The sequence below is a fragment of the Rubrobacter sp. M3-4 genome (assembly GCF_059772285.1).
In genome coordinates, this window is sequence record NZ_JCBAJP010000007.1 from 54,049 (window position 1) to 107,929 (window position 53,881).

The 53,881-nt window shown below is 67.1% G+C and carries 64 protein-coding genes and 1 riboswitch (2 of these 65 running past the window's edge); of the genes, 11 read left to right on the forward strand and 53 right to left on the reverse strand.

All coding sequences use genetic code 11. The features are described from left to right. The 12 genes from AC6EKW_RS09485 to AC6EKW_RS09540 form a co-directional block, all read right to left on the reverse strand. Positions 1–643: the start of a sn-glycerol-1-phosphate dehydrogenase gene (locus tag AC6EKW_RS09485; protein ID WP_273887664.1), read on the reverse strand. It extends 716 nt beyond the left edge of the window; the window shows 643 of its 1,359 coding nt (coding positions 1–643); its start codon is at positions 641–643; its stop codon lies off the left edge, out of view. 25 nt (positions 644–668) lie between these two features. Further along, positions 669–1,232 (reverse strand): thymidine kinase, encoded by a 564-nt coding sequence (locus tag AC6EKW_RS09490; RefSeq protein ID WP_420542042.1) that lies wholly within the window; start codon positions 1,230–1,232, stop codon positions 669–671. Between the two features lie 77 nt (positions 1,233–1,309). Next, positions 1,310–2,209, reverse strand: a complete 900-nt coding sequence (locus AC6EKW_RS09495; protein ID WP_273887666.1) for an HpcH/HpaI aldolase/citrate lyase family protein — start codon at positions 2,207–2,209, stop codon at positions 1,310–1,312. A 1-nt stretch (position 2,210) separates the two neighbouring features. After that, a complete protein-coding gene (gene glcF / locus AC6EKW_RS09500) occupies positions 2,211–3,512 on the reverse strand; it encodes a glycolate oxidase subunit GlcF (RefSeq protein WP_420542043.1) in 1,302 nt (433 codons plus the stop codon). A 160-nt stretch (positions 3,513–3,672) separates the two neighbouring features. Then, on the reverse strand, positions 3,673–4,920 hold the full coding sequence (locus tag AC6EKW_RS09505) for an FAD-binding oxidoreductase (RefSeq protein WP_273887669.1): 1,248 nt from the start codon (positions 4,918–4,920) through the stop codon (positions 3,673–3,675). After that, the gene (locus AC6EKW_RS09510) at positions 4,920–6,368 is read right to left on the reverse strand and encodes an FAD-linked oxidase C-terminal domain-containing protein (RefSeq protein WP_273887670.1); all 1,449 of its coding nucleotides are present in this window, start codon (positions 6,366–6,368) and stop codon (positions 4,920–4,922) included. The genes AC6EKW_RS09505 and AC6EKW_RS09510 overlap by 1 nt, the downstream gene beginning before the upstream one ends. Before the next feature lie 221 nt (positions 6,369–6,589). After that, entirely contained in the window at positions 6,590–8,140 is a 1,551-nt protein-coding gene (locus tag AC6EKW_RS09515; protein WP_498514265.1) for a long-chain-fatty-acid--CoA ligase, read from the reverse strand. Between the two features lie 12 nt (positions 8,141–8,152). Then, complete coding sequence (locus AC6EKW_RS09520) at positions 8,153–9,049, reverse strand: 3-hydroxyacyl-CoA dehydrogenase family protein (RefSeq protein WP_273887672.1); 897 nt, start codon at positions 9,047–9,049, stop codon at positions 8,153–8,155. A gap of 2 nt (positions 9,050–9,051) precedes the next feature. Next, a complete protein-coding gene (locus AC6EKW_RS09525) occupies positions 9,052–9,828 on the reverse strand; it encodes an enoyl-CoA hydratase/isomerase family protein (protein ID WP_273887673.1) in 777 nt (258 codons plus the stop codon). 10 nt (positions 9,829–9,838) lie between these two features. Continuing rightward, a complete protein-coding gene (locus AC6EKW_RS09530; RefSeq protein WP_273887675.1) occupies positions 9,839–11,026 on the reverse strand; it encodes an acyl-CoA dehydrogenase family protein in 1,188 nt (395 codons plus the stop codon). A gap of 75 nt (positions 11,027–11,101) precedes the next feature. Beyond that, complete coding sequence (locus AC6EKW_RS09535) at positions 11,102–11,983, reverse strand: DMT family transporter (RefSeq protein WP_273887676.1); 882 nt, start codon at positions 11,981–11,983, stop codon at positions 11,102–11,104. Between the two features lie 113 nt (positions 11,984–12,096). After that, positions 12,097–12,300: a cold-shock protein gene (locus tag AC6EKW_RS09540; protein ID WP_273842462.1), complete on the reverse strand. Its 204-nt coding sequence runs from the start codon at positions 12,298–12,300 to the stop codon at positions 12,097–12,099. Between the two features lie 372 nt (positions 12,301–12,672). Between AC6EKW_RS09540 and AC6EKW_RS09545 the strand changes: the two genes are divergently transcribed. Together AC6EKW_RS09545 and AC6EKW_RS09550 are read left to right on the forward strand one after the other, a co-directional pair. Further along, on the forward strand, positions 12,673–13,218 hold the full coding sequence (locus tag AC6EKW_RS09545) for a COG4315 family predicted lipoprotein (RefSeq protein ID WP_498514266.1): 546 nt from the start codon (positions 12,673–12,675) through the stop codon (positions 13,216–13,218). 47 nt (positions 13,219–13,265) lie between these two features. Then, complete coding sequence (locus AC6EKW_RS09550) at positions 13,266–13,868, forward strand: cyclin-dependent kinase inhibitor 3 family protein (RefSeq protein ID WP_498514267.1); 603 nt, start codon at positions 13,266–13,268, stop codon at positions 13,866–13,868. Between the two features lie 56 nt (positions 13,869–13,924). On the opposite strand, the gene AC6EKW_RS09555 is transcribed toward AC6EKW_RS09550, so the two are convergent. The 8 genes from AC6EKW_RS09555 to AC6EKW_RS09590 form a co-directional block, all read right to left on the reverse strand. Next, positions 13,925–14,434 (reverse strand): ferritin-like domain-containing protein, encoded by a 510-nt coding sequence (locus AC6EKW_RS09555; RefSeq protein WP_498514268.1) that lies wholly within the window; start codon positions 14,432–14,434, stop codon positions 13,925–13,927. Between the two features lie 96 nt (positions 14,435–14,530). Next, positions 14,531–16,195 (reverse strand): glycerol-3-phosphate dehydrogenase, encoded by a 1,665-nt coding sequence (gene glpD / locus AC6EKW_RS09560; RefSeq protein WP_498514269.1) that lies wholly within the window; start codon positions 16,193–16,195, stop codon positions 14,531–14,533. Between the two features lie 78 nt (positions 16,196–16,273). After that, entirely contained in the window at positions 16,274–16,663 is a 390-nt protein-coding gene (gene dhaM / locus AC6EKW_RS09565; RefSeq protein ID WP_273887681.1) for a dihydroxyacetone kinase phosphoryl donor subunit DhaM, read from the reverse strand. 2 nt (positions 16,664–16,665) lie between these two features. Next, positions 16,666–17,295, reverse strand: coding sequence for a dihydroxyacetone kinase subunit DhaL (dhaL, locus tag AC6EKW_RS09570; protein WP_273887682.1), 630 nt, complete (start codon positions 17,293–17,295; stop codon positions 16,666–16,668). A 101-nt stretch (positions 17,296–17,396) separates the two neighbouring features. Next, positions 17,397–18,377, reverse strand: coding sequence for an MIP/aquaporin family protein (locus AC6EKW_RS09575; protein ID WP_273887683.1), 981 nt, complete (start codon positions 18,375–18,377; stop codon positions 17,397–17,399). A gap of 15 nt (positions 18,378–18,392) precedes the next feature. Next, the gene (dhaK, locus tag AC6EKW_RS09580; protein ID WP_273887684.1) at positions 18,393–19,394 is read right to left on the reverse strand and encodes a dihydroxyacetone kinase subunit DhaK; all 1,002 of its coding nucleotides are present in this window, start codon (positions 19,392–19,394) and stop codon (positions 18,393–18,395) included. Positions 19,395–19,405: 11 nt separating this feature from the next. Continuing rightward, positions 19,406–20,929 carry a glycerol kinase GlpK gene (gene glpK, locus AC6EKW_RS09585; protein WP_498514270.1) on the reverse strand — a complete coding sequence of 508 codons (1,524 nt, stop codon included), beginning with the start codon at positions 20,927–20,929 and terminating at the stop codon, positions 19,406–19,408. Positions 20,930–21,208: 279 nt separating this feature from the next. Then, entirely contained in the window at positions 21,209–21,829 is a 621-nt protein-coding gene (locus AC6EKW_RS09590) for a glycerol-3-phosphate responsive antiterminator (protein WP_498514271.1), read from the reverse strand. Positions 21,830–21,990: 161 nt separating this feature from the next. Here AC6EKW_RS09590 and selD point away from each other — a divergent pair, with 161 nt between their 5' ends. After that, on the forward strand, positions 21,991–23,025 hold the full coding sequence (gene selD, locus AC6EKW_RS09595; protein WP_273887688.1) for a selenide, water dikinase SelD: 1,035 nt from the start codon (positions 21,991–21,993) through the stop codon (positions 23,023–23,025). Here the strand turns inward: selD and AC6EKW_RS09600 are convergent. Then, positions 23,022–24,119 carry a MarR family winged helix-turn-helix transcriptional regulator gene (locus AC6EKW_RS09600; RefSeq protein WP_498514272.1) on the reverse strand — a complete coding sequence of 366 codons (1,098 nt, stop codon included), beginning with the start codon at positions 24,117–24,119 and terminating at the stop codon, positions 23,022–23,024. The two genes, selD and AC6EKW_RS09600, sit on opposite strands and share 4 nt — an antisense overlap. A 235-nt stretch (positions 24,120–24,354) precedes the next feature. Between AC6EKW_RS09600 and AC6EKW_RS09605 the strand changes: the two genes are divergently transcribed. From AC6EKW_RS09605 to AC6EKW_RS09635, 7 genes are all read left to right on the forward strand, one after another. Continuing rightward, positions 24,355–24,828 carry an SgcJ/EcaC family oxidoreductase gene (locus tag AC6EKW_RS09605; RefSeq protein ID WP_498514273.1) on the forward strand — a complete coding sequence of 158 codons (474 nt, stop codon included), beginning with the start codon at positions 24,355–24,357 and terminating at the stop codon, positions 24,826–24,828. Positions 24,829–24,926: 98 nt separating this feature from the next. Then, on the forward strand, positions 24,927–25,385 hold the full coding sequence (locus AC6EKW_RS09610) for a MarR family winged helix-turn-helix transcriptional regulator (RefSeq protein ID WP_273887691.1): 459 nt from the start codon (positions 24,927–24,929) through the stop codon (positions 25,383–25,385). 53 nt (positions 25,386–25,438) lie between these two features. Then, a complete protein-coding gene (locus tag AC6EKW_RS09615) occupies positions 25,439–25,942 on the forward strand; it encodes a DoxX family protein (protein WP_498514274.1) in 504 nt (167 codons plus the stop codon). Beyond that, positions 25,943–26,353, forward strand: coding sequence for a PPOX class F420-dependent oxidoreductase (locus AC6EKW_RS09620; RefSeq protein WP_498514275.1), 411 nt, complete (start codon positions 25,943–25,945; stop codon positions 26,351–26,353). It abuts the gene before it with no gap. 10 nt (positions 26,354–26,363) lie between these two features. Further along, positions 26,364–27,311 carry a ring-cleaving dioxygenase gene (locus tag AC6EKW_RS09625; RefSeq protein WP_498514276.1) on the forward strand — a complete coding sequence of 316 codons (948 nt, stop codon included), beginning with the start codon at positions 26,364–26,366 and terminating at the stop codon, positions 27,309–27,311. A 168-nt stretch (positions 27,312–27,479) separates the two neighbouring features. After that, entirely contained in the window at positions 27,480–28,076 is a 597-nt protein-coding gene (locus tag AC6EKW_RS09630; protein WP_498514277.1) for a DNA integrity scanning protein DisA nucleotide-binding domain protein, read from the forward strand. Positions 28,077–28,078: 2 nt separating this feature from the next. After that, positions 28,079–29,005 carry an NADP-dependent oxidoreductase gene (locus AC6EKW_RS09635; RefSeq protein ID WP_498514278.1) on the forward strand — a complete coding sequence of 309 codons (927 nt, stop codon included), beginning with the start codon at positions 28,079–28,081 and terminating at the stop codon, positions 29,003–29,005. On the opposite strand, the gene AC6EKW_RS09640 is transcribed toward AC6EKW_RS09635, so the two are convergent. After that, a complete protein-coding gene (locus AC6EKW_RS09640) occupies positions 28,999–30,021 on the reverse strand; it encodes an iron-containing alcohol dehydrogenase (RefSeq protein ID WP_498514279.1) in 1,023 nt (340 codons plus the stop codon). The two genes, AC6EKW_RS09635 and AC6EKW_RS09640, sit on opposite strands and share 7 nt — an antisense overlap. An 11-nt stretch (positions 30,022–30,032) precedes the next feature. Further along, positions 30,033–30,638, reverse strand: coding sequence for an NAD(P)H:quinone oxidoreductase (gene wrbA, locus AC6EKW_RS09645; protein WP_498514280.1), 606 nt, complete (start codon positions 30,636–30,638; stop codon positions 30,033–30,035). Between the two features lie 130 nt (positions 30,639–30,768). Here wrbA and AC6EKW_RS09650 point away from each other — a divergent pair, with 130 nt between their 5' ends. Further along, positions 30,769–31,347 (forward strand): TetR/AcrR family transcriptional regulator, encoded by a 579-nt coding sequence (locus tag AC6EKW_RS09650; protein WP_498514281.1) that lies wholly within the window; start codon positions 30,769–30,771, stop codon positions 31,345–31,347. On the opposite strand, the gene trpE is transcribed toward AC6EKW_RS09650, so the two are convergent. From trpE to rpsH, 30 genes are all read right to left on the reverse strand, one after another. Beyond that, the gene (trpE, locus tag AC6EKW_RS09655; protein ID WP_498514282.1) at positions 31,344–32,855 is read right to left on the reverse strand and encodes an anthranilate synthase component I; all 1,512 of its coding nucleotides are present in this window, start codon (positions 32,853–32,855) and stop codon (positions 31,344–31,346) included. The two genes, AC6EKW_RS09650 and trpE, sit on opposite strands and share 4 nt — an antisense overlap. Beyond that, on the reverse strand, positions 32,848–33,489 hold the full coding sequence (gene hisIE / locus AC6EKW_RS09660) for a bifunctional phosphoribosyl-AMP cyclohydrolase/phosphoribosyl-ATP diphosphatase HisIE (protein WP_498514283.1): 642 nt from the start codon (positions 33,487–33,489) through the stop codon (positions 32,848–32,850). The genes trpE and hisIE overlap by 8 nt, the downstream gene beginning before the upstream one ends. Further along, positions 33,458–34,246, reverse strand: coding sequence for an imidazole glycerol phosphate synthase subunit HisF (hisF, locus tag AC6EKW_RS09665; RefSeq protein WP_498514308.1), 789 nt, complete (start codon positions 34,244–34,246; stop codon positions 33,458–33,460). The genes hisIE and hisF overlap by 32 nt, the downstream gene beginning before the upstream one ends. Before the next feature lie 5 nt (positions 34,247–34,251). Further along, a complete protein-coding gene (locus AC6EKW_RS09670; RefSeq protein WP_420542038.1) occupies positions 34,252–35,109 on the reverse strand; it encodes a hypothetical protein in 858 nt (285 codons plus the stop codon). Beyond that, on the reverse strand, positions 35,106–36,425 hold the full coding sequence (gene glmM, locus AC6EKW_RS09675) for a phosphoglucosamine mutase (protein WP_498514284.1): 1,320 nt from the start codon (positions 36,423–36,425) through the stop codon (positions 35,106–35,108). Before glmM ends, AC6EKW_RS09670 begins: the two co-directional genes overlap by 4 nt. A gap of 67 nt (positions 36,426–36,492) precedes the next feature. Then, positions 36,493–36,885 carry a 30S ribosomal protein S9 gene (rpsI, locus tag AC6EKW_RS09680; protein ID WP_273887791.1) on the reverse strand — a complete coding sequence of 131 codons (393 nt, stop codon included), beginning with the start codon at positions 36,883–36,885 and terminating at the stop codon, positions 36,493–36,495. 5 nt (positions 36,886–36,890) lie between these two features. Beyond that, positions 36,891–37,322 carry a 50S ribosomal protein L13 gene (rplM, locus tag AC6EKW_RS09685; protein ID WP_273842403.1) on the reverse strand — a complete coding sequence of 144 codons (432 nt, stop codon included), beginning with the start codon at positions 37,320–37,322 and terminating at the stop codon, positions 36,891–36,893. A gap of 135 nt (positions 37,323–37,457) precedes the next feature. Next, positions 37,458–38,522, reverse strand: a complete 1,065-nt coding sequence (locus tag AC6EKW_RS09690; protein ID WP_498514285.1) for a ribonucleotide-diphosphate reductase subunit beta — start codon at positions 38,520–38,522, stop codon at positions 37,458–37,460. A 22-nt stretch (positions 38,523–38,544) separates the two neighbouring features. Further along, positions 38,545–41,340 carry a ribonucleoside-diphosphate reductase subunit alpha gene (locus AC6EKW_RS09695; RefSeq protein WP_273887708.1) on the reverse strand — a complete coding sequence of 932 codons (2,796 nt, stop codon included), beginning with the start codon at positions 41,338–41,340 and terminating at the stop codon, positions 38,545–38,547. Between the two features lie 160 nt (positions 41,341–41,500). After that, a riboswitch (cobalamin riboswitch) is annotated at positions 41,501–41,702 on the reverse strand. Positions 41,703–41,775: 73 nt separating this feature from the next. Further along, the gene (locus tag AC6EKW_RS09700; protein ID WP_498514286.1) at positions 41,776–42,441 is read right to left on the reverse strand and encodes an O-methyltransferase; all 666 of its coding nucleotides are present in this window, start codon (positions 42,439–42,441) and stop codon (positions 41,776–41,778) included. Continuing rightward, positions 42,431–43,195 (reverse strand): tRNA pseudouridine(38-40) synthase TruA, encoded by a 765-nt coding sequence (gene truA, locus AC6EKW_RS09705; protein WP_273887710.1) that lies wholly within the window; start codon positions 43,193–43,195, stop codon positions 42,431–42,433. Before truA ends, AC6EKW_RS09700 begins: the two co-directional genes overlap by 11 nt. Beyond that, positions 43,192–43,980 (reverse strand): energy-coupling factor transporter transmembrane component T family protein, encoded by a 789-nt coding sequence (locus AC6EKW_RS09710; RefSeq protein WP_273887711.1) that lies wholly within the window; start codon positions 43,978–43,980, stop codon positions 43,192–43,194. Before AC6EKW_RS09710 ends, truA begins: the two co-directional genes overlap by 4 nt. Before the next feature lies 1 nt (position 43,981). Further along, complete coding sequence (locus AC6EKW_RS09715; RefSeq protein ID WP_498514287.1) at positions 43,982–44,785, reverse strand: energy-coupling factor ABC transporter ATP-binding protein; 804 nt, start codon at positions 44,783–44,785, stop codon at positions 43,982–43,984. Then, the gene (locus AC6EKW_RS09720) at positions 44,782–45,570 is read right to left on the reverse strand and encodes an ATP-binding cassette domain-containing protein (RefSeq protein WP_498514288.1); all 789 of its coding nucleotides are present in this window, start codon (positions 45,568–45,570) and stop codon (positions 44,782–44,784) included. The genes AC6EKW_RS09715 and AC6EKW_RS09720 overlap by 4 nt, the downstream gene beginning before the upstream one ends. A gap of 78 nt (positions 45,571–45,648) precedes the next feature. Next, positions 45,649–46,020 carry a 50S ribosomal protein L17 gene (rplQ, locus tag AC6EKW_RS09725; RefSeq protein ID WP_273842382.1) on the reverse strand — a complete coding sequence of 124 codons (372 nt, stop codon included), beginning with the start codon at positions 46,018–46,020 and terminating at the stop codon, positions 45,649–45,651. Next, entirely contained in the window at positions 46,007–46,951 is a 945-nt protein-coding gene (locus AC6EKW_RS09730) for a DNA-directed RNA polymerase subunit alpha (RefSeq protein ID WP_273887714.1), read from the reverse strand. Before AC6EKW_RS09730 ends, rplQ begins: the two co-directional genes overlap by 14 nt. 45 nt (positions 46,952–46,996) lie before the next feature. Then, positions 46,997–47,599: a 30S ribosomal protein S4 gene (gene rpsD / locus AC6EKW_RS09735; protein ID WP_273887715.1), complete on the reverse strand. Its 603-nt coding sequence runs from the start codon at positions 47,597–47,599 to the stop codon at positions 46,997–46,999. 26 nt (positions 47,600–47,625) lie between these two features. After that, on the reverse strand, positions 47,626–48,030 hold the full coding sequence (gene rpsK, locus AC6EKW_RS09740) for a 30S ribosomal protein S11 (RefSeq protein WP_273887716.1): 405 nt from the start codon (positions 48,028–48,030) through the stop codon (positions 47,626–47,628). Further along, positions 48,031–48,399: a 30S ribosomal protein S13 gene (gene rpsM, locus AC6EKW_RS09745; protein ID WP_273842371.1), complete on the reverse strand. Its 369-nt coding sequence runs from the start codon at positions 48,397–48,399 to the stop codon at positions 48,031–48,033. A 1-nt stretch (position 48,400) separates the two neighbouring features. Next, positions 48,401–48,514: a 50S ribosomal protein L36 gene (gene rpmJ / locus AC6EKW_RS09750; protein ID WP_273842368.1), complete on the reverse strand. Its 114-nt coding sequence runs from the start codon at positions 48,512–48,514 to the stop codon at positions 48,401–48,403. 21 nt (positions 48,515–48,535) lie between these two features. After that, positions 48,536–48,757: a translation initiation factor IF-1 gene (gene infA / locus AC6EKW_RS09755; RefSeq protein WP_273842365.1), complete on the reverse strand. Its 222-nt coding sequence runs from the start codon at positions 48,755–48,757 to the stop codon at positions 48,536–48,538. Positions 48,758–48,856: 99 nt separating this feature from the next. Continuing rightward, positions 48,857–49,636, reverse strand: coding sequence for a type I methionyl aminopeptidase (map, locus tag AC6EKW_RS09760; RefSeq protein WP_498514289.1), 780 nt, complete (start codon positions 49,634–49,636; stop codon positions 48,857–48,859). After that, positions 49,633–50,268, reverse strand: coding sequence for an adenylate kinase (locus AC6EKW_RS09765; RefSeq protein WP_273887718.1), 636 nt, complete (start codon positions 50,266–50,268; stop codon positions 49,633–49,635). The genes map and AC6EKW_RS09765 overlap by 4 nt, the downstream gene beginning before the upstream one ends. Continuing rightward, the gene (secY, locus tag AC6EKW_RS09770) at positions 50,265–51,545 is read right to left on the reverse strand and encodes a preprotein translocase subunit SecY (RefSeq protein WP_273887719.1); all 1,281 of its coding nucleotides are present in this window, start codon (positions 51,543–51,545) and stop codon (positions 50,265–50,267) included. The genes AC6EKW_RS09765 and secY overlap by 4 nt, the downstream gene beginning before the upstream one ends. A gap of 3 nt (positions 51,546–51,548) precedes the next feature. Next, entirely contained in the window at positions 51,549–52,010 is a 462-nt protein-coding gene (rplO, locus tag AC6EKW_RS09775) for a 50S ribosomal protein L15 (protein ID WP_273887720.1), read from the reverse strand. After that, the gene (rpmD, locus tag AC6EKW_RS09780; protein ID WP_498514290.1) at positions 52,011–52,196 is read right to left on the reverse strand and encodes a 50S ribosomal protein L30; all 186 of its coding nucleotides are present in this window, start codon (positions 52,194–52,196) and stop codon (positions 52,011–52,013) included. After that, positions 52,193–52,756, reverse strand: coding sequence for a 30S ribosomal protein S5 (rpsE, locus tag AC6EKW_RS09785; protein WP_498514309.1), 564 nt, complete (start codon positions 52,754–52,756; stop codon positions 52,193–52,195). The genes rpmD and rpsE overlap by 4 nt, the downstream gene beginning before the upstream one ends. Positions 52,757–52,841: 85 nt before the next feature. After that, entirely contained in the window at positions 52,842–53,195 is a 354-nt protein-coding gene (rplR, locus tag AC6EKW_RS09790; protein WP_498514291.1) for a 50S ribosomal protein L18, read from the reverse strand. 19 nt (positions 53,196–53,214) lie between these two features. Then, positions 53,215–53,748 carry a 50S ribosomal protein L6 gene (gene rplF / locus AC6EKW_RS09795; protein WP_498514292.1) on the reverse strand — a complete coding sequence of 178 codons (534 nt, stop codon included), beginning with the start codon at positions 53,746–53,748 and terminating at the stop codon, positions 53,215–53,217. Between the two features lie 13 nt (positions 53,749–53,761). After that, positions 53,762–53,881 carry the final stretch of a 30S ribosomal protein S8 gene (gene rpsH / locus AC6EKW_RS09800; protein ID WP_273887792.1) on the reverse strand. It continues 279 nt past the right edge of the window, so the window shows 120 of its 399 coding nt (coding positions 280–399); the start codon falls outside the window, past its right edge — the gene reads right to left on this strand; the stop codon is at positions 53,762–53,764.

Consider the following 53,881-nt stretch of genomic DNA (forward strand, 5'->3'; position numbering starts at 1 on the left):
GCGGGCCCTGCACCATCTCGAAGCTCGTCCGATCGATCGCCTCCACCCCGAGGGCGTCGGCGACGATCCAGTCGGCTCCCGAGGTGATCTTGCCCAGGAGATCGGCGTAGCCGGAGGCGGTCATCCGCTCCGGAGCCCCGGCGAGCACATCAACATCCGCGACCACGGCCCGGGGCGCGGGGCAGGGCAGGGTATGCTTGTACCCATCCTCGGTTATCGTGGCGCCGAAGGAGGTGTACCCGTCGACCGAGGCCGCGGTCGCCACCGCCATGTACGGCCGGCCACACTCGTGGGAGGCGCGCTTGGTGATGTCGTTTATGGTCCCGGCCCCGACCGCGACCGGCACCGCCTCCCTGCCCCGGAGCCACTCTCTGAGATCTCCGACGCCCTCGGAGTCGGGGAAGAGAGGAGGATGCACCGGGAAGACGAAGCGTCCTGCGAGCGTGCACCCGGCGGCCTTCAGGCTCCTCTCGACCTCTTCCCCGGCGACCTCGAAGGTCCTCTCGTCCGCGACGATCACGGCCGGCACGGCCCCGAAGCACCCCTCGAAGACCTCCCCGACCTGTCCCAGGGCTCCTTTTTCTATGACGACGCGATCGGTCTCGGAAGCCTCCCCGAGCGCGGCATCCAGTCTCTCCTCCAAACGGAACTCCTCCCCTCGAAATTTTCTACGGCGCTTGCGGCTCGCCGGGGACCTCGTGACAGTGCCGGCAGCGGGCTTCGTAGCTCTCCTGCGCCCCGACGAGGATGGTCGGGGCGGTGGCGGGCGCGGGACGGCCGTCTATGAGGCGCTGGGAGCGGGAGGCCTCCCGGCCGCAGCGGGCGCAGATCGCACGCAGCTTGACCACCTCGTCCGCTTCGGCGAGCAGGGCCGGGACCGGACCGAAGGGCCGGCCGCGGAAGTCCATGTCCAGCCCCGCGGCGATCACGTCGTAGCTGCCGTCGGCGAGGTTCCGGCAGACCTCCACGATCCGCCCGTCGAAGAACTGCACCTCCTCGATCGCCACCAGGTCGGTCTGCGGCTCGACGGCCGAGAGCAGCTCGTCGCTGGAGGCGACGGCGCGGGCCTCGTGCAGCACGCCGTTGTGGGAACGGATGGCCGCTCTCTCCGAGCGAGTGTCGAGGGCGTGCTTGAAGACCTGCACCCGGCGTCGGGCGTACAGGGCGCGCCTGACCCGCCGGATCAGCTCCTCCGTCTTGCCAGAGAACATCGAGCCGGTTATGACCGTCAGAGAACCCGGACGCGGACCGTAAACTTCGAAGAGCCTCTCCGGGGCCCTCCTGACGCGCTCCTCCCGCACCAGGCAGGCTACTCTCCGGCCCTCTCGAGCGTGCGACGGGCCATCTTCACGCTGGCCTCGTCGACCATCTGCCCGTCGACGGCTATCGCCCCGACCCCCGACCGGCCGGCTTCCTCGTAGGCGGCGACGATGCGGCGGGCACGCTCGAGCTCCTCCTCCGAGGGCGAGAACTCGCGGTTGACGGTCGCTATCTGCGCGGGATGGATGCACCACTTGCCGTCGTAACCCAAAGACCGGGCGACGCGGCAGCTCCTGCGCAGCGCCTCCTCGTCGCGGAAGTCGGCGACGGGGCCGTCGAGGACGCGGAGCCCTCCAGCCCTCGCCGCGGTCGCGATGCGCGCCATCGCGTGGTGGAAGCGGTGTCCCGGGTAGAGCTCGTCCCACGCGTCCTCGATCCCGATGTTCCCCCCCGGCATCCCGACGCTCGCCGCGAAGTCCCCGGGCCCGAAGTGCAGCGCCTCAAGCCGCCCGCCCCAGAAAGCTATCTCCTCCACCCGGGCGAGCCCCGAGGCGCTCTCTATCTGGGCCTCGAGAGAGACCAAGCCCGGCTCGAGACCCGCTCCCGCCTCCACCCCCCGGAGCAGAACGTCGAGTGCGTAGAGATCCTCCGCCCTTCCCACCTTCGGGACGATGATCGAGCAGGGAACCCTCGCCCCCTCGACGACCTCGATCACGTCCCCGTAGAACCACCGGGTGTCGAGCGCGTTCACGCGGAAGGTGGGGGTCCTTCCCCGCCAGTCCATCCCGGTGAAGGCCCGCACGACGTTCCCGCGCGCCGCCTCCTTCTCCCCCGGCGCGACGGCGTCCTCCAGGTCGAGGAAGACGGCATCCGCCTCCGAGGCGAGCGCCTTCTCGATCATCCTCGGGTTCGAGGCGGGAACCGCGAGCAGCGAACGGACGAACCCCATCTCACCCCAGCAGCGTCTCGACCGGTTCGCCCCGGAGGGAGGCGTCCAGGACCTCGGTCGGGTGGGCGACCGGAATGTCACGGCCCATCCGGCGCAGGGATGCCCGGATCTGCAGCGTGCAGCCCGGGTTGGACGTGACCAGAAGCTGCGCCCCGGTCTGCAGCACGTTCTTCGCCTTGCGCTCGCCGAGCTCGGCGGCGGGCCCGGGCTCGACCATGTTGTAGATCCCGGCCGAGCCGCAGCAGATCTCCGCCTCCTTTATCTCCCGCACCTCGAGACCCGGTATCCTCCCGAGCGCCCGGCGGGGCTGGCTGCGGATGCCCTGCGCGTGGGCGAGGTGGCAGGCGTCGTGGTAGGCGACCGTGACCGGCAGCGGGTGGCGCTCGGCGACGGGCCCGATCTCCTCGAGGAACTCCGAGACGTCCCTCACCTTCGCGCTGAAAGCCTCGGCCCTGGCGGCGTACTCCGGGTCGTCGCGCAGCAGGTAGCCGTACTCCTTCATCGTCGAGCCGCACCCGGCGGCGTTGACGATCACCTCGTCGAGGTCGTAGCGCTCGAAGACGTCTATCGTGCGGCGGGCGAACTCGAGCGACTCCTCCTCACGCCCGGCGTGAGTCGAGAGCGCGCCGCAGCAGCCCTGATCGGGCGGGGCGACGACCTCGCAGCCCTCGGCGGCGAGCACCCGCACCGTGGCCGCGTTCACCTTCGAGAAGAAGACCCGCTGCACGCACCCGGTGAGGAGCCCGACCCGACGCCTCTTCTCGCCGAGGGGCGGGGTCACCTCCGGGATCCTCTCCTGCTCAGGGACCTCGGGCAAAAGCTCCTCCATCGTCCGCAGCCGATCGGGCATGAGCTTCAGCAGGCCGCTCCTGCGCACCAGGTTCCTGATACCGGCCCTCTGGTAGAGCCGGAGCGGGGCCGCGACCAGCCGCAGCCGCTCCGGGTAGGGGAAGAGGTTGAAGATCATCTCCCGGAACGCCCGATCCTCCGGCGCGCGCTGGTAGCGGCGCTCGACCTGGCCGCGGGTGGCCTCGATGAGCTTGTCGTACTGCACCCCGGAGGGGCAGGCGGTTACGCACGCCATGCACCCCAGGCACAGGTCGAAGTGCCGAACCATCTCGTCGTTCATCGGCTCGCCCTCGAGCCCCTTGTTCATCAGGTATATCCTGCCGCGCGGCGAGTCCATCTCCTCGCCGAAGAGCACGTACGTCGGACAGGTCGGCAGGCAGAAGCCGCAGTGGACGCAGTCGTCTATGAGGGCCTGATCCGGCGGGTGGTGCTCGTCGAAGGCCGGGAAGACCACCCGGCCGCTCTCTCCGCGTCCCGTTCCGACGGTCGCCTCCGCCGAGAGGCTCCCGGCTCCGCCGACGTCCTGCCCCAGATCTTCCGGGCTTGCTGCCCCGACGGCGCCGGCCGTGGCCTTCTCGGACGGCGTGCCGCCTCCGTTGTGCCGCTCGGTCACGCTAGATACCTCCCACGAAACGTCCCGGGCTCATCGTGCCCGGAGGATCGAACTTCTCCTTGACGCGGCGCATCAGCTCGAAGGCATCACCCGCGTACCCCCACACCTCGGTCCTGCGCTTGAGCCCGACCGGGGCGCGGGCGAGCACGACGCTCCCGCCCCGCCGCGAGCGGATCTCGCGCAGCTCGGCGATGAGGTCCGAGATGTCCTCCTCTCCCCCGCCGGAGACGGCGGCGAAGGTAACCCCGCTCGCCGCATGCCCCCGCAGGCTCACCTCGAGACCGCGCCTCTCCGCAGCCCCGGTGACCGATTCGATCACCCCGGAGAGCTCCGCCGGCGGGGCGTTCACCTTGAGCTCGACCTCCGCGGGCTCCATCTCGGGCAGCACGCGCCCTTCCTCCTCGCGCACCTCACCGAAGGGCCTGAGCAGGAACCTCGCCGTCTCCACCTTCGCGCCGATGCCGCCGGGGATGCTCTCGAGCAGGACCGAGATCTCCCGGCGGTCACCGTCCCAGAGGAGCTCCACGGCGCTCGGCACGATCTGCGAGCTGGCCACGGCCCGGGCCGCACCCGCCGCGCCCCCGGCATCCTCCACCGCCACCGTCACCGTGCGGGCGACCTCGGGGATCGGGTGCAGCCGGAAGTTCGCCTCCGCGATCACCCCCAGCGTCCCCAGAGAACCGGTGAAGAGCTTCGAGAGGTCGTAGCCGGCGACGTTCTTCACGACCTTGCCCCCGGCCTTCGCCACCGTCCCGTCGGAGAGGACGACCCTTATCCCGATGATGAGATCCCGGATCGTCCCGTAGCGCAGCCGCAGCGGCCCGGAGGCGTTCGCCGCGACGACGCCGCCGATGGTGGCGCCGCGCTCCGGCGGGTCTATCGCGAGCATCTGGTTCGAGGCGGCGAGCTCTTCCTGCAGCTCGTCGAGCTTCACCCCCGCCTGCACCCGCAGGACCTGGTCCGCCGCGGCGTGCTCGAGCACCCTATCCATCCTCGTCATGTCCACGATGACCTCGGCCCGGTGCGGGGGGTTCCCGAGGTGCATCTTGGTCCCCGCACCGCGCGGCACGACCGCCGCCCCCGCACCGCTCGCGACCCGCATCAGCTCCGAGATCTCCTCGACCGATCCAGGCCTGGCCACGAAGGATGGGACCACCCCATCCACGGCGTCCTGCCGGGTGGCCTCGCGCGCGTGCTCCCCGCCGACGACGTTCTGCAGCTGCTCCAGAGAGAGATCGCGCGTCTGCATCAGAACATCTCCGCCAGGCCCGCCTCCTGCAGCGGGTGCATCCTGAAGGGGCCGGGACGCTCGCCGCAGAGCCGCGGGGTCGGGAAGACCTTGCCCGGGTTGCACAGGTGGTGTGGGTCGAAGGCGCAGCGCAAAAGCTGCATCACGTCCAGATCCTCGGCGGTGAACATCTCCGGCATGTACTTCTTCTTGTCCTCGCCGATCCCGTGCTCGCCGGAGAGCGAGCCGCCGTGCTCCAGGCAGACCCGGATGATCTCACCCGCGAGTTCCTCGGCCCTCCCGGCCTGCTCTTCCCCGTCGTAGAGGACGAGCGGGTGCAGATTGCCGTCCCCGGCGTGGAAGACGTTCGCCACCCTGAGGCCGTACTCGGAGCTGAGGTCCGAGATCTTCTTCAGCACCTCCGGAAGCTCGGTGCGCGGGATCACGCCGTCCTGCACGTAGTAGTCGTTCGAGATGCGCCCCATCGCCGCGAAGGCCGCCTTGCGCCCCTTCCAGAAGAGCGCCCGCTCCTCGTCGTCCCTGGCTACCCGGATCTCTGAGGAGCCGTTCTCCTCGCAGATCCTCTTCACCTGCTCGAACTGGCTCTCGACCTCCGCCTCCGGGCCGTCGAGCTCGACCAGGAGCAGCGCCCCGCACTCCGGGTAGTTGGGATGCACGGCGGCCTCGACCGCCTCCAGGCACAGAGAGTCCATCATCTCTATCCCCGCCGGGACGCAGCCCGAGCCTATGATCCCCGAGACCGCCCCTCCCGCCTTCTCGGTGTCCTCGAAGGCCGCGATCAGGGTCCTTATCGCCTCCGGCTGGCGCACGACGCGCAGCGTGATCTTGGTCGCTATCCCTAAAGTGCCCTCGGAGCCGACGAAGGCCCCGAGCAGGTCGTATCCCGGCTCGTCGGGGGCCTTGCCGCCCCCGAGGTGGACCATCTCCCCGTCGGGCAGCACCACCTCCGCGCCGGTTATGTGGTTGGTGGTGAACCCGTACTTCAGGCAGTGGACCCCGCCGGAGTTCTCCGAGCAGTTCCCCCCGATCGAGGAGACGAGCTGGCTCGAGGGGTCCGGCGCGTAGAAGTATCCCTCATCCGAGACGGCCTGCGTCACCCAGAGGTTTATCACCCCGGGCTCGACGACGACGCGTTCGTTCTCCAGGTCGACCTCGAGTATCCGTCGCATCCTGGAGAGCACGATAAGGATGCCCTTCTCCACCGGCAGCGCCCCGCCCGAGAGCCCGGTCCCCGACCCGCGGGCGACGAACGGGATGCCCTCCTCGTGGCACACCCTCACCACCTTTTGCACCTGCTCGGCGCTCTCGGGCAGGACGACCAGATCCGGGATGACCCGGTAGTTCATCAACCCGTCGCATTCGTAGGTGCGTAGCTGCTCGCGCTCGTGGATCACCCCCTCCGGCCCCAGGATGGACTCCATCGTCCTTATAAGCCGGCTGCGTTCCATCTGCCTGCGATCCCCTTTCTCCTCGCGTCGCCGAACGGCGTAGAGCTGGCCTCTCTCTGGAGCAATTCTATCCCGAAAACAGGATGGCTTCTCGCCGGGATGCAGTGGTACTCTGGGGGTTCGAGGAGGCCCGGCCCGGAGGGTTGTCGTCGTGAAGGCTTCCTGGCGGAAGGGGCTCTCCACCGGATCCTCCGGGTCAGGCCTCCGTCTTTCCTACCCGATCACCTTCTGCCTCTAACTTCGGGACCGAGCCTCTCCGGTCCGAGCTCCCGCTTGAGTATCTTCCCGGTTGCGTTCTTGGGTAGCTCCTCGACGAAGACGACGCGGCGGGGGTACTTGTATCTGGCGACCCGCTCGCGGGCGAAGGCTATGATCTCCTCCTCTTCCACCCTCGCCCCCTCCTTCGGGACGACCACGGCGACGACCTCCTCGCCGAGCTCCTCGTGCGGTACGCCGACCACGGCGACCTCGGCGACCGCCGGGTGCTCGTAGATCGCCTCCTCGACCTCGCGCGGGTAGACGTTGTATCCGCCGCGCACGATCATGTCCTTTTTGCGGTCGACGATGAAGATGTAGCCGTCCTCGTCCATCCTGGCCAGATCGCCGGTGTGAAACCAGCCGCCGCGCATCGCCTCCGCGGTCTCCTTTGGCCTCCCGTAGTAGCCCTTCATGATCGCGTGCCCGCGCACCACGAGCTCCCCGGTCTCGCCGCGGGGCACCTCGCGGTCGTCCTCGTCCACGACCCTCGCTTCGATCCCCCAGATCGGAAGCCCTATGGAGCCGACCTTGCGCTCTTCGGCGGAGCGGTTGAAGCAGACGACCGGGCTCGTCTCGGAGAGGCCGTAGCCCTCGAGTATCGTGATCCCGAACTTCTCCTCGAACCTCCTCAACACCTCGACCGGCATCGAGGCCCCGCCGGAGATCCCGAGCCTGAGCGAGGAGGTGTCGTATGCGTCCGCATCCGGGTGGTGCAGCAGGTACTGGTACATCGTGGGCACCCCGGTGAAGATGGTGATGCGGTCGCGCTCTATCGCCCCGAGCACCGCCTCGGGCTCGAAGCGCGGGATCATCGTGATCGTGTTCCCGCTGTAGACGAAGGTGTTCAGGACCGCGGTCTGACCGAAGATGTGAAAGAGCGGGAGCGCGGCGATCCCGGCGTCCTCCTCGCTGGTCTGCACGAGCTTGTCCGCGTTGCACACCGCGTTGTAGAAGAGGTTGAAGTGGGAGAGCTCGGCCCCTTTCGGCCGACCGGTGGTCCCGCTGGTGTAGATGATGACCGCCGTGTCGTCGGGCATCGTCTGCACGGTCTCGAACTCCGGCGGGTGCTGTTCCAGAAGCCCCCCGAAGCCGAGCGCCCCCTCGGACGCCACCTCCTTCTCCCCCGCCACGATCAGGTACCCGCAGCCGGAGGCCTCCTCGTATCCCCTTCCAGCCGCCTCCAGGAACCCATCCCAGGCGACGAGCGCCTCCGCCCCGGAATCCTCGAGGTGGTAGGCGACCTCGGGGCCCTGCAGGAGCACGTTCAGCGGAACGACCACCGCCCCGGCACGCAGGATGCCGTAGTAGGCGATGGCGAACTGGGGGACGTTCGGCACCATGATCGCGACCCTGTCCCCGGGCTCGATCCCGAGCGAGGACAGCGCGGCGGCGAAGCGCATCGACGCCTCGCGCAAAGCGGCGTAGGTGACCTTCTCCTCCCCGAGGACGAGTGCGGGCTTCTGCGGCCTCACCTTCGCGCTCTCGTCCAGCACCACCGTCAGGTTGAGCGACATAAGGGGTCCCTCCTATTCGACTCTGCGCCCCTCCTCATCGTAGGTGTACCATCCCCTGCCGCTCTTGCGGCCGAGCTCGCCCCGCTCGTACTTCTCGACGATGCTCTTCGCGGGTCTGTCCTTCGGGTCGCCGCTCTCCTCGTAGCGGGAGTTGGCCGCGTGGTAGGCGACGTCTATCCCGGTGAGGTCCATCAGCTCGAAGGGGCCCATCGGGTGCCCGAGCGCGGTGCGGCAGGCGGTGTCTATGTCCTCGAAGGAGGCGACCCCGTTCTCGTAGAGCCAGAGCGCCTCGGAGCGGATCGCGTGCAGGATGCGGTTGGCGACGAAGCCGGGAACCTCCTTGTTTATGACGACGGGTTCCTTGCCCACCCGGCGGGCCAGCTCCGCCGTGGTCTCCACCGTGGCGTCGGAGGTCTTCGGGTTTCTGACAACCTCGACGCAGCGCATCACCAGCGCCGGGTTGAAGAAGTGCATGTTGCAGACCAGCTCGGGGCGGCCGGTCGCATCGGCGATGCGCGAGGAGACGATCGTCGAGGAGTTGGTCGCGAGGACGGCGTGCCCGGGCGCCGCCCGGTCGAGGCGCCGGAAGACCTCGCGCTTCACGTCGAGCCGCTCGACGACGGCCTCTATGACGAAGTCCGCCTCCGAAGCCGGGCCCTCAAGGTCGGTGGTGAAGGTCATCCGACCGAAGGCCGCCTCGACCTCTTCGCGGCTCATCCGGCCTTTCTCGACGTTGCGGCCCATGCGCCGCTCGAGCTCTTCCCGCGCCCGCCCGAGCATCTCCTCCTCGATATCCTGCAGGGCGACCTCGTAGCCGGCCAGGGCGCAGACCATGCCGATCTGGGATCCCATAGCCCCGGAACCGACGACGAGTATCCTGCGGACGTTCTCTATGTTCGGCCCTGCCACGCCTACCTCCCCTTGAAGTTCGGCTCGCGCTTCTCCAGAAAGGCGCTCATCCCCTCGAGCTTGTCCTCGGTGGAGAGCAGGATCGCCTGCGCGAGGCGCTCGATGAGCATCCCGGTGCCCTGGTCGGTCTCGAAGCCGTGCTTGACGGCGAGCTTGGCGAGCCGAACGGCGAGCGGGCCCTTGGAGAGGATCGTGCGGCAGGTCTCGAGCGCGGCGTCCATCAGCTCCTGCGGGCGCACGACCCGCGAGACGAGCCCGATGTCGCGGGCCTCGACCGCGTCGATGATGCGTCCGGTCAGGATCATCTCGACCGCCCTTCCCTTCCCGACCAGGCGTGCCAGACGCTGGGTGCCGCCGGCCCCCGGGATGATAGAAAGCCCCGTCTCCGGCAACCCGAAGCGGGCGTTCTCCGAGGCGAGCCGGATGTCGCAGGCCATCGCGAGCTCGCACCCCCCACCCAGGGCGTATCCGTTGACCGCCGCGACGGTCGGCTTCTCGAACTCCTCCACCTCGTCGTAGAGCCGCTGCATCGGGGCCGCGATCCCGTCGAGCATCGTCCTCTCCCTCAGGTCGCCGATGTCCGCCCCGGCGACGAAGGCCCTCTCCCCGGCCCCGGTGAAGATGACGGCCCCGATCCCGTCGTCCTCCCGGAAGCGTTCGAGCGCGTCGCGCAGCTCCCGGGTGACCTGCGCGTTCATCGCGTTTCTGACCTCGGGTCGGTTTATCGTGACGACGCCGACGCCGTCGCGGTTCTCGGTCAGGATGGTCTCGTAGGCCAAGACAAACCCCCTATCTGAACGCCTCTATTCCGGTTATCGCCTCCCCGAGGATGAGGGTGTGCACCTCGTCGGTCCCCTCGTAGGTGCGCACGCTCTCCAGGTTGCTGGCGTGCCTCAGGGGAGGGTGGTCGAGGGTCACGCCGTTCCCGCCGAAGATGGTGCGGGCCTCGCGCGCTATCTCTATCGCCGCGCGCACGTTGTTCAGCTTGCCGAAGGAGATCTGCTGGTGCTTCAGGGTCCCCGAGTCCTTCATCCGCCCGATGTGCAGCGCGAGCAGCGTGCCTTTCTGGATCTCGATCATCATGTCCACGAGCTTCTTCTGCACGAGCTGGAAGGAGGCTATGGGCTTCCCGAACTGCTCCCTCTCCTTCGCGTAGGCGAGCGCCGACTCGTAGCAGTCGCGCGCTGCCCCCATCGCACCCCAGATGATCCCGTAACGGGCCTCGTTGAGGCAGGAGAAGGGCCCGCGCAGCCCTTTGACGCCCGGTAGCATCGCATCCTCCGGAAGCCGCACCTCCTCCAGATGCAGCTCGCACTGCACCGAGGCGCGCATCGAGAGCTTGGGCTCGATGTTCGTCGCGGAGAATCCGGGGGTGTCGGTGGGGACGAGAAACCCCCTGATGCCGTCGTCGGTCTTCGCCCAGACCACGGCTACATCGGCGATCGAACCGAGCCCGATCCAGCGCTTCGTCCCGTTCAGGATCCAATGGGCCCCTTCCTTGCGCGCCCGCGTCTGCATGCTCGCCGGGTCGCTCCCGGCGCCGGGTTCGGTGAGCCCGAAGCAGCCTATGGCTTCGCCCCTGGCCATGCGGGGCAGCCACCCGTTCTTCTGCTCCTCACTCCCAAACCTGTGTATGGCACTCATCGCGAGCGACCCCTGCACGCTGACGAAGGTCCTCAGCCCCGAGTCCCCGGCCTCGAGCTCCATGCACGCGAGCCCGTACTCGACGGCGCTCCTTCCCGGGCAGCCGTACCCTTCCAGGTGCATCCCGAGCACCCCAAGCTCGCCGAGTTCCCGCGCGAGCTCGCGCGGGAAGACGGCCCGCTCGTACCACTCGTTTATGTTGGGTCGAATCCTGCGATCCACGAACTCCCGCACCCTCTCGCGCACGCGCTTCTCCTCCTCGGAGAGGAGCGCGTCGAGGTCGAGGAAGTCGCCGGGATCAGGCCCCCGCCCCCCTTTCCTGCGCTCGCTCATTACAGGGAAAACCTCCAGCTTCCGTTCCTACCACGCGCATTCTAGCTTCTCCGCGGGCGGCCACACCTCCGGCGGCTACTGCTTCCTCGCGGCGAACACGCCGGCGAGGATCACGGCTCCTCCCAGGATCTGCGCGGGCCCGAGGCGCTCCCCGAGGGCGAGGATACCGGAGACGACGCCTATGAGCGTGATGAGATACTGGTAGACGAGAACCCGGTTAGCCCCCAGGCGAAAGACCCCTCTCTGCCAGGCGAAGAACCCGTAGGCGGCGACGAGAAAGGTGGAGTAGGCCGCTGCAGTCCCCGCAGCCACACCGGGATGTATCTCGTAGCTCTTGAGGAGCGCCCAGATCCCGAGCGGCAGGGTGGCGAGCCCGCCGAAGAGGGTCGTGTAGGCGGCCACGGTGATCGGCGGGTGGCGCCGCAGGAGTCGCATCCCGAGCACCGTGTACGACCCCCAGCACACGGCTCCTCCCATCACCAGCAGGTCCCCCGCGAAGGACGGGGCTGTGGAGCCCATCCCACCCGAGACGACCACCGTCACCCCCACCATGGCGATAGCCACACCCGCCACACCCCTTTTCGTCGGTCGCTCCTGCCCGAGCAGAAACCCGAGCAGCATCCCCCAGAGCGGAGGCGTGGCATAGATCAAAGCCGTCTCCGAGGCGCTCGTCATGCTCACCCCGAGCGTGAAGAGCGTGTTGTTGAGGCCCACCCCGACCACACCCACCCCGGCCATCCGGAGAAGCTCGCGCGCGCCGAGCGGCTCCCCAACCCCGGCGATCTTCCGGAAGGTCCACAGCAGAAGCCCCGCCAGCGTGAAGCGCAACGCGACGAAGACGAGGGGAGGGATCTCGAGGATCGCGTACTTGACCGCAACCGGATTGGTCCCGAGGAAGAAGACCGCCGCGAGGAGCGAGGCTTCGGAGAGAAAATCCCTGTGCGACGCGTCCTTCACGGGACGGATTCTACGCCCCTTTCACCCTCTCAGAAGCGAAAGAGAGGGACCCCGTCCGGGGTCCCTCTCTTCGGCGTGCGCGGAGGACGAGCCTCCGCTGCTGTTTTAGTGCTTCAGATCCGGGTTACGTTCTTCGCCTGCAGGCCCTTGCGTCCCTGCTCGGTCTCGAAGCTCACCTGCTCGCCTTCCTCCAGGCTTTTGAACCCGGAGCCCGCGATGCCGGTGTGATGCACGAAGACATCCTCACCCCCGTCGTCGGGCTTGATGAAGCCGTAGCCTTTCTCGGCGCTGAACCACTTCACGGTACCTTGGGCCATATACCTAAAGCCCACCTTTCTCTTCTTACGAGACCGCGGTGACCGGAACCGTCTCCCGGATTAGAGTCGACTTTCGGGCCGACGCAACCTCGTATCCTGCAACTTACCTTTTGGAGTATACCCCAAAGCGCGTCCGGGATCACCCGACGGAGGAAAACGACGCAAAAATAACTCCTACCTCCCCGCACACCGGCAGGCTCCCGCTCTGACCTCCTTTACGTGCCTCACGGGCACGTACATCTCGCACCCGAGCAGTCCCGGTCCGCGGGGAAGCCGTTCATCCCCACCCATCCCTTGCGGAACCGCCCGGCCCTTACGGCCGTATAACCGTGCGGCGGGAACCACGCCGAGCGAGAGGAAGGTAGATCCGCGATGTCCAGGAAGATGTTCGGAAGGGGCTGGTTTGTGGTGGCTCTGATCCCGGTGGCCTTGCTGCTCGCCAGCTGCGGAGGCTCCGCCTCCCAGGCCTCATCCGGTGGCAGCACCCCATCCTCACCAGGTAACGGCGGGCAGCAGAATGCCACCGTCCGGGTCGTCACGAATCCGAAGCTGGGCAGGATCCTTGCTGGCCCGAACGGGCACACGCTCTATCTGTTCACCGCTGACAGAAACGGCAGGTCCGCCTGTTCGGGTGTCTGCGCCGAAACCTGGCCGCCCCTCACGATCCACGGCAAACCCGTCGCGGGTCGCGGGGTTCAGCCGAAGAGGCTCGGCACGATCCCCAGGAAAGGTGGCGTGCAACAGGTCACCTACGACGGGCACCCACTCTATTACTACGCACCGGACGGCAAGACCGGAGACGTCAGGGGAGAAGGGATTGCGAGCTTCGGCGGAGAGTGGTACGCAGTCTCTCCGAACGGGCACCCGGTAGAGAATAAGGGTGGGAGCTCGGGAGGCTACGGTGGAGGGAGCTACTAGTCGGGGGCACCCGGACCATCCACGGCTCTCGGTGTAGGATAACCCCGATGGAGAGGGAGCAGAACGAGAGCGGGAAAACCTACACCTCCAGTTCGCATCCGCTGCACGTGGACTTCCTCAGCCAAGCGGACGTCCCCCTGCCCGGCCGCCTCGGGCTGTGCATGTGCCCCGGGCTCAAGGATCCCGAGCTCGATGGTCGGAGCTGGGACCGTAACCTGCGGGCGGACCTCCTCAGGCTGAAAGAGGTCTACGATACGCGACTGCTCGTCTCCCTCATGCAGGATCACGAGTACCACGCCTTCGGGGTCCCCGAGCTGTCGAAAAGCCCCCTGCTCCACGGGGTGAAGATAGAGCGCTTCCCGATCCGGGACGTGGACGTGCCGCAGGAAGCAGAGGCGGAACGCTTCGGAGCGCTGGTGCAGAAGATCGTCCGAAACCTCGACGAAGGCAACAACACGATCTTACACTGCCGCGCCGGGCTCGGGAGGAGCGGGACGGTCGCAGCGTGCGTCCTCGCCGCGCTGGGACGCCACACCCCGGAGGACGCCGTGGAAGCCGTGAGACGGGCGAGGCCCGGAGCACTGCAGACGCCTGCGCAGGTGGAGTTCGTCCATACCTTCGCGCGGAGGACGAAGGGGGAACGACACTAGCAAAGGAGCGCCGGCGTAAAGCCGGCGCTCCTCTCTTCTCTCCCCCGCCGTCTTCCCTAGGCGAGCCCCTCGGCCTGATACTCGCGCAAGAACCCCTCGAAGAGCCGGCGGTGCTCCTGCTCGTCGCGCAGGATGCCGATGACCATGTCCTGGGTGACGTGGTCGACGCCCTCGGTCTCCTCGATGATGCGCGTGTAGTGCTCTATCGCCCCCGTCTCCGCCTCGATGACGCCCTTTATGATGCTCACGATGTCGGTCTGTTCCTCTGGGGGTTGCAGGTAGCTCTGCTCGGGCTTGAAGTCCATCGAACCCGGGACAACCCCGTAGAGCTCCTTTATCCTGGCGGCGAACTGCTGGGCGTGGCCGAGTTCCTCCTGGATGTCCTCCTCGAGGGATTCTTTGATCTCCTGTGCTCTCACGCCGTCCGGGTTGACGGAGCCGGTGACGTAGTTCATCACCGTCTCGAGCTCCATGAAGTACGCCTTCTTGAGGAGCTCTATTATCTCCTCCCGCTTCTGGCTCATCTCCTCGGAGAAGATACCCTGGGCACCTCGTCCAGTCTCCATGCTTTCCGACCTCCTCTGATCTCTTGAAACACCGTTATCTAACTTCCCCGAAACGGTCGGGAGTAAACTCGGAGGTCGGGGTGCCACCTCGGAACGTCAACGCCCTCCCGCATGCTCCTGCAGGGCCTTCGGGTGGTAGCGCCGGATGTAATCGCGGTACTCCTTCACCTCGCCTTCCGTACGCTCCTCGTCCCACCCGAAGTGCCTCGCCGCCACCTTCGCCGCCGCCTCGTCTACGTCGAGCCCGGCCTCCCGGTCGAGCGCGGCCATGCTCCTCCTGAGGAGCACGTCGGAGAGCTTCTCGGCCATCTCCCGCTCGAAGGCGTAGAGAACCTCGGCACCGATGAGCCCGTTCTGTACGGTAGCGGGCGTGACGAGCGGCTCCCTGAGCGAAGGGTCTTCCCCGGCCATCTCGAGCACGTCCCACGCCCGGGCCCCGTAGAGCTTGAGCAGCCGCTCGGAGATCTGGGGCAGGAGCCCGCTCTCGGCCTTGAAGCGCTCCGAGAACGACTCGAAGTCGCCGGTCCTGCCGCCGGGCAGGGGAACGATTGAGGTCGCGCTCTTCGGCGGCTTCTGCCCGAGCTTCCTGTAGACCATGTCCGTCGTCTGACGCCCGAGGTTGCGGTAGGTGGTGAGCTTGCCCCCTATGATCGAGACGAGGCCTTCCAGACGCGGTTCGTGCCGGGCGTGATCGTAGACGATGTGGCTCCTCGTGATGCTGCCGGCGTCGGCGTCGGGCTCGTAGGGCAGCGGCCGGACACCCGCGTAGGTGTATAGTACGTCCTCGCGGGTGAGGCCTGCCTGCGGGATGACGTGGTTGGTCTCTTCGAGCAGGTACTCTATCTCCCACTCCTCGGCCGAGACGTAGTCGAGGTCCCCCTCGTAGGGGATGTCGGTCGTGCCGATGAGGTAGCGCCCGTTCCAGGGCACGATGAAGTAGGGACGCCCGTCCCTGCGGGCCTCGACGTAGAGCGCCTCGTTCTTGGGCGCCCCGGGGAACGGGTCGACGACCAGGTGACTGCCCTTGGTGCCGCCGATCATGCGCTTCGGGGAGAGGTTGCCCAGGACCTCGTCCACCCACGGCCCCGAGACGTTGACCGTGACAGGGGCACGGGCGACGCGGCGCCTGCCACCGTCGAGCAGGTCGGAGAACTCCACCCCGACCACGTTGGATCCCTCGCGCAAGAGACGCTCGACCTTCGCGTAGGTGATGACCATCGCCCCGTGCTCCCGCGCGCTGATGGCGTTCTCGACCGCCAGCCGCTCGGCGTACTCGGCCTGCGCGTCATAGTAGAAGGCGGCACCGAGCAGACCATCGGGGTTGAGCCCCGGCTCGCGCTCGAGCGCCTCCTCCCTGCCGAACATCCTGTGGCGCGGCATGCTCTTCTCGTAGGAGAGGATGTCGTAGGCGATCATCCCCAGTCGGATCATGCGCGGCCCGCGCTTGGAGCGCTCGTAGATCGGGACCATGAACCCGAGCGGCCTGACCAGGTGCGGGGCTATGCGCAGAAGGATCTCGCGATCGTGCAGCGACTCGCGCACCAGCGCCACCTCGTAGTACTCCAGGTACCTGAGCCCCCCGTGGATGAGCCTCGTCGCCCACTGGGTGGTCCCGTTGGAGATGTCCCCCTTGTCCAAAAGCAGCACTCTAAGGCCTCGCATCGCCGCGTCGCGAGCGATCCCGGCACCGTTTATCCCGGCCCCGACGATGATGAGGTCGAAGGGATACTGCTCTATGTCACTCGGTACCTTGCGCGCCATGGCGGCTCCTTCCTCTCGCTGCGTGACATCGCTTCGTATCAGGCTCCATACCCGGCCTCGGGAAGAGACGCGGCCCGATCAATGCAGCTTGGGCTCCGTCCTGGCCTGTCGAGCCGCCTCCATGCACTCCCGGGCATCGGCCCCCGCGGAGGCAGTGACCCCGGCCGCGAATGCCCCCTCGACGAACGGAGCATCGACCAGATGGACCCGCTCTCTGAGTTCCTCCCCGAGCATCTCGAGCACCGTCTCGGCCGAGAGGACCGCGCTCCCGAGGTCCATGAAGACGAGCACCTCATCGGATCCCATCTCCTCTATCGCGTTCTTTATCCTGTCCGGGTCGGTCCCGAAGGACCCTTCGGCATCACCTCCGACGGGCCTCACCTCGACCTCACCCGCCATCTGCCGCACGAGCTCCGCCGTGCCCGAGGCTATCTCGGGGCTGTGGGAGACGAGCACGAGCCCGACCATCCTCAAGCCTCCAGCGCCCGAGCCGCGGCGTCCAGCAGAAGATGCGTCGAGGTTGCTCCCGGATCTTTGTGGCCGGCCGCGCGCTCTCCCAGATAACTCGCCCTTCCACGCCGGGCCACGAGCGGGATGGTCGACTCCGCCCCCTCCGCCGCAGCATCGGCCGCAGCCCGGAGCACCCGACCCACGTCCCCCGATGACGCGGCCTCTTTCTTGGCAGCGGCCACGGCGGGCTCGAGCGCGTCGACCATCGTCTTGTCGCCGACCTCGGCCTTGCCCCTCTGCTTGATACCAGCGAGGGCCGCCTCCATCGCCTCCACCGCGTCCGAAGCATCCGGCTCTTCCTTGCCCGAAAGCGCCGAGGAAGCCCTGAGAAACGCCGTGCCGTAGAGCGGGCCCGCGGCACCACCCACCTTGCTGATGAGCGCCATCGAGACGGCCTTCAGCACGTCGGAGGGCGTTGATGCATCCATCCCCTCCAGGCGCTCCAGCGCGGCCTGAAAACCCCGGTGCATGTTCGTCCCGTGGTCCCCGTCACCTATCTCGGAGTCGAGCCGGGTCAGCTCCTGCCGGTGCTCCTCCATCGCGGCGGCCATGGCCCTCACGATCTCGATCACGGAATCAGCGGAACTCAACGGCCCTCCTTCCCGAAAGAAAAATACACGTCTCACAAGAAGGGGGAGGTCCGGCCTCCTGCGCCGGACCTCCATCCCCCCACCACACACACGACGGGATCCTACTCCCGCGTGGTACGCCCCCGGGGCTCGGCCTCCCGGTCGTCCCCAGCTCCACGCCGATCCACGTCGGTCTCGCCCTTGGGCTCCACCGCCGGGGTCGGCGGCTGCCCCCTGGAGAGGAGCACGTCCCGGATGAAGAAGTCGTAGACGTAGGCGCCGATAACACCACCCACCAGCGGGCCGACTATCGGGACCCAGAAATAGTTGCTGAACGAGCCCTTGACGGTCCCCGGCATGGCGACCTGCCCCCAGCCGGCGAGCCAGGCGAAGATCCTCGGGCCGAAGTCACGGGCGGGGTTGATTGCGTACCCGGCGTTCGCGCCGTAGGACATACCGATCGCCGCGACCGCCATACCGACGAGGAACGGGGCCAGGTTGGACAGAGGGGGCTGGTTGCGGTCGTCGGTGAGCGCGAAGACGAACATGACGAGGAACATCGTGCCCACGATCTGGTCGATGAGCGGCCCCACCATGTTCCCGTGGAAGTACGGGGCGGGGAAGGTCGCGAAGATCGAGAAGGTGGTGTTGGATGCGGGAGTTCCTCTGGTTATGTTGTTCGCCTGCTCGAAGCTCGCTATCGCGTTGTGGTAGACGAGATACACCAGGGCGGCGCCCACGAACGCCCCTACCACCTGGGCCACGATGTACGGTATGACCTTGCGCCACGGGAAGTCTCTCTTCGCCGCCAGCGCGAGCGTCACCGCCGGGTTTATGTGGGCTCCGCTTATCCCCCCGGCGACGTAGACGCCGAAGACGACCGCCATCGCCCAGCCCCAGGTTATGAGCAACCAGTCGCCGGAGGCCAGGAAGATGGTGTGCCCGTTCTCCGCCCGGCCCGACTGGTTGAGCGCGGCGACCGCCATGGCGACCACCCCGTCTCCGAAGGCGATGAGGACGAAGGTCCCCAGAAACTCCGCCGAAAGCTCACCCCACAACGTGGAGCGCCAGCCCCTCCTGGCTGGTGCTGCGGCCTGTGCCATCTCTCCTCCTTTCCTCTAGAACGGCCTGCCCGCCGCGACCGTGCAGGGTGCGGCGAGGTAGCGTTTCATCTCTTCATCCAGCTTCAGGAGCGTTATCGAGAAGCCCGCCATCTCGAGAGAAGTCATGTAGTCTCCGATGTAAGGCCGACGCCAGACTCGGATCCCCTCTCTCTCGAGAACCTCGTGCACGTGCTTGTAGGCGACGTAGAGTTCCATCAACGGCGTGCCGCCGAGCCCGTTGACGATCACGGCGACCTCGGAACCCGAGTAGTCCACCGAGTCGCCGAGGATCCTCTCGAGCATCTGGTCCACTATCCTGTCGGCGGGCTCTATCTTCTTGCGCTCGGCTCCGGGTTCGCCGTGGATGCCGATCCCGATCTCCATCTCGTCGTCCGCGATCTGGAAGATGGGCTCCCCGGCCTCCGGCGGCGTGCAGCTGGTGAGGGCCATCCCCATCGAGCGGACGTTGGCGTTGACCCTCTCGGCGAGCTCCTTTATCTCCTGTAGCTTCTTGCCGTCGTCGGCCGCGGCGCCGCAGATCTTGTGCACGAAGATCGTCCCGGCGATCCCGCGCCGCCCGCTGGTGTAGGTGGAGTCCTCGACGGCCACGTCGTCGTTGGTGACGACGTAGTCGGTCTCTATCCCCTCGGCCTCGGCGAGCTCCCCGGCCATCTCGAAGTTCAAGACGTCCCCGGTGTAGTTCTTGACGACGTAGAACACCCCGGCCCCGCCGTTCACGGCCTTGGTGGCCTCGAGCATCTGCTCGGGGGTGGGGCTGGTGAAGACGGCCCCGGCGCAGGCGGCGTCGAGCATCCCGGGCCCGACGTACCCGCCATGGGTCGGTTCGTGCCCCGAACCACCGCCGGAGACGAGCGCGACCTTGCCCTCGACGGGTGCGTCGGCCCGGACGACGACGTTGTGCTCGGGGATCAGCCGGATCAGCCCCGGGTTGGCGAGCTCCATCCCCCGCAGCATCTCCTCTACGACGCGCTCGGGGGCGTTGATGATCTTCTTCATCTTCTGCCTCCTCAGGCCAGCGGCGACTCGACGGCTTCTTTGGCCCACCGCCGGGAGCGCTCGAGAGCTTCCTTCCACCGGGCGTAGAGCTGCTCACGCTCCTCCTCGCCCATCTGCGGCTCGTAGCGCCGCCGGAGGCGCCAGCGGTTCACCAGCTCTTCTTTGCTCTCCCAGAAGCCGGTGGCGAGCCCGGCGAGGTACGCCGCCCCGAGCGCGGTGGTCTCGAGCGTCTCGGGGACCTCGACCGGAACGCCGAGGATGTCCGCCTGGAACTGCATCATCCAGCGGTTCGCCGCGGCCCCACCGTCGGCCTTGAAGCTCGGGAGCTTTATCCCGGAATCTTTCTCCATGGCCTCGACCACGTCGCGTGTCTGGTAGCACATGCTCTCGAGCGCGGCCCGCGCCAGGTGCGCCTTCGTGGTACCGCGGGTGATCCCGACGATGGTCCCCCGGGCGTAAGAGTCCCAGTGCGGGGCCCCGAGCCCCACGAGAGCCGGGACGAAGTACACGTCGTCGTTGGAATCCAGGCTGCGGGCGAGATCTTCTGTCTCAGCCGCGTTCTGGATTATCCCGAGCCCGTCCCGCAGCCACTGCACGGCGGCCCCGGTGATGAAGATCGCACCCTCCAGCGCGTACTCGACCGGCTCGTCCCCGAGCTTCCAGGCTATGGTGGTCAACAGATCCCCACCGCTGCGGATGCCCTCGGTGCCGGTGTTCATCAGCGCGAACGAGCCCGTACCGTAGGTGTTCTTGGCGAGCCCTCTCTCGTAGGCGATCTCACCGAAGAGCGCCGCCTGCTGGTCACCGGCGATCCCGGCGATCGGGACCTCGGCCCCGAACATGACGTCCGGGTCGGTCTTCCCGTAGACGTAAGAGGACGGCATGACCTCTGGAAGGATCTCGCGCGGCACGTCGAGCATCTCCAAAAGCTCGTCGTCCCACCTGAGGTCGTAGATGTTGTAGAGCATCGTGCGCGAGGCATTCGAGTAGTCGGTTATGTGCTCGCGCCCCCCGGTGAGCTTGTAGACCAGCCAGGAGTCTATCGTGCCGAAGCAGATCTCACCGGACCTGGCCCTCTCCCTCAGACCCTCGACGTTGTCCAGAAGCCACTTGACCTTCGAACCAGAGAAGTAGGCGTCGACCGTAAGCCCGGCTTTGTCCCGTACCAGCTTCTCGTAGCCGCGCGCGACGAGATCGTCGCAGATCCCCGCGCCCCTCCGATCCTGCCAGACGATGGCCCGGTGCACCGGTTCGCCGGTCCTGCGGTCCCACATCACCACCGTCTCGCGCTGGTTGGTTATCCCTATCCCCGCGAGCGAGCCGGCCGAGACCCCGGCGTCCTCGAGCGCGTCCTTTATGACCCCGAGCGTGACCTCCCAGATCTCGTTCGCGTCGTGCTCGACCCATCCGGGACGCGGGTAGTGCTGGGTGAATTCCTTCTGCGCCTCACCGACCGTGGCGCTGTCGTGGTTGAAGATTATCGCTCTTGAGCTCGTGGTCCCCTGATCGACGGCCAGTACGTATTCTCCCGGCATCCTTCCTCCTTTCCCTCCCCCGTTCTCCAAACCTGCAGAACGCCTCACGACACCCGCTCTTCCCAGCGCGTCCCCGTTCTCACCTCCTCCATTAGTGATCGACCGCGTACTCCCCAACAAACCGGAAGGGATCTCCACACCCCCGGCTTATAGTTAGAGAGCCCCGCGCAAAGCCGCGACGCGGCAGCCGCACGGCAAACCTATCGCAGCTTTGCGCGGGGCTCTCTCTTCTCTCTGCGCCCTGCGCAACGCAGATTTCTTTTGTTGTACATGTGTACTTTACAGGCTGGCGGGCTCCGCGTCAAGGGAGCGCCACAGGGTCGCGGTGCTGGTCGAGACTCCGGCCGCGCCGGCACCCACGATCGCACGCACCGTCTGCGGGTCTTTGACGAGCCCGCCGGCGAGGGTGAGCGGCTTGAGGATGCTGGCGTACTCGGCGGCGATCTCCGGGTAGACGATACCGGGCAGTATCTCCACGCCGTCTGGGTCGGCCTGGCGGATGAGCTTCATCCCGCGCCTGACGGCGCTGGAATCTATGGCGAAGAGGCGCTGGATCGTGAGCAGCTCGGTCTGCTTCGCGATCTCTATGACGTGGCGGTGGGTGGAGATGATCCCATCCACCCTGCCGGAGAGGAATCCGAGCCCGCTGGCATCGGAGGCTATCCCGCCTACCATGTCCACGTTTATGCAGACCGGGGGTCGACGCCGGGCGCGACGACAGAGATCGACGATCTTGAAGACGTCCCCACCGAGGACGAAGATGGCCGGGTGGTCCCCGGCGAGCAGTTCCTCCAGCGTCTCGTCCGGAGCGCGCACCGCGGGTATCACAGGGTTCTCGGCCAGCGCGAGGAGCAGCCGGCGCACGAGCGGCTTGGGCTCCTTTCTCTCGGCTTGCTTCACCATGTTTCTCCTCTACTACCCCGCTCAGCGCGGCAGCCATCGGCGACAGAGACGGCCGGGCGTATGAGACCGACCACGCCTCGAGCTTAACCCACCGATCAGTGCTGGTCAACGCCGCTGGCGGCGGCTCCTCCCGCTGAGGGGGTTATACTCTCCGCGAGATGGACGAGCGAACGAGGATAAGGCTCACCAAGTACTCCACCAAGGCCGGTTGAGCGTCGAAGTTCGCTCCAGGGGACCTGGAGCAGGCACTTTCGGAGCTCGTTCCCGGCGACGCCGACGGACTCGTGAGCGGGATGGAGAGCCGCGACGATGCGGGCTACGTCCCGTTCGGGGGTGGCCTCTTGCTGCAGACGGTGGACTTCTTCACCCCGATCGTGGACGACCCGTACCGATTCGGCCAGATCGCCGCGGCCAACGCCCTCTCGGATGTCTACGCGATGGGCGGCGAGCCCCTTACCGCGATGAACCTGGTCGCCTTCCCCTGCTCGCTCGACCTCGGCATACTGCGTGAGATCCTCGCCGGAGGCCTCTCGAAGATAGAGGAGGCCGGAGCGCGGCTGTGCGGTGGACACTCGGTCCAGGACGACGAACCGAAGTACGGCCTCTCGGTCACCGGATTCGTCGAGAAGGAGCACGTCACCAGAAACGCCGGGGCACGCCCCGGGGATAAACTCGTCCTGACCAAACCTCTGGGCACCGGCATCCTGACCACCGCTCTCAAGCGCGACCTTCTCCCGGAGAAGCACCTCGAAGAGACCGTACGCTGGGCCACCCACCTCAACCGCGGCGCCCGCGACGCGGCCCGCGAGGTCGGCGTCTCCGCCGCCACGGACGTCACCGGCTACGGGCTGCTCGGCCACCTCTCAGAGATGCTCGAGGCGAGCGGGACAGGGGCGATCGTGCACCGGCGTAGCGTCCCGTTGCTCGATCGCGCCTCTTCGCTCGCCGCAGAGGGCTGCTACCCCGGCGGCCTGAACAACAACCGCACCTATCTGCAGGAGAAGGTGCATCCGGATGGCGTATCGGAGGAGGAGCTCCTGCCGCTCTACGACCCGCAGACGAGCGGAGGCCTCCTGCTCTCGGTCCCGGCAGACAAGACCAGAGCGCTGGTGCAGGCACTCAAGGCCCGCGGGGAACTCGCGGCCGTCATCGGGGAGATCACTGAGGACTCCGGGGTCAGGGTGATCCCCTAGCGGGTGACGACGTCCAGCCTGCTCGCCCCGCCGGAAAGCACGATCTCGTAGTGGTCTCCCGAGCCCCCGTAACCCGTGCTCTGCAGCCTTAGCGTCCCCCCCACCGCGCCGAGTCGCTGGCCGTCGAAATCCAGCCTGCTGACCCCGCCCTTCACCACCATCCGCGCCGCGGCTTCCCGGGGGCGGCTCAACGTTATGCCGCTCGCCCCGCCGGAGATGCGCACCGGCACCTTACCCTCCGGTTCGGGCAGCGAGACCTCCACCTTGCTGGCCCCGCCTTTGATCTCGAGCGAGGAGAGCTTGAGAACCGCGAGGTCCGCCACGAGCTCCGAGGCCCCTCCCCGAACCTCGATCTCCCACGGGATTCCGGCGTTCAGCGTGACCCTCCCGGACCTCCTGCGCCACTCCATCGGCCTGAAGCGCCGCGGATAGCGGATGGTGACGGTGCCGCCCTTCTCCCTCACCTCGGGAGAGGGCCCCTCGAAGTGCGCCCTGTAGAGTTCCTCAAGGTCCGGGTCGGCGTGGATGGTCACCCGCGACGCCCCGGCCGCGAACACCAGCCTCCCGCGCTCCACCCCACCGAGCGGTGATACGAACTCCCCTCCCTCTCCCCCCCGCAGCTTGTAGATCTCAGCCCTGGTCATGGCGTTGCGGCGCCTCAGAAAGTCCACCAGGAAGGCCAGCTGCTCGTCGTCGTAGTCGGAGACCAGCCCGGCCCAGGACCTCCCGATGGAGTCGAAGATCGGACCGGCCTTACGCATGAACTCCTCGTTCGGAACCAGCCGGACGATCACCCGCCGGCGGTCCTCAGGATCCCGCTCCCGCCGCACCAGCCCAACCCTCTCCAGCCGGTTGATAAGACCCGTGATCGCCCCGGTCGTCACCCCCGTCATCTCCGCGAGCTCACCCGCCGTCGCCGGTCCAGTCATGTCCAGTATGTTCACGACCTGCAGGTCTATCGCGTTCAACCCGACCCTGTCCGCTATGGCCCGGAAGAAGAACTCCCCGAGCACGTTCGTCTGGCGAACCTCCCTCTCAAGCTCCGCCAGCAACTCCTCGCGTTTTTTCGGCGACCCACTTGACAACTTCCTCACCCCCGTTTATTCTGCTATTAGTTTATCAGCTAAAATATTTTTTGAATTTCCTGTTAGCAACTAAACTTATTGTAGTGTAGCACGTTCTTGGAGGTGGCTGATCATCAGGTGCCCCTGACCGAAGACATAACCACCGGATAGTTCTACCGGGTGGCTCGCCAGGACGGCGCGCAGCCCGCTCAGATCACGGACACCAAAGAAATACAGCGTGCCCAATGATGCAGGAGAAACGAAGATGCAGAAGAAAACACCACACCCGAATGACGAAGCCGCCATCCAGGGTCTCATACAGGAGTTAGGTGAGGCCTGGGACCGGGGTGATGCCGACGCCTACGCCTCCCTGTTCACCGAAGACGCCGACTACGTCGTCTTCGACGGAACGCATCTCAAAGGACGCCAGGAGATCGCCGAGGCCCACCGGCCGCTCTTCGAGCGGTTCATGAAAGGCTCCCGCCTCGTCACCGAGTCCTCCTCGCTGCGCTTCCTCTCACCCGACGTGGCTCTCATCCACAGCATGGGAGCCATCCTCCGGGCACACCAGAATCATCCCTCGAGCCGACGGCTCTCAGTCCAGACGATGGTCGCCGTCAGAGAAGGAGAGGAAGGCTGGCGCCTCGCCGCGTTCCAGAACACCCGCTACCGGCCGTTCGCCCGAACCCTCCTGGGACGACTGCTGGCGCTCGCACGCTTCACGCCACGCCCGGGATGAGGCGGACAGCCTCCCAAAAACGCTTATCTTCTTGACAAACCTCCCCCCTGTGCTAGATATTTAGCCGGCTAACCAATTGATTGGGTAGGAGTCTGGCAGTGAACCGCGGAAGCGGAGAAGAGATCAGAGAGACCACCGGGCATCTGCTGGCTCGGGTGAGCAGGGCTCACCGGGGCAGGGTCGGGCGTGAGCTGGCGGAGCTCGGGCTGCACCCGGGGCAGGAGCTGGTGCTGGCGGAGTTGTGGCGGGAGGACGGTCTGCGGGTGTGCGAGCTGGCCGGGAGGCTCGGGGTGGAACCGCCGACGGCGACCCGGATGGTCCAGCGTCTGGAGCGCTGCGGGTTCGTCGAGCGGCGGAGGGATCCCGAGGATGCGCGCAGCTTCCGGGTGTATCTGTCCGGGCGAGGACGGAGTGCGGTCGAACGCGTCTTCCGCTGCTGGGAGCAGGTCGAGCAGGAGGCGCTCGACGGTCTGAGCAGTGAAGAGAGGGCTCTTCTGCGAGGTCTTCTGGAGAGGGTACGAGGCAACCTGGAGGGGGTGACGGGCGTTAACGGGTAGCGGCTGTCGGGTAGCCTGTGTGTAGCGATCCAGAGAGGAAAAGGAGGTCGGTCGTGAAGGATCTTTCGCAGCTCGTGCTGAGGGGGACTGCGGGGACGCTCCTCGCCGGGCACGGTTCGCAGAAGCTCTTCGGGTGGTTCGGGGGCCCCGGACCCGAGGGGACCAGGGGGATGATGGAGGCTCTCAACCTCAAGCCGGCCGAACGCTGGGCGCTCGTCGGCGGTGCCTCGGAGTTCGGTGGCGGCGTGCTCACCGCGCTTGGGCTCCTCCACCCGGTGGGGCCGCTCGGGATCATCGGGGCGATGGCGATGGCCACGCGCAAGGTGCACTGGGACAAGCCGATCTGGGTGACAGAAGGCGGCGCGGAGCTCCCGGTGACCAACATCGCGATCGCGCTCTCGCTCATGCTCTCCGGGCCCGGCCGGTATTCGCTGGATCGGCTCTTCGGCATCCGGCTGCCCGGCTGGGTGGGGCCGGTCGGCCTCGTGGTCGCGCTCGCTATCGTCGCGAAAGCCGTTCAGGAGAGCGAGGAGCAGGCGCAGGAGGAGGGAGAGTAGTTGAGCGAGAAGACTTCCTCCGTCATCCCGCATAAGTTCGAGGATCTGCTCGGGAGCAAGGCCCTGGCCCACGTGGCGACCATAGGTCCCAAAGGCGAGCCGCAGAGCAACCCGGTGTGGTTCGACTGGGACGGAGAGTACATAAAGTTCAGCCAGACCAAGACGCGCCAGAAGTACCGCAACCTCAGGCGCGACCCGAGGGTAGCCCTCTCGATCGTCGATCCCGAGAACCCTTACCGCTACCTCGAGGTACGCGGTGTGGTGGAGCGCATCGAGGACGATCCGAACTTCGACTTCATAAACGCGATGGCCAAGAAGTACCTCGGGGTGGACGAATACCCCGACCGGCGGCCGGGAGAGGAGCGGGTGATAATCTACGTCCGTCCCGAGCACACCACCCACATGGGCTGAAGACGCCGCGATGAACGAGACTAAGGCCGTAACCCACGGGTTACACCACCTCACCGCGATATCCGGCCCGCCGCGCGAGAACGTGCGGTTCTACTCGGAAGTCCTGGGGATGCGTCTGGTGAAGAAGACGGTGAACTTCGACGACCCCACGACCTACCACCTCTACTACGGCGACGAGGTGGGCCGTCCCGGCACGATCATCACCTTCTTCCCCTGGCCGGGCGCCCCGAGAGGACGCAAGGGGGCGGGGCAGGTGATCACGACCGCCGTCTCCGTACCCGCGGACTCGCTCGGATACTGGACACAGAGGCTCATAGAAAATGGAGTCCGCTTCGAAAAGCCGCGTGAGCGGTTCGGGGACACGGTTCTCGGCTTCCAGGATCCTGACGGGTTACGTCTGGAGCTCGTCGCAGGCAGGAAGGAGACCCGGCAGGGATACTTCGGCGGTCCCGTCCCACCGGAGAGCGCGGTGCGCGGGCTGCACCACGTCACGCTCGCCGTCGAAGGTGCCGAGAAGACCGCCGAGCTCCTCACCGAACACCTCGGTTTCCGGAAGGTCGGCGAGGCGGAGGGCCGGGTTCGGTTCGCCGCCGGGGACGGGAAGCCGGGCTCGCTCGTGGACGTCTCGGAGGCCGCGGGGTTCCCGGGCGGCAGCACGGGGGTGGGCACAGTCCACCACGTGGCCTTCCGGGTCCCGGACGAAGAGAGCCAGCTCGCGCTGAGGGAGGAGCTATTCTCTTTCGGTTACAACATGACCCCGGTCATGGACCGCAAGTACTTCCGCTCGGTCTACTTCCGCGAGCCCGGCGGCATCCTCTTCGAGATCGCGACCGACCCTCCCGGCTTCACCGTGGACGAGGACCCCGACCACCTCGGAGAGAGGCTCCAGCTGCCGCCGTGGCTCGAGCACGAACGCGACAGACTACAAGAGGTTCTCCCCGCCCTCCCCACCGGCTGAGCGAAGTCCGAAACCGGAGAAGAAACGCCGGTCCATGTTACAATACTCATATAACCTGCGGTGGGGGAGTGGGTCCATCACATCGCTCGAAACGGCAGATCCACAGAACCAGACGGCGTTCAGAGAAATCCGGCGGTTCTCTTCTCTAGTGCAAACGGAGGTTGACACTTGGCCAAAGGCAAGAGGACGCTCTTCAGGGAGATATGCTCCGAAAAGCGGGGGGTGAACACGCGGGTCCTGGAGCAGACCGTATCCCTGGCGGTCGAGATAGCGCGCGAGGGGCGCGAGGGACGCAAGATAGGCACCCTCTTCGTGGTCGGGGACTCCGAGGAAGTCCTCAGGCGCTCGAAGACCCTGATCCTCGACCCCCTGGAGGGGCATCCGGAGGAGTGCAAGCACATAGAGGACGCCAACATGCGTGAGACGATAAAGGAGCTCGCCCAGCTCGATGGGGCCTTCGTCGTCTCGGACGAGGGCGTCGTCGTCTCGGCCACCCGCTACATCGACACGACCTCCGAGGGGGTCGAGCTGCCGCTGGGGCTGGGCAGCCGCCACATGGCCGCGGCCTCGGTGACCCGGCAGACCGGGGCGGTCGCGATAGTCGTCTCGGAGAGCTCGATGGTCCGGATGTTCGACGACGGGGAGCTGATCTCGGAGATCGTCCCAGAGTTCTGGATGTGGGACGGGTACAACTCCCGCCTCGAAGGAAAGACCTTCACCCGCACCGAGGAGGACATCACGGTCATCGGGAAGTCCGACCGGTAGCGATGCGTGCGGTGGCGATAGACGGGTTCGGCGGCCGGGAGCGCATGAGGCTCGTGGAGCTCCCGACGCCGGAGGTCTCCCCCGAGGGCGTCCTCGTACGCGTCCGGGCCGCAGGGGTCGGCCCCTGGGACGTCAAGGAGCGCGAGGGCTTCTTCGGGGAGAGGAGCTTCCCCCACGTCCTCGGGCTCGAGGGCGCGGGCGTGGTCGAGGCGGCCGGTCTGCAGGCCGGAGGGTTCGCCGAGGGTGATGAGGTCTACCTCGCTTCGGGTGGCTGCTACGCGGAGTACGTCACCGCCCCGGCCGGGGTGGTGGCCCGCAAACCGGCCTCGCTCTCCTTCGAGGAGGCCGCGGCGGTCCCGATCGCGGGCTGCACGGCGCATCAGGCGCTCTTCGACGAGATAGGTCTCCGTCGCGACGAGACCATCCTCATCACCGGGGCAACGGGCGGCGTGGGTACCTTCGCCGTCCAGCTGGCTTCCGGCGTGATCGGGGCACGGGTCATAGGGACCGCGAGCCCCCACAACCACGACTACCTGCGCGATCTCGGCGCAGAGGCGGCCATCGACTACCACGGCGATTGGGTCTCAGCGGTGAGGGAAGCCGCTCCGGATGGTGTTGACGCCGTCTTCGACTGCGTCGGCGGCGAGACCTTCAGAAGGAGCTTCGGCGCGGTGCGCGACGGCGGGCGCGTCGTCTCGATAGTCGCCTTCGGCGAGGAGGTGGAGGAGGCGAGAGGCATCTCCTACCACGCCTTCAGCGCGACCTCCGACCGCCCCAGGCTGGAGAGGTTAGCGGAGATGATCGACGCCGGCAGGCTGCACGTCGAGGTCGCGGACGTCCTGCCGCTCGCGAGAGCGGCCGAGGCCCACGAGCGGGTGGAGTCCGGCCACACCCGCGGCAAGATCGTACTCAGGGTGGCGGATCAGTAGGCCCGGCGCAGTATCTCGAGCGCCCGGGCGGCGCGCTCCCCGAACTCGGAGGCCACCTTCTCCAGGTCTTCTTCGGGCACGCCGAAGTCCCGCAGCCTGTGCGGAAGCCCGAGCTCCCGGACCAGCGCCGCCACCCTCTCCGGCGGGTCACCGTCGAGCGCCCCGGAGAGAAGCTCCCACCTTTGTGGGGCGAAGCTCTCCCGCATGACCTCCAGGCTCGGGGCGAGCGTGATGCACGAGGTGATGCCGTGCGGTATGCCGTAGCTCGCCCCCAACCTGCGCCCGAGCACGTGTGAGATCCCCATCGGGGTGTTCAGCGGGGCGAAGTACGCGAGCCAGGCCGCGATCTGAAGCTCACCCCGCACCTCCACGTCCTCGGGCTCGCGCTTCGAGCGCGGAAGAAGCCGCACCAGACGCCGCACCCCCTCCGCCCCGGTCACGTCGGTCACCGGGTGCTCCCCCCCGTAGAGGATCCCCTCCACCGCGTGGTCGAGCGCCCGTATCCCGGTCGAGAGCCAGAGCCTCTCGGGCGTGGCGAGCGTGAGCTCGGGGTCGAGTATGACCACCGGCGGCACCGCCCGCTCGTCCGCAAACCCCGCCTTGCGCCCGGCGGCCTCGTCGGTCACCCCGACGAGGTGCGCCCACTCGGCCCCCGAGAGGGTCGTCGGGACGGCGATCTGCCGCGGGTAACCGACCCTCGCGGCCACCGCCTTCACCCCGTCTACGACGCTCCCCCCACCGAAGGCGACGAGGAGATCGGCCCCCCGCACCCGCTCCACCGCCCGCTCCACGGCGCTCCCCGGCGTGTGCTCGCCCATCCCGGCGAAGGTCCCGGCGTGACGCTCCCCCAAAAACCCCTCCACCCTCCTCACCAGGTTCGTCTTTTCGTCGAGCGTCCGGCCGGTGACGACGAAGGCGCGGCCGTACGGCCGCGCCTCCTCCTCGAGCCTCGCGATGCTGCCCGCGCCGAAATGCACCCGGCGCGTGGGAAGGAAGGTGTGTGTCCCCGCTCTCACACCACGGGATTCTACACCCGGCTCCTTACCAGGGCCGCAGCCTTCTCGACCACCCGGCGTCCCTGGTAGCGGGCCGCGGCGAGCTCCTCCCCGGTCGGCCCCTCCTCGCGCCCGGTGCTGCTCGCCCCGTAGGGGTTGCCCCCCGCCTCGAAGACCTCCTGAGCGGTGTACCCGGGCGGCACGATCACCGCACCCCAGTGCGCGAACACGTTGTAGAGCGTCGCGATGGTCGTCTCCTGCCCGCCGTGGGCGTTCTGCGCGCTCGTGAACGCGCTCGCCACCTTGTCCGCGAGCTTCCCCTCCGCCCACAGCGGACCCGTCGTGTCGAGGAACTGCTTGAGCTGCGCCGAGACGTTCCCGAACCGCGTCGGCGTCCCGAAGACGAACGCGTCCGCCCACTCCAGATCCTCCAGGCTCGCCTCCGGTACGTCCTGCGTCTCGAGCGAATGCTCGTACCAGCCCTGGTTGCTCTTTATCGCCTCCTGCGGCGCCAGCTCCCTTACCTTGCGCAGACGCACCTCGGCCCCGGCCTCCCGCGCACCCTCCTCGACAGCCCGCGCCAGCCGGTAGACGTTGCCCGTCGCACTGTAGTAGATCACCGCTACCTTGACCGCCATCCAGACTCCTTTTCAGTATGTGGACTACAGTCCGCTTATGCATGAAGGGTAACGCGGTAGACTCATGTCGTCAAGGACTGGAGGTATGCGGGGTCACGTTCAAAGCTCGGGACAGAGGAGCGGAGAGGAGATGAGGAAAGACGCGGCGCGCAATCGGGAGAGGATCCTCGATGCGGCGCGCGCTCTGTTCTCCGAGCGCGGGGTGACGGGGGTGACGATGTCCGAGATCGCCCGGGCCGCCGGGGTCGGGAAGGGGACGCTCTACCGGCGTTTTCCGAACAAGGGGCTCCTGTGCGAGGCCCTCCTCGACGAGCCCACCCGCGTCTTCCAGCGACGGACGATGAAGCTCGTCTCGGAGAGCGGGATCGGTGCGCTGGAGAAGCTGGATCGGTTTCTGGAGGAGATGGTCTTCTTCATCGAGGAGAACCTGGAGCTGCTCTACGGTGGGCAGGAGCCGCTCTGCGGCTCGGACAGGGTCGAGCGGTTCTCACACCCGGCCTACGACTGGCATCGGTGGACCGTGCTGGTGCTGTTGAGAGAAGCCGAGCGGGAGGGTTCGATCAGACGGGGGCTCGACATCGAGTATCTCGCGCACGCCCTGCTCGCCCCGCTCGCGGTGGATCTCTACTACTACCAGCGGCACGTGCTCGGGTTCAGTCCGGAGCGGATAGCCCGCGGGCTGCGCGACCTCGCCTCGGAGAGGCTCTAGAGCCACATCGCGCGGCTCCGGGCCACCTCCAACGCCCGGACGATCGCGCGGGCCTTGTTGCGGCTCTCCTCGTACTCCAGCTTCGGCACCGAATCCGCCACCACCCCGCCGCCGGCCTGGAAGTAGACCCTGTCCCCCTTCACCAGCGCCGTGCGCAGGGTTATGCAGGTGTCGAGCCTCCCGTCCACCCCGTAGTAGCCCGTCGCACCGGCGTAGGGTCCGCGGCGGGTGGGCTCCAGTTCGTCGATGATCTCCATCGCCCTGATCTTCGGCGCCCCGGAGACCGTTCCAGCCGGGAAGGCCGACGCCAGGGCATCCAGCGCCGTGAGGTCTTCCCGCAGGTCGCCCTCCACCGTGGAGACTATGTGCATCACGTGCGAGTAGCGCTCTATCTGCATGAAGGCCGAGACCTCGACCGATCCGACCTCGCACACCCGCCCCAGGTCGTTGCGCCCCAAATCGACCAGCATCACGTGCTCCGCCCGCTCTTTCTCGTCGGCGAGGAGCTCCTTCTCGAGGGCCACGTCCTCCTCCGGCGAAGCCCCGCGCCTCCTGGTCCCCGCCACGGGCCGGGTCATCGCCCTCCTCCCCTCCACCCGCACCAGCGGTTCGGGGGAAGCACCGACGAGCGCGAAGTCTCCCATCTTCAGGTAGGTCATGTACGGGGAAGGGTTGACCGTACGCAGACCACGGTACAGGAGCAGCGGGTCCAGCTCCCCCACACCGGCCTCGAAGCGCTGGGAGGGCACCACCTGGAAGGCGTCACCCGCCCGGATGTACTCTATCGCCCGTGCCACCGCCTCCTCGTACTCTTTCCGGTCCATGTTCGAGGTGATCTCGAGGCTGCCCTCTCCGGACGGCAGGTTTCGCGACCGGAGCGGGGCCGCCAGACGCTCCGAGACCCTCCGGATGTCGTCCGCCGCCCGGCGGTAGGCCGCGCCGAAACCCTCCCCACCCACGTCCGAGAGCCCGGAGGCGTCCAGCAGCGAGACCACGAGCACCTTGTGTCTGAGGTGGTCGAAGACGACGAGGGTGTCCGTGAGCAGGAAGTAAGCCTCCGGTACACCGAGGTCGTCCGGCGGGGCGTCCGGCAGCCGTTCCAGGTAGCGTACCGCGTCGTAGGAGAAGTAGCCCACCGCACCCCCGACGAAAGCCGGCAGGTTCGGCAGCGGGGCGACGCTCTTTCTGCCCACTATGCCGGCGAGCCCCCGGAACGGGTCCCCGGCGGCCACCTCGCGCGCCCCGTCGGCGTCCACCACGGTGTAGACACCACCGCGGTAGGAGAGCGTGCGTTTGGGGTCGAAGCCGACGAAGGAGTAGCGCCCGAAGCGCTCGGCGGCCTCCGCGCTCTCGAGCAGAAACAAGTTCTCCTCCCCGCCGAACTTCATCACCGCCGAGATGGGTGTCTCAAGATCCCCGATGAACTCGGCGTAGACAGGAACCACGTCGTAGCTCGCGGCGAGAGAGCGCGCCTCGTTCAGCGTGGGGGTGAGAGACCCGCTAGCCATGTCGCTCGCGCAGGACGCGCGTCACGTCCTCCACACCCACCTGCTGCTCCTCGAGCAAGACCAGCAGGTGGTAGAGGAGATCCGCCGTCTCCTCGGCCACCCTCTCACCCGCAAGCGCGGCCACCACGACCTCGACCGCCTCCTCGCCCACCTTCTGTGCGACCCGGGCCCTGCCCTGCCGGAGGAGCTCCGCCGTGTAGGACCCCTCGGGCATCTCGCGGTGGCGCTGGGCTATCGTCCCGGCGAGCTCGCGCACCATCGCCCCGAAGTCGTCCTCCTCCTTCGTGCCGCCGAGCGCGAGCCCCACGCCCTCCCCGGCGAGCGCCTTGAAGAAGCAGCTCTTCTGCCCCGTGTGGCACGCCGGCCCACGCGGCTCCACCTTGTAGAGGAGCGCGTCTCCGTCGCAGTCCACCCGCACCTCGACCACCCTCTGGGTGTTGCCGCTCGTCGCCCCCTTGCGCCAGAGTTCTCGCCGCGATCGGGAGTAGTAATGCGCCTCGCCGCTCTCGAGCGTGCGCTCCAGAGCCTCCCTGTTGGCGTAGGCGAGCGTGAGGACCTCGCCCGTATTCGCGTCCTGCGCCACGACCGGGACCAGCCCGCTCTCACCGAAGTTCACGTTCTCCGCTGCGCTCAAAACGGACCGGGACCCCCTTTCTCGCCAGGTACTCCTTGACATCCCGTATGCTCCACGACCCGAAGTGGAAGATGCTCGCCGCCAGCACCGCGCTCGCCCCCGCCTCGACGGCCGCCACCATGTGATCCGGATGCCCCGCCCCCCCGGAGGCCACGATCGGGAGGGTCGTCCTCCCGGCGACCGCGGAGATGAGATCCAGGTCGTATCCGGTCTCGGTGCCGTCGGAGTCCATGCTGTTCAAAACGAACTCCCCGGCGCCCCGCCGCTCGCCCTCGGCAAGCCACTCCAACGCGTCCCTGCCGGTGTTCACCCGGCCCCCGTTCAGGTAGACTTCCCAACCCGCGCCACCCTCCCCGCGTTTCACGTCCACGCTCAGCACGATACACTGGCTACCGAAACGCTCCGCGCCGCGGCTTATGAGGGCGGGGTCCCTGACGGCGGCGGAGTTTATGGAGACCTTGTCCGCCCCGGCCCGCAGCATCGCCCGCATGTCCTCCACGGTCCTCACCCCGCCGCCTATCGTGTAGGGGACGAAGACCTCCTCGGCGGCGCGACGGGCCAGCTCCGCCGCGGTCCCGCGGCGCTCGTGGGAGGCGGTGATGTCGTAGAAGACGATCTCGTCGGCCCCCTCGCGGTCGTAGAGGGCGGCGAGCTCGACCGGATCCCCCGCGTCGCGCAGGTTCTCGAAGCGGGTGCCCTTCACGACGCGTCCGGCGTCCACGTCCAGACAGGGGATTATGCGCACGCAGAGGGTCATCTCTCTCAGGCGCAGGGCATCCCGGCGGCCCTGCACTCCCGGAAGATCCACTCGCGCAGCGCCCCGCTCGCCGGGATGAGGACCGCCCCCGCATCCCCGCTGCCGAGCACGAGCGAACCGTCGCGCCCCTTCCAGTGGCGGTATACCGTGTAGGCGGCGAGCGTGGCCTCGATCAGGGCGACGATCCGGTCCAGCTCGGCGTGGGAGAGCTCCTCGTTCACCTCAAGCTTCGAGAGGTCCACGTTCTCGGGCGAGTGCAGGTCCGCCGAGAGGTTGCCGGTGCGCAACCTCAGCCCCGGGGTGTTCCACAGGACGTCTATCGCGTCCTTTATCGCCTCCGCCCGGGCCTTCTTGTTGCCCTTGCGCAACCTCGGCTCCCTCATCTCCTCCAGCCGACGGGAGAGGTCGCCGTTCTGAGAAATCCCCTTGCGCTCGAGCGAGAGCACCTTGAGGGTCGCCGCCGAGTCGACCTCTACGACGACGCTCTGGTCACGCTCGCGCCTGAACGGGTAGTCGGTGTACTCGATACCGACCTTCTCCAGCGCCGCGAGCAGCTCCTCCGAGCGGGGTCGGCCGTCGAAGATCTTGCGGCTCGCAGAGTAGGCCGGGAGCGAGAGCCGCGAGAGCAGCCGCTCCACCCGCCGGGTTCCCCGCTCGTTCGGCACCGCGAGCGGAGCGTCGACGCCGACGATGATCTCACCGTGTCCTGCATCGTAGCCCTCGACGGCATCCGCGATCTCCTCGACGGTTCCGCAGAAGGTGTTGGCTATGATGTTGCCCCGCTCGTCGAGGACCGAGAGCGCCGAGACCTTCTTGTCCGCCTCTCCCGGCCGCCAGGCCAGGGCGCATCCCACGAACCTCAACACCTCACCCCCGCGACCACCTCTGCAACTTCTTCACACACCTCCGTGCACACCCTCTCGTCCAAGTGCTCGACCATGACCCGCACCACCGGTTCCGTCCCGCTCGGCCTGAGCAAAATACGCCCCTCGTCCCCGAGCCGGCGCCGGGCCTCCTCCACCGCCCGCCTCACCTCCTCCGAGTCGCAGACCTCCCCCGCATCAGCCCCACCGACGGGCACGTTGATCAGGGTTTGCGGGTAGACCTCCATCACCCCCGCCAGCTCGTACAGCGGCATCCCGGAACGCTCCATGACCTCGAGCAGCGCCAGCGCGGTCACGAGCCCGTCCCCGGTCTTCGAGTAACGCGAAACGATCACGTGCCCGGACTGCTCCCCGCCCACCGCAGCACCCGTTCGCCGCATCGCCTCGGCCACGTACCTGTCCCCGACCGGTACGACCTCGCAAGGTATCCCCAGCCGCTCCATCGCCTTGAAAAACCCCAGGTTGCTCATGACGGTCACCACGACCCCCCCACCTATCTGGCCCCGCTCGGCGAGGTCCCGGGCCAGGATGGCGATTATCCTGTCCCCGTCCACCACCCCTCCGCGCTCGTCCAGCGCGAGTACCCGGTCGGCGTCCCCGTCGAAGGCGAAGGCCACGTCGTACCCGGAGGGGTCGAGATCTCCTATGTGGGTCGAACCGCAGCCGTCGTTTATGTTCGTACCGTCGGGTTCGGCGGCGACCAGCCCGAAATCCGCTCCGAGCCTCTCGAAGGCCAGCGGAGCGGTCTCGCACGCCGCCCCGTTGGCGCAGTCGAGCAGTATCCTACGGCCTCCGGCATCCGGATACAGCCGTGAGAGAACCCCCTCGACGTACATGCCGGCGGCATCCTCCACCGCCCTCACGCCGCCGACCCCGCTGCCGACGGGCCGCTCCGGGAACTCCCCGGCCGTAAGGCGTTCGAGCTCACGCTCCTGCTCCTCGGAGAGCTTGACCCCCTCGCCGGAGAAGAACTTTATGCCGTTGTCCGGGTAGGGATTGTGCGAGGCGCTCACCACCCCGGCCGCATCCATCCCGAGCTCGGGAGCGAGCGCCGCGATCGCCGGCGTCGGCAAGACACCGAGGTCGAGTACCTCCGTCCCGCCGCTCGCCAGCCCGGCCGCCAGCGCACACGAGAGCATCCCGCCCGAGAGCCGGGTGTCGCGCCCGATGCACACCCGCCTGCCGAGCGTCCGGGCGGCGGCGAGGCCGAGGCGTAGCGCGTGCTCCGGGATCAGGGAGGAGTTGGCCTCCCCCCGCACCCCGTCCGTTCCGAACCTGATCCGTGCCTCAGCCAACCACGACCTGCCCGGTCCTCTCCTCCGCGCCCGGCAACGGTGACAGCAGGGAATCCTCCGTGCGCGGCTAGCGCTTGGAGAACTGTGGGCGCTTGCGGGCCTTCTTGAGGCCGTACTTCTTGCGCTCGACGGCCCGCGCGTCGCGGGTGAGGAAACCCGCCTCCTTGAGGTCTCCGCGCGCCTGCTGAGACTCCTCCGCCAGCGCCCGCGCTATGCCGTGGCGCAGCGCTTCGGCCTGCCCGGTGAGCCCACCGCCCGTGACCTTCGCCACCACGTCGTAGCGCCCGGCGGCGTCGAGTATCTCCAGCGGGGAGCGCACCGTCCGCTGGTAGGTCAGGCGCGGGAAGTACTCCGTGTAGTCCCTGCCGTTGACCGTGATCTTGCCGTCCCCGGCGTACAGCCTGACCTGCGCGACGGAGGTCTTGCGCCTGCCCGTGGCTCTGTAGAGTGCCTCTGCCAAACCTCTCACCTCACCTCGTAGGGCTCGGGGCTCTGAGCTGCGTGCGGGTGCTCAGGCCCGGCGTAGATCTTCAACTTCCCGAGCTGCCTGCGGGCGAGCCTGGTCTTGGGCATCATCCCGTAGACCGCCTTGCGGATGATCTCGGTCGGCCGCTTCTGCAGCATCTCCTCGTAAGTGCGGCTCTTGAGCCCGCCCGGGTATCCCGTGTGCCAGCGGTAGAGCTTCTGCTCGGCCTTGCGCCCGCTGACCACGACCTTCTCGGCGTTCACGACGACCACGAAATCCCCCACGTCCACGTGTGGGGTGTACTGTGGTTTCCTCTTGCCCCGCAGGAGCATCGCTATCTCGGCGGCCAGACGCCCGAGGTGCTTGCCCTCGGCGTCTATGACGTACCACTTCCGCTCGACCGTTCCGGGTCGCGCCATGTAACTCTTCATGTTCCTCCGGAATCTCCGACGGTTACAACTGACCCTGACGACGCGTCAAATAGTAGCATACACCTACAATAAGGTCAGGCACGAGAAAGGCCCCGGGAAGCCGCCAAAGGCCCCCGGGGACTCCCCCATGTTGCCTCAGTCCCAGATGAGCGAGCCCGCGCTCTGGTACTCGGTGACCCGCGTCTCGAAGAAGTTCTTCTCCTTGGTGAGGTCCATCGTCTCGCTCATCCAGGGGAAGGGGTTGCGCGAGCGGTACTGCGCGGGCAGCCCGATCCTCCTGAGACGCCTATCGGCGATGTAGCCGACGTACTCGCGGAACAGGTTCGCGTTGAGACCTAGCACGCCCTCCGGCAGGCACGCCTTCGCGTAGGCTATCTCGAACTCGACGGCCTTGCGGATCATCTCCACGATCTCGCGCCACAGCTCCGGGGTCCAGGCCTCCGGGTTCTCTTCCTTTATGGTGTTGATGAGGTCTATCCCGAAGTTGAGATGGACCGTCTCGTCGCGCAGGATGTACTGGAACTGCTCGCCGATGCCTGTCATCCGGTTCTGGCGGTGGAACGAGAGGATCATCACGAACCCGGAGTAGAAGAAGATCCCCTCCATGATCACGTAGAAGCCGACCAGGTTCTTGATGAACTCCTGGATCCCCTCGACCGTCTCGGTGGTGAAGCCCGGACGCATGATCGCCTCGGTGAGCGACATGACGAACTCGTCCTTGCCCCGGATCGAGTCGACCTCGTGGTACATGTTGAAGACCTCGCGCCCGTCGAGGCCCAGAGACTCGACGATGTAGTGGAAGGCGTGGGTGTGGACGGCCTCCTCGTAGGCCTGCCGCAGGAGGTACTGACGCGCCTCGGGGTTGGTGATGTGCTCGAAGATGGCGAGCACGATGTTGTTGCCGACGAGCGACTCTCCGGTCGAGAAGAACCCGAGGTTGCGCATGATCACGAGCCGCTCGGCGTCGGTGAGCCCGTCAGGGGAGTGCCAGAGCGAGATGTCCTTCTGCATCGGCACCTCGGAAGGCATCCAGTTGTTCGCACACCCGTTGAGGTAATGCTCCCAGGCCCACTCGTACTTGAGCGGCCACAGCTGGTTGACGTCCACGGCCTTGCAGTTCAAAAGCCGCTTGTCCTCGACGTTTATCCTCTTGCTGAGGTCATAGGGCTTCTCGCCCCCTCCACCACAGCACTGGGACATGAATCTCCCTCCTCTCTTCTACCTACTGGCAGGCCTCGCACTCGACGTCGTCCGGGGAGCAGGTCGCCCCCCTCACGACGGGCTCGTCCTCCTCGACCTTCACCCGGCTGGAGGCCGAGACGCTCTTCATCCAGCGCGGCTGGATGCCCCGCTTGTTGATGTCCATGCTCGCCTTCTCGACGCCCGTGGCCCCGCGGCTGCGCAGGTAGTAGGTGGTCTTGAGCCCCTTGCGCCAGGCGTTGAGGTACATCTCGGAGAGCTCCCGGCCGCTCGGGCGGGCGAGGTAGAGGTTCAGCGACTGCCCCATGTCCAGCCACTTCTGGCGGCGGCTCGCGCAGTCTATGAGCCAGCCGGAGTCTATCTCGAAGGCGGTGAGGTAGAGTTTCTTGAGGTCTTCGGGGATGCGCTCTATCTCCTGCACCGAGCCGTCGAAGTACTTGAGGTCCTCGAGCATCTCCTCGTCCCAGAGCCCGCGCTTCTTGAGATCACGCACCAGGTGCTCGTTGACGATGGTGAAGTCCCCCGAGAGGTTGCTCTTGACGTAGAGGTTCGAGTAGGTGGGCTCGATGGACTGCGAGACGCCGGAGATGTTCGAGATGGTCGCGGTCGGGGCTATGGCCATCACGTTGCTGTTCCTCATCCCGTGCTCGGCGACGGCCCTTCTCACCGGCTCCCAGTCGAGCGTCTTCTGCCGATCCATCAGGACCGGCATCCCGCGCTCCTCCTCGAGCAGGTCTATCGTGTCTATGGGCAGCAGCCCCCGGCTCCACTTAGAGCCCTCGTAGCTCTCGTAGGTGCCCCGCTCGGCGGCGAGCTCGGTGGAGGCGAGGATGGCGTGGTAGGAGATGAACTCCATCGAGTAGTCGGCGAAGCGGATGGCCTCTTCGCTCGCGTAGCTGATGCGCTGCTCGAAGAGCGCGTCCTGAAAGCCCATGATCCCCAGCCCCACCGGACGGTGCCTGAGGTTGGCCCGCCGCGCCTCGGGCGTGGGGTAGAAGTTTATGTCGATGACGTTGTCCAGCATCCTCACGGCGACCCTCACGGTCTCGGCGAGCCGCTCCTCGTCGAGGCCGTAGGCGTCGGTGTGGGCCGCCAGGTTGACCGAGGCCAGGTTGCAGACGGCGGTCTCCTCGTCGGAGGTGTTCAGCAGTATCTCGGTGCAGAGGTTGGAGCTGTGCACCACGCCGGCGTGATCCTGCGGCGAGCGGATGTTGGAGGGATCCTTGAACGTGATCCAGGGGTGCCCGGTCTCGAAGAGCATCGAGAGCATCTTCTTCCACAGGGATGCGGCCTCGACCTTCTTGTACTGCCGGAGCTTCCCCTCCTCCGCCATCCGCTCGTACTCCAGGTAGCGCTCCTCGAACGCCCGGCCGTAGAGCTCGTGCAGATCCGGAACCTCGTTCGGGGAGAAGAGGGTCCACTCCCCACCCTCGATGACCCGCTTGATGAAGAGGTCCGGCACCCAGTTGGCGGTGTTCATATCGTGAGTGCGGCGCCGCTCGTCCCCGGTGTTCTTCCTGAGCTCGAGGAAGTCCTCTATGTCGAGGTGCCAGGTCTCCAGGTAGGCGCAGGCCGCACCCTTGCGCTTGCCGCCCTGGTTCACCGCCACGGCGGTGTCGTTGACGATCTTGAGGAACGGGATGACCCCCTGGCTCTTGCCGCCCGTCCCCTTGATGAGAGAACCCGTAGCCCGGATGCGGCTCCAGTCGTTGCCGAGCCCGCCGGCCCACTTGCTGAGCTTGGCGTTGTCGGAGATGGCCTTGAAGATGCCCTCGAGATCGTCGGAGACGGTGGTGAGGTAGCAGCTGGAGAGCTGCGGGTGCGTAGTCCCGGAGTTGAAGAGGGTGGGCGTGGCGGAGACGACCCGGAAGGTGGAGAGCATCTGGTAGAACTCTATGGCCCGCTCTTCGCGCTCCTCCTCGCGCAGCGCAAGCCCCATCGCGACCCGCATCCAGAAGTACTGCGGGCACTCTATGCGCTGCTCGTCGGCCTGGATGAGGTACCGGTCGTAGATGGTCTGAAGCCCCAGGTAGGTGAAGCTGTCGTCACGGGCGGGCTCGAGCGCGGCGGAGACCTTCTCCAGGTCGAAGTCGAGCAGCTTTGGATCAAGCCTCTCGGCCTCGACACCCCGCCGCAGATACTCCGCGAAGCGGGCACGATAGACCTCCTCGAATTCCTCCGGTCGCGGCATCCCGCCCCACGCCTCCCGGTAGATGATCCCGAGCAAAAGACGAGCGGCGACCGTGCTGTATGCGGGCTCGACCTCTATGAACGAGCGCGCGGCGAGCACCATCGCCTGCTGCAGCTGCCCCGGCGTTATCCCGTCGTAGAGCGAAGCGAGCGTCTCGTCCAAAACCCGCTGCGGATCCACGTCCGGAAGATCCCGGCAGGCCTCCTCGATCCTGCGCCGGATGCGCCAGGTCTCCACCGCGCTCTCCCTGCCGTCCGCGTAGCGTACCCTGATGGAGGGACCGCCCCGGGCCTCACCCTCCTCGCCGCGCAGCATCCGCGCCTTCTTACGCTCCTCGCGGTAGACGATGTAGCGGCGGGCCACCCGGTAGTTCCCGTCGCGCATGAGCTGCTCCTCGACGAGATCCTGTATAGCCTCGACCTCGACCGGCCCGCCGTCCCGCGGCAGGCGCGAGACCACCGCCGTCGTCGTGCGCTCGATCTCCTCGCGCAGGTCCTCGTCGAGTGCGTCGTCCCTGCCAAGCCCCCGCTCCGCGCGGAACGCTCCTTCGACGGCACGTGCTATCCTGCCCGCGTCGAAAGCAACGATCCGGCCATCCCGCTTCCTGACCTGCATCTCCCCCGTCATCAAAACGCTCCCCCTTCGTCCGTCCTTCCTCACGCGGCCTTCGGGAAAATAGGCGGCCGCAAGGAAGATGTGAGAAACCGGGACGGCCTGCCACCCCGGCACGACATCAACCCTCTCGCGCGGCCGACCCCTCCCTCGAAGGCCAGACCACCACCCGCCCCAAAAGGCGGCAGCGCCGGCAGGTCTTCGGGCTCGCGGGCCACCTACTCGCCGCGGCTTCCCACCCCCCGAAAATCAGGGACCAGTGCCTCCCTTGCGGCTTTCGTTCCCGCTCACCGCTGCGGGGCAGCTCCGGATTCTCACCGGATTCCCTCTTCACGCCAGACCTCAAGGGCCCGGCGACCGGCGCCGCTCTCATTATGCTGCCGGGCCGTTTCAGTGTCAACGTCGTTTTGGAAAAGTCCTGCAAAAGCCCTTTCTAAACTGAAAACGGGCTCAGATGTTCTTCACCCTGGCGATGGAGAGGCCATCCACCCTCTCCCGTACCACGGGGATGAGGATGGCCTCGAGGTGGAGATCACGGGCGAGGGCCAAGTTGAACTCGTGCAGGGCACGGGAGGTTTCGTCCGTGGGCTGGACCACCGTGCCGCCCCGGAAGGTGTTGTCGGCGAGGATGAGGGTGCCGGGGTGGGAGAGCGTGAGGGAGAGGTCGAGGTATTCCGGGTAGCCTCTCTTGTCTGCGTCTATGAAGATGACGTCGAAGGGCTCCTCGCCGCCTGTGATCATCTGTTCGATGAGCTCGCGGGCGTCGCCGGTGCGGACCTCGACTTTTTCGGAGAGCCCGGCGTACTCGATGTTGGCGCGCGCCACCTCCGCGTGGTGCGCGCTCGCCTCCAGAGAGATCATGGTACCTCCGTCGGGCAGGGCGCGGGCGAGATGGATGGCGCTGTAGCCGCCGAGGGTCCCTATCTCGAGGATGCGCCGCGCCCCGACCATCCGCGCCAGAAGCTGCAGCAGCCGTCCCTCGGCCGGGGAGACCTGTATGTCCGGGAGCCCGGCGCGACGCGAGGCGGAGATGGCGAACTCGAGGGCTTCGTCCTGCGGCGCGAAAAGGCGCTCCACATAAGCGTCCAACGCCTCCAGCACCGCTTCATCCATCATCGCTTCTCTCCCATGGATCTTCATCATACTCCACCCCGACGAGGGTGAGGCCCCTCGCCGGCGCCGTCGGGCCGGCCTCGGAGCGCTCTGCACCCTCGAGCAGGCGACCGAAATCCCTCAGGCTCCTCCTGCCGCGCGCCACCTCGAGCATCGTGCCCACCAGCGAGCGGACCATGTTGTACATGAAGGCGTCGGCCGTGATCCTGTAGGTAAGGACGCCCCCCCTCTCCTCCCAGCGGGATTCGCTGATTAGCCGCTCGAAGCGGACGTGGTAGGTCTTCGCCGGTGTGAAGGCCCTGAAGTCGTGGGTGCCGCGAACGAGCGAGGCGGCCTCCGCGAGCAAACCCCGGTCGAGGACAGCCGGCACGTGGACGGCGTAGCGGCGCTCGAGCGGCGAGCGGGTCGAGGAGTTCACTATCCTGTACTCGTAGCTGCGGCTCACGGCGTCCCGCCGGGCGTCGAACCCCTCGGGGACGCGTACGCAGCGGCGCAGGGCGACGTCCTCCGGCAGTACGGCGCTGGTCTTGTAGGCGATGAGGGATGGGGAGAGGCCGGTCTCGGCGTCGAAGGAGACGACCTGCCCCCGTGCGTGTACGCCGGCGTCGGTGCGCCCCGCGGCGGTGAGCCTCACCGGCTGGCGCAAAATGGTGGAGAGCGCCCGGGAGAGCGTCTCCTCGACCGTCCTCCGACCCGGCTGGCGGGCCCAGCCGGAGAAGTCCGTCCCGTCGTACTCGACGAGCCCGGCGAACCTCACAGCGCCACCCCCGCGAGGAAGAGCAGCGCGGCGAAGATGAGCGCCAGCGCGTCCTGCCCGCCGAAATGCAGCTCGCGGTAGCGGGTGCGGCCCGCACCGCCGCGGTAGCCCCGGCTCTCCATCGCCTCGGCGAGCTCGTCGGCCTGCCGGAACGCCCCGACCGTGAGGGGCACCAGGATAGGGACGAAGCTCCTCGCGCGCCCGAGCAGGCCGCCCTCGTCGAAGACGGCCCCTCGTGCGGCCTGGGCCTCGCGTATCCTCTCCGCCTCCTCCTGCAGCGTCGGGATGAAGCGCAGCGCTATCGTCACCATCATCGTCAGCTCGTGGACCGGGAAGCGCACCCGGCGCAGCGGCGAGAGGAGGATCTCGAGCCCGTCGGCGAGCGCGAGAGGGCTGGTGGTCGCGGTGAGAAGGCCGGCGGCCAGCACGAGCAGCACTATCCGGGAGGCGAGGAAGAAGCCCATCCGGAGCCCCCCGGCGTGAACTTCGACCGGGCCGGAGGAGAACACGATCACCCCCCGATGGTAGAAGAGGGCCTGAAAGACGAAAGTCAGGAGGACGATGTAAGACACCGGCCAGAGCGCCCCCAGAAAAGCCCGCGGCGGAACCCGGCTCGCCACGAACAGGATGCCCACCGCCGCGGCGAAGAGCGCGAGCCCCGCCAGGCTTCCGACGAGGAAGAGCCCCGCCACGACCAGCACCGTCCCGAGCAGCTTCGTGCGCGGGTCGAGCGCATGCAGCGGGGATGACGCCGGGTAGAACCTGCCGAAGCCCCTCCGTACCACGCTACCCCTCCAGAAGATCCCCGAGGACCGAGAGCGTCTCGCCGAAACGCACCGGTCGGCCGAGGTGCGGGAAGCTCTCCAGCAGGTGCAGCACGGTTCGTACGGTCGCCGGGGCGAAATCCGGATTTGCGTAGAAGACCTCCGCAGGCGTCCCGAACGCGCGCACCACCCCATCATCGAGCAGGCAGACACGATCGGACACCTCTGCCACCTCGTCGACGTCGTGCGAGATGAGAACCACCGACCTACCCTCCCCCGCGAGATCGCCGATCAACGAGATCAGGGCCTGCCTGCTCGCGGGATCGAGGCCCGCCGTCGGTTCGTCGAGCACGAGCACCTCGGGTTCCATGGCCAGAACACCGGCTATGGCCACCCTCCGCTTCTCGCCGCCGGAGAGCGCGTAGATCGAACGTTCCGCGAGGTGGGAGGCGTCCAGCGCCGCGAGCGCCCGCTCCGTCCTCTCCGTCACCTCCTCTTCCGGCAGCCCGAGCTGCCTCGGGGCGAAGGCGACGTCCTCCCTCACGGTCGGGGCGAAGAGCGCCGCTTCGGGGAACTGGAAGGAGAGCCCAATCCTGCGCCGAAGCTCCCTGCGGTCCATCCGCCCGGCGTCCTCTCCGTCTATGAGGACCCGTCCGCGCTCCGGCTCGAGCAACAGGTTCATCTGCCGGGCGAGCGTGCTCTTCCCCGAACCCGTGGGACCCACGATCCCGAGCACCTCCCCCTCCGCGACGGCGAGCGAGATCCCCTTAAGAACCGTACGTCCCCCCGGATAGGAGTACCAGATATCCTCCAGCTCGAGCCTCACCGGGCCTGTACCCCCAGCCGCTTCAATACGGCCCGCGCGAGCTCCTCCGGACCGGTGCAGACCCCGAGGCCGAGCCCGGCGGCGAGCCTCGCGGCGACGGGCAGAACCAGGCCCGCCTCCTCGAGGAGCCGCCCGTCGGCGAGGAGCCGCGAGGGAGGCAGGTCGGCGAGGAGACGACCGTCGCGCACCATCAGGATACGGTCGGCCACCAGAAGATCGGAGAGATCGTGCGAGACATGAACTATGGTGCGCCTGCGTTTCAGCGCCCGGATCACCTCCAGGACTTCCCTCCTGCCGGCCGGGTCCAGCATCGAGGTCGGCTCGTCGAGCGCGAGCACCTCCGTCTCCATCGCCAGCGCCCCCGCGAGCGCGACGCGCTGCTTCTCGCCCCCGGAGAGCGTGTGCGGCTCGCGGCGCTCGTAGCCCGCAAGGCCGACGGAAGAGAGCGCTGCGACGACCCGCCGGCGCATCTCCCCCCGCTCCACGCCCAGGTTCTCGAGCCCGAAGGCCACGTCGTCCTCGACGGAGGGCGCGATGATGTTGCTCTCCGGGTTCTGGAAGACCACCGAGACCCTGCGACGCACCTCGTGCGGTTCGGCGGCGGGGTCGAATCCCGCCACCCTCACCTCGCCCTCACACGCCACGAGCAGCCCGTTCAAGAGTTTGACGAGCGTGGATTTTCCGCCCCCGTTCGGACCGGCCACCCCGACGTACTCGCCCTCGTATACCGAAAAGTCGAGCCCCGAGACGGCCGCACGCGAAGACCCCGGGTAGCGGCACGACACCCCGGAGAAAGAGACGACCGGGGGCCCGCCGCGGCGGGCCCCACCGGGAAGACTCTCTGCGGAGAACCCCTCCGGCGTCTATCCCTCCGTGGGCCGGTAGTTCACCAGCTCCAGATAGACCTGCTCGGCGCCGTCGCCCGGACGCGGACCCAGCTTGAGGATGCGGGTGTAGCCCGAGCTGCGATCGTCGAGCTCCGGGGCCACATCCTCGAAGAGCTTGCGCACGACCCTCTTGTCCTTCAGGACGCGCACCGCCTGCCTGCGGGCGTGCAGGTCGTCGCGCTTGGCCGTGGTGATCAGACGATCCACCACCCCACGCAGCTCCTTCGCCCTCGGCTCGGTCGTCCTGATCCTGCCGTGGGTTATGAGCTGCCCGGCCATCGTTCCCAGCATCGCCCGGCGGTGGGCGGCGTCGCGCCCCAGCTTGCGTCCCCTCTTAGCGTGTCTCATAGTTCTCGCTCTCCAGCTGATAACCGTACTCCGCGAGCTTGGACCGGATCTCCTCGACGCTCTTCATCCCGAGGTTGCGGATGTTCATCAGCTCCTCCTCGGTCATCGTCGCCAGCTGGCCGATGGTGTCCACGCCCTCACGCTTGAGGCAGTTGTAGGAGCGCACGGTGAGCTCCAGCTCCTCTATCGGGCGCTCGTCCGTTATCACCTGACGGCCGCCGCTCCAGCGGTTCTCCGGGGCGCGCGAGCCCTCGTAGCCGTCGGTGAAGAGCCCGAGCATGTCGATGAGCTGGCGCGCCGCGCTCTGCAGGGCATCGCGCGGGGAGATCCTGCCGTCGGTCTCCACCTCCATCCTCAGCGAATCCAGGTCGGTCCGCGCCCCGGCGCGCGTCTCGCTCACCGAGTAGCTGACCTTCTGCACCGGCGAGAACAGAGAGTCGACCGCGATCACCCCGATCGGGTCCGCGTCGCTCTTGTTCTGCTCGGCCCGCACGTAGCCGACCCCACGCTCCACCGTCAGGCGCATCTCCAGCCTGCCGCCTTCGGAGACGGTGGCGATGTGCGTCTCGGGGTCCACCACCTCGACATCCGCCTTGAGCTCGATGTCCCCGGCGGTGACTTCGGCGGGACCGCTCTTGTTGACCTCCAGCTCCACCGGCTCGTCACGCTCGAGCTTGAACTTGAGCTCCTTGATGTTGAGGATGAGGTCGACCACATCCTCCCTGACCCCGGGGATCGTCGAGAACTCGTGCGAGACGCCCTCGATGCGCACCTTGGTCACCGCGGCCCCCGGCAGACCGCTGAGCATCACCCGCCGCAGCGAGTTGCCCAGAGTATGCCCGAGCCCCCGGGGCAGCGGTTCGGCGACGAAGATCGCCCGCCGCTCTTCCTCCTCTTCCACCCTGAAACGGGGCGGTGCTACGTCCAACATCGTCAAATCACCATCACCTGCCAGAAAAAGTCTCTTCCGGTACCGTTACCGGCTGTAGTACTCGACGATCAGCTGCTCCTCCACCGGTGCATCGATCTCGTCCCGATTCGGCTCGTGGAGCACCCGGCCGGTGAAATTGTCGTGGTCGGCCTCGAGCCACGCCGGCACCGCCACCACCTGCTCCACGGCATTCTGGATCGGCTCGATCCTGCGGCTCTTGTCGCGCACCGTGATCACGTCGCCCGGCTTGAGAACCGCCGAGGGTATGTTGTGCTTGCGGCCGTTGAGCAGGAAGTGCCCGTGCACCACGAGCTGCCGCGCCTGAGGCCTGCTGGTGGCGAAGCCCATCCTGTAGACCACGTTGTCCATCCTCAGCTCCATCAGGCGCAGCAGGTTCTCACCCGTGACGCCCTGAGCACGGCTCGCCTTCTCGTAAGCCCGCCTGAACTGCTTCTCCGAGACGCCGTAGTACCAGCGGGCCTTCTGCTTCTCCATCAGCCGGATGCCGTACTCCGTCTGCCGCTGGCGGCCCCGACCGTGCTCCCCCGGCGGGTAGGGCTTCCTCTCCAGCGGGTTCTTCTGCATCGAGGAGATCATCACGCCGGCCCGGCGGTCGCGCCTGCCTCTCGGTCCCGTATAACGCGCCACTGCTTCTCAGTACCCTCCTGCTCGCTCTAGCCTCTGCGCCTCTTGGGCGGCCGGCAGCCGTTGTGCGGCTGCCCGGTGACATCCTTTATCGAGAGAACCTCGATCCCGAGAGCCTGGAACGTCCTGGTAGCCATGTCCCGGCCCGCTCCGTGGCCCTTGACCTGGATGTCCACCCGGCGCACACCCTGCTCCATCGCTTTGTTCGCCGCGCTCTCGGCGGTCATCTGCGCGGCGTAGGGGGTGCTCTTGCGGCTACCCTTGAAGCCCAGAGAGCCCGCCGACTCCCAGGCGATGACGTTGCCCTCCGGGTCGGTGACGCTGATGATCGTGTTGTTGAAAGAGCTCTTTATGTGCACCACGGCGGTGGATATGTTCCGGCGGACCTTGCGGCGCGAACGTCCCCCGCGCGTGCGCTGGCGCTGCCTGCCCATCTACTTCTTCCTCCCGCCTATCGCCGGCCTCGGTCCCTTGCGCGAACGCGCGTTGGTCCGGGTGCGCTGCCCGCGCACCGGCAACCCCCTGCGGTGCCTGATGCCGCGGTAGCAGCCGATGTCTATCAGACGCCTTATGTTCTGGTTCACCTCGCGCCTGAGATCACCCTCGACCCGCAGGTTCTGGTCTATGTAGCTGCGGATCGCGCTGATCTCGCCCTCGGCCAGATCGCGCACCTTGGTGTCGGGATCGACCCCGGTCTCGGCGCAGATCTTCTTCGCCGTCGAGCGGCCGATGCCGTAGATGTAGGTCAGGCCGATCTCGACCCTCTTCTCCCTCGGCAGGTCTACCCCGGCTATCCGCGCCATGCTAGCCCTGCCTCTGCTTGTGTCGCGGGTTGGAACAGATCACGCGCACCACCCCGCGGCGTCTTATTACCTTGCACCGCTCGCATATCGGTTTCACACTCGCTCTTACCTTCATCGTCCTCCAGGCTCCTTGCCATCAGCTCCTGAATCTGTAGGTTATCCGTCCCCGGTTAAGGTCGTACGGGCTGAGCTCCACCTTGACCCTGTCCCCGGGCAGTATCCGGATGTAGTTCATCCGCATCTTGCCGGAGATGTGGGCCAGAACTTCGTGCCCGTTGTCGAGCTCCACCCTGAACTGGGTGTTTGGCAACGCCTCCGTTACCGTACCCTCAACCTCTATGACGCCTTCCTTAGCCAAGGACCTCCTTCGCTTTCCGTGCTCTCGGGGTCGTTACGAGGTGACAGAAACTAATCGGATATGTTACCACGTAAAGCCCCATCGTTACACCCGACACCGCTACGCGCTCTTCCTGCGGCTATCGACTCCCTCTTCGAGGGTGAGGATCCAGGGTCCATCGTCGGTGACGGCGATGGTGTGCTCGTAGTGGGCGGCGAGCGACCCGTCGGCGGTGTAGATGGACCACCCGTCGCGCTCGTCGATCTTTATCTCGTAGCTGCCCAGGGTGATCATGGGCTCTATGGCGAAGGTCATCCCCGGCAGAAGCCGCGGGCCGCTCCCCCTCTTGCCGTAGTTGGGGATCTGCGGGTCTTCGTGCATCTCGCGCCCGACGCCGTGCGAGACGAGGTCCCGCACCACCCCGTAGCCGCGCCCCTCCGCGAGCTCCTGTATCGCGTGCCCGATGTCCCCCAGATGGTTGCCGGGCCTGACCTCCCGGGTGGCCGCCTCGAGGCACTCCTGCGTGACGTCGAGCAGCCCCTGTGCCTCGGGGGAGATCTCACCGACGGCCACCGTGGTCGCGCTGTCGGTGACGAAACCCTCGTAGCGGACCCCGACGTCGAGCGAGATTATGTCCCCCTCCTTCAACCTGTAGCGTCCGGGGATGCCGTGCACGATCATGTCGTTCGGCGAGGTGCAGATCGAAGCCGGAAACCCCTGGTACCCCTTGAACTCGGGGGTGCCGCCACGCGAGCGGATGAACTCCTCGGCGAGGCCGTCGAGCTCCTTCGTCGTCACCCCGGGCCGCGCGTGCTCGCGCAGCATCCTGATGCACGCGGCGGTTATGACGCCACCCTCACGCATCGCTTCCAGCTCCGCTCTGCTCTTGCGTACGATCATCCGTTCTCCCGGATCGCCTTCATCACCTGCTCGGTCACCTCCGGTATGCTCCGCGTGGCGTCCACCTCCGCGAGGAGCCCCTGCTGGGCGTAGTACCGCTTCAAGGGCTCGGTCTGCTCGTGGTAGAGCTCGAGCCTGCGGCGGATGGCCTCCTCCGTGTCGTCGTCGCGCTGCACGAAGGGCCCCGGGTCCTCGTCGCTGTCCTGGGGCGGCGGGTCGTACTCGACGTGGTACATCCTCCCCGTGGCCTGGCTCTGCCGCCTCCCCGAGAGGCGATCGACCAGCACCCCGTCGGGGGCTTCGAGCGCGATCACCCGGTCTATGCCAACGCCGAGCTCGGCGAGCACCTCTTCCAGAGCCCGGGCCTGCGCCTCGGTGCGCGGGAATCCGTCCAGCACCCAACCCTCCGGCGCCCCGAGATGAGGTTTGGCCATCTCTACTATGATCTCGTCCGGCACCAGCTCCCCGCGGTCGTTGTACTCCTTGACCTTCCGGCCCAGCTCCGTCCCCGCTTTTATCTCGGCGCGGACCATGTCCCCCGTCGAGATCACGCGCGCCCCGGTCTTCTCCGAGATCCTTCTGGCCTGGGTGCCCTTCCCGGCCCCTTGAGGCCCGATCAGGATCACCCTCATCGCTTCCTCAGGAAGCTCTCGTAGTTACGCATCATGAGCTGCCCCTCGAGTTGCCTGACCGTGTCCAGAGAGACGCCCACCACGATCAGGATGGAGGTGCCCCCGATGTAGATCGTGTTGGGCAGGTTGAGCGCCCCCGTTATGATGTACGGCAGCACGGCTATCGCCGCCAGGAAGATCGCCCCGAAGAGCGTGATGCGCGTCAGGACGTTGTTCAGGTAGCGGGCCGTGGGCTCCCCCGGCCGTATCCCGGGGATGTATCCACCGGTCTTCTTCAGGTTGTCCGCGTGCTCTACCGGGTTGAACTGCACCGCCGTGTAGAAATAGGTGAACAGTACGACCAGGACGGCGTACAGCGCCAGATAGGGGCCGCTGCCCGGAGCGAAGAACTGAGCCAGACGACCGAGCGTGGTGTTCGGGTTGCCCCCGGCGAACTGTGCGATCGTTATCGGCACCAGCAAGAGCGAGGAGGCGAAGAGGATCGGGATGACCCCGGCCATGTTCACCTTCAGAGGCAGGTAGGTCGTGCCACCCTGGCTGATCCTCCGCCCCACCTGACGCTTGGCGTAGGTTATGGGGATCCGACGCTGCCCCTCGTTGACGAAGACGATCGCCGCCACGATCAAAACCGCTATCACCGCCAGCACCACCCAGGTGATAGCGCTCGCGTTCTCCCGCAGCGCCTGAAACCCGAGCGGCGCCCGCGAGAGGATCGCGGCCGTGATGATGAGCGAGATCCCGTTGCCCAGCCCATGCTGGGTTATCAGCTCGCCCATCCACATGATGAGCATCACCCCGGTGGTCATGCTCACGATGATCAAAAGCTTGTGCAGCGCGTCCGGCGCGAAGGAGGAGCCGAACTGGCTCGGCAGGAACAGAAGCGCGAACGCGGCCGACTGGATGAGAGCGAGCGCCAGCGTGAAATAACGGGTGTACTGGGTTATCTTCTGCTGGCCGACCTCTCCCTCCTTAGCGAGCGCCTGCAGGCGCGGGACGGCGACCGTGAGAAGCTGCATCACGATCGCCGCCGTGATGTAGGGCATGATCCCGAGGGCGAAGATGGAGAGCGTGTTGAATGCACCCCCGGTGAATATGCCGAACAGGTTGGTTATCGCGTTGCCACCCCCTCCGAGCCCACCGGAGGCGATGACCTGAGGGTTGACACCGGGCGCGGGTATGTACGACCCGAGCCGGTACAGCGCCAGCATCAACCCGGTGAAAAGGAGCTTCCGGCGAAGCTCGGGGATGCGCCAGGCGTTCGCTAAGGCTTCGAGCATCTCCTATCTCTCCAGTGTTTCGGCTCTCCCGCCGGCCGCCTCTATCTTCTCCCTCGCGGATCCGGAGAAGGCGTGGGCCCGTACGGTCACCGCCCTCTCGATCTCCCCTTCGCCGAGGATCTTGACCGGCATGTCCTTCTTCGCCACCAGCCCGGCGGCCCTGAGATCCTCCACGTCTATGGTATCACCGGAGAAACGCTCCAGTTGCCCGACGTTCACCACCGCGTACACCGTGGGGTGTGCCGGGGTGTGCCTCCCGCGCGCCATCCCCCTCAGCCGCGGCAGCCGGCGCTGCAGGGGCATCTGACCGCCCTCGTAGCCGGCCGGGATGGCAGCCCCCGAACGGGCGCCCGCCCCCTTGTGCCCCCTGCCGGAGGTCTTGCCGTGACCGCTCCCCTCGCCGCGGCCGACTCTCTTGCGCGCCCGCTTGGAGCCGGGGGCTGGGGAGAGTTCGTTCAGCTTCACTTAGCCGTCCACCTCCTCGACGCGGACCAGATGAGAGACCTTGCGGATCATGCCGCGGATCTGGGGCGTATCCCGGTGCACCCGGGAATCCCGCACGTGCTTCAGACCGAGCGCCCGCAGCGTCCGCTTGTGCCGCTCGATGGCCCCTATCGCGCTCTTCGTCTGGGTTACCTTCAGAGGGCTCATAGCCTTATCTTCACCCCCCGTATCTCCTCTATGGCGGCCTTCGTGCGCAGAGAACGCAACCCCTGCTCGGTAGCCCGGGCCAGGTTCACGGCCGTCGTGGAGCCGAGCGACTTGGTGAGCACGTCCTTTATGCCGGCGAGCTCGAGCACCGCCCGCACGGGACCGCCCGCGATGACCCCTGTACCCTCAGAGGCCGGCTTCAGAAGCACCGCCGAGCTCTCGAACTCGCCTATCACCTCGTGCGGTATCGTCGTGTTGCGCATCGGTACGTCGAACATGTCGCGCTTGGCCCTCTCCTGACCCTTGGCTATAGCCTCCGGGACCGTGTTGGCCTTGCCGAGTCCGACGCCCACGCGCCCGTTACCGTCGCCGACCACGACGAGCGCGCTGAAGTTGAAGCGCCGCCCGCCCTTGACGACCTTGGCGACCCGCCGGATCTCGACGAGCCTGTCCTGCAGCTCCGAGCCACCCTCACGCTGCCGCTCGCGGGGCGTGGGACGGCCGTCGCTGCGCTCCCTGGTGGTGCGACCACCGCCACGAGCGCCGCCGCGGCCGTCCATACCGCCGCCGCGGCTGGTGCCGGAAGGGCCCTGCCCCCGGCTCCTCTCTCCTCTCGGTCGTCCCAAGGTCACAACCTCCTCGTCATCAGAACTTCAGTCCGCCGGAGCGGGCACCCTCCGCGAGCGCCGCCACCCGGCCGTGGTACTTGTTCCCCCCGCGGTCGAAGACGACCCTCTCTATGCCGGCCTCCACCGCGCGCCTGGCCACCAGCTCCCCGACCTTGCGCGAAGCCTCCACGCGGCTCTCGGCCTCGCCGACCTCCCGCGAGTCCGCCGCGACCAGGGTATGCCCCGCGTCGTCGTCGATGAGCTGGGCGTAGATGTGCACGTTGGATCGGTACACCGAGAGCCTCGGCCTCTGGGCCGTCCCGTAGATCTTGCGCCGCACGCGGGCCCGGCGCCTGTTCCTGTGCAGCTGCTTGGCCTTGACCGTCCTCAACTCTTCAAACCTCCCGGCTCTAGCCCGCCTTGCCGACCTTGCGCCGTATCTGCTCGTCGGCGTAGCGGATACCCTTGCCCTTGTACGGCTCCGGAGGCCGCACGGCCCTTATCTCCGCCGCGGTCTGCCCGACCCGCTGCTTGTCGATCCCGCGCACCACGATGGTCGTCTGGTTGGGCACCTCCAGTTCTATTCCCTCCCGGGGTTCGATCACCACCGGGTGGGAGTAGCCCACCTGGAGTGTGAGGTTCCGGCCCTGCAGCTGGGCCCGGTAACCTACGCCCGAGATCTGCAGCGTCTTCGAGAACCCCTCGGTGACCCCCGTGACCGCGTTCTGCACCAGCGTGCGGGTCAGACCGTGCATAGCCTTGTGCTCCGGGGACTCCGAAGCCCGCTCGAAGACGAGCCGTCCGTCCTCCTGGCGCACCGTGACTCCCCGGCCCACCGGCACCGCGAGCTCACCCTTCGGCCCGGTGACCCTGATGCTGCGCCGGTCCACCTCGACCTTCACGCCGTCAGGGATCTTCACCGGCGCCCTGCCTATCCTAGACACCTCGCGAAACCTCCTAGTAGACGAAGCAGAGGACCTCGCCGCCCACGCCCATCCTGCGGGCCTCGTGATCGGTGAGGATGCCCCTGGAGGTGGACAGGATCGCAACGCCCAGACCGTCCAACACCCGCGGGAT

Bases quoted from the DNA above. Each gene is read 5' to 3' on its own strand.
- AC6EKW_RS09495 (WP_273887666.1), bottom strand. From the start codon at position 2,209: ATGGGGTTCGTCCGTTCGCTGCTCGCGGTTCCCGCCTCGAACCCGAGG.
- AC6EKW_RS09505 (WP_273887669.1), bottom strand. From the start codon at position 4,920: ATGCAGACGCGCGATCTCTCTCTGGAGCAGCTGCAGAACGTCGTCGGC.
- AC6EKW_RS09510 (WP_273887670.1), bottom strand. From the start codon at position 6,368: ATGGAACGCAGCCGGCTTATAAGGACGATGGAGTCCATCCTGGGGCCG.
- AC6EKW_RS09515 (WP_498514265.1), bottom strand. From the start codon at position 8,140: ATGTCGCTCAACCTGACGGTGGTGCTGGACGAGAGCGCGAAGGTGAGG.
- AC6EKW_RS09530 (WP_273887675.1), bottom strand. From the start codon at position 11,026: ATGAGCGAGCGCAGGAAAGGGGGGCGGGGGCCTGATCCCGGCGACTTC.
- AC6EKW_RS09540 (WP_273842462.1), bottom strand. From the start codon at position 12,300: ATGGCCCAAGGTACCGTGAAGTGGTTCAGCGCCGAGAAAGGCTACGGC.
- AC6EKW_RS09545 (WP_498514266.1), top strand. From the start codon at position 12,673: ATGTCCAGGAAGATGTTCGGAAGGGGCTGGTTTGTGGTGGCTCTGATC.
- AC6EKW_RS09550 (WP_498514267.1), top strand. From the start codon at position 13,266: ATGGAGAGGGAGCAGAACGAGAGCGGGAAAACCTACACCTCCAGTTCG.
- AC6EKW_RS09555 (WP_498514268.1), bottom strand. From the start codon at position 14,434: ATGGAGACTGGACGAGGTGCCCAGGGTATCTTCTCCGAGGAGATGAGC.
- glpD (WP_498514269.1), bottom strand. From the start codon at position 16,195: ATGGCGCGCAAGGTACCGAGTGACATAGAGCAGTATCCCTTCGACCTC.
- dhaM (WP_273887681.1), bottom strand. From the start codon at position 16,663: ATGGTCGGGCTCGTGCTCGTCTCCCACAGCCCCGAGATAGCCTCGGGC.
- AC6EKW_RS09575 (WP_273887683.1), bottom strand. From the start codon at position 18,377: ATGGCACAGGCCGCAGCACCAGCCAGGAGGGGCTGGCGCTCCACGTTG.
- dhaK (WP_273887684.1), bottom strand. From the start codon at position 19,394: ATGAAGAAGATCATCAACGCCCCCGAGCGCGTCGTAGAGGAGATGCTG.
- glpK (WP_498514270.1), bottom strand. From the start codon at position 20,929: ATGCCGGGAGAATACGTACTGGCCGTCGATCAGGGGACCACGAGCTCA.
- AC6EKW_RS09605 (WP_498514273.1), top strand. From the start codon at position 24,355: ATGCAGAAGAAAACACCACACCCGAATGACGAAGCCGCCATCCAGGGT.
- AC6EKW_RS09625 (WP_498514276.1), top strand. From the start codon at position 26,364: ATGAACGAGACTAAGGCCGTAACCCACGGGTTACACCACCTCACCGCG.
- AC6EKW_RS09635 (WP_498514278.1), top strand. From the start codon at position 28,079: ATGCGTGCGGTGGCGATAGACGGGTTCGGCGGCCGGGAGCGCATGAGG.
- wrbA (WP_498514280.1), bottom strand. From the start codon at position 30,638: ATGGCGGTCAAGGTAGCGGTGATCTACTACAGTGCGACGGGCAACGTC.
- AC6EKW_RS09650 (WP_498514281.1), top strand. From the start codon at position 30,769: ATGAGGAAAGACGCGGCGCGCAATCGGGAGAGGATCCTCGATGCGGCG.
- trpE (WP_498514282.1), bottom strand. From the start codon at position 32,855: ATGGCTAGCGGGTCTCTCACCCCCACGCTGAACGAGGCGCGCTCTCTC.
- hisF (WP_498514308.1), bottom strand. From the start codon at position 34,246: ATGACCCTCTGCGTGCGCATAATCCCCTGTCTGGACGTGGACGCCGGA.
- rplM (WP_273842403.1), bottom strand. From the start codon at position 37,322: ATGAAGAGTTACATGGCGCGACCCGGAACGGTCGAGCGGAAGTGGTAC.
- AC6EKW_RS09690 (WP_498514285.1), bottom strand. From the start codon at position 38,522: ATGTCCCAGTGCTGTGGTGGAGGGGGCGAGAAGCCCTATGACCTCAGC.
- AC6EKW_RS09695 (WP_273887708.1), bottom strand. From the start codon at position 41,340: ATGACGGGGGAGATGCAGGTCAGGAAGCGGGATGGCCGGATCGTTGCT.
- AC6EKW_RS09700 (WP_498514286.1), bottom strand. From the start codon at position 42,441: ATGATGGATGAAGCGGTGCTGGAGGCGTTGGACGCTTATGTGGAGCGC.
- rplQ (WP_273842382.1), bottom strand. From the start codon at position 46,020: ATGAGACACGCTAAGAGGGGACGCAAGCTGGGGCGCGACGCCGCCCAC.
- AC6EKW_RS09730 (WP_273887714.1), bottom strand. From the start codon at position 46,951: ATGTTGGACGTAGCACCGCCCCGTTTCAGGGTGGAAGAGGAGGAAGAG.
- rpsK (WP_273887716.1), bottom strand. From the start codon at position 48,030: ATGGGCAGGCAGCGCCAGCGCACGCGCGGGGGACGTTCGCGCCGCAAG.
- rpsM (WP_273842371.1), bottom strand. From the start codon at position 48,399: ATGGCGCGGATAGCCGGGGTAGACCTGCCGAGGGAGAAGAGGGTCGAG.
- rpmJ (WP_273842368.1), bottom strand. From the start codon at position 48,514: ATGAAGGTAAGAGCGAGTGTGAAACCGATATGCGAGCGGTGCAAGGTA.
- map (WP_498514289.1), bottom strand. From the start codon at position 49,636: ATGATCGTACGCAAGAGCAGAGCGGAGCTGGAAGCGATGCGTGAGGGT.
- AC6EKW_RS09765 (WP_273887718.1), bottom strand. From the start codon at position 50,268: ATGAGGGTGATCCTGATCGGGCCTCAAGGGGCCGGGAAGGGCACCCAG.
- secY (WP_273887719.1), bottom strand. From the start codon at position 51,545: ATGCTCGAAGCCTTAGCGAACGCCTGGCGCATCCCCGAGCTTCGCCGG.
- rpmD (WP_498514290.1), bottom strand. From the start codon at position 52,196: ATGAGCCCTCTGAAGGTAACCCAGACGAAGAGCGCGATAGGGGCCATC.
- rpsE (WP_498514309.1), bottom strand. From the start codon at position 52,756: ATGGACGGCCGCGGCGGCGCTCGTGGCGGTGGTCGCACCACCAGGGAG.